Here is a 54,636-nt window from a genome sequence, read left to right on the forward strand (position 1 = left end):
CCGTCGCCGCCAAGGACCTGATCCGTGACACCTGGACGGCCGGCGACGCCGGGTACGACCTGCGGGTGCACCCACGCGGCCGGCCGGCCGCGTGGGCGGCCGGCCGGGGGTGACGCGGGGTCGGGCGTTGTCAGGCCTCGAGGGCCTTGCGCTGGATCTCGTCGAGTTCGGCGCAGCCGAGGGTGCCGAGGTCGAGCAGCTGGTTGAGCAGGTCGCGGTCGAAGGGGGCGCCTTCGGCGGTGCCCTGGACCTCGACGAAGCGGCCGTCCGAGGTGCAGACGATGTTCATGTCGGTCTCGGCGCGGACGTCCTCCTCGTAGCGCAGGTCGAGCATCGGGACGCCGTCGATGATGCCGACGCTGACGGCGCTGACGCCGCCGGTGATGGGCTGGCCCTTGGCGCGCAGGATCTTCTTCTCGCGGGCCCAGGAGACGGCGTCGACGAGCGCGACGTAGGCGCCGGTGATGGCGGCGGTGCGGGTGCCGCCGTCGGCCTGGAGGACGTCGCAGTCGAGGACGAAGGTGTTCTCGGCGAGGGCGCGGTGGTCGATGACGGCGCGCAGGGAGCGGCCGATCAGGCGGCTGATCTCGTGGGTGCGGCCGCCGATCTTGCCGCGGACGGATTCGCGGTCGCCGCGGGTGTTGGTGGCGCGCGGGAGCATGGCGTACTCGGCGGTGACCCAGCCCTCGCCGCTGCCCTTGCGCCAGCGGGGGACGCCTTCGGTGACGCTGGCGGTGCAGAGCACCTTGGTGTCGCCGTAGGAGACCAGGACGGATCCTTCGGCGTGCTTGCTCCAGCCGCGCTCGATGGTGATGGGGCGGAGCTGGTCGGCGGTGCGGCCGTCGATTCGTGACATGGACAACGAGCGTAGTGGTTCCGGGCGTACGCGACGGCCCGCCGCCCCCGGGCGGGGGAGGCGGGCCGTGGTGGTGAGCGGGGGGTCAGCTCACATCATGTCCTCGATGTCGGCGGCGATGGGGTCGGCGTCGGTGCCGATGACGACCTGGATCGCGGTGCCCATCTTGACGACCCCGTGGGCGCCGGCGGCCTTGAGGGCGGCCTCGTCGACCTTGCTCGGGTCGACGACCTCGGTGCGCAGGCGGGTGATGCAGCCTTCGACCTCTTCGATGTTGTCGATACCGCCGAGACCGGCGACGATCTTCTCAGCCTTGGTGGCCATGTCTTTCTCCCTCTGTCGCGGCGCCTCGGCGGGGTGTCGCCAGCGGCCGTACTGCGTGTGCGGTGTGCGGTGGGCGCTGCCGGGGACGGTGACGCCCGATCAGCTGTCGCGCCGTCGGAGCAGCGCGTCAAGCATCACCCGTCTCCGGGCGATATGCCACGTTAGTCCACTTTTGGGCTATTCCGACGCGCAGGCCCGGGGCAGCGGTCCCAGGATGGCGATCACTGGGCCCAGGACCCGGCGCGACCGCCCCATCCGAAGTGGTCTACACCAATACTAGGTGCACTCCGGACAACGCGGGACAGCTCGCCCGCGTTCCCGCCCGGCCTGGCGGGTTCCGGCACTCGGAGGACGACATGAGCTCGGCAGGCGCCACGGTTCCGCAGACGCCCTGGTGGCAGACGTTCTACGGCGGCCTGCAGAAGATGGGCCGCAGCCTCCAGCTCCCGGTGGCCGTCCTGCCCGCGGCCGGCATCCTGAACCGCTTCGGCCAGCCCGACCTGCTCGGCGCGGACGGCCTCGGCTGGGACAACGTCGCCAAGGCCTTCGCGGCGGCCGGCGCGGCCCTGCTGGACGGCTCGCTCGGCCTGCCGCTGCTGTTCTGCATCGGGGTCGCGATCGGCATGGCCAAGAAGGCCGACGGTTCGACCGCGCTGGCCGCGGTGACCGGCTTCCTGGTCTACTACAAGGTCCTCCAGGCCTTCCCCGACCTCAGCGCCTGCAAGGGCGTGGTGGCCGGCACCCAGTGCATCGACTACGCCAAGCAGTCGGCGTCCAACATCGGCTTCCAGAACCCCGGGGTGCTCGGCGGCATCCTGATGGGGTTGATGTCGGCCTGGCTCTGGGTCCGCTTCCACCGCACCAGGCTGGTCGACTGGCTGGGTTTCTTCAACGGGCGGCGCCTGGTCCCGATGATCACCGCCCTGGTCGGCCTGGTCTTCGCGGCGCTCTGCCTGTGGGTCTGGCCGCCGATCGGCGACGCGCTGGAGTCGTTCGCGCAGTGGCTGGCGGACCTGGGCTCGATCGGCTCCGGGCTGTTCGGCGTGGCCAACCGGGCCCTGCTGCTGATCGGCATGCACCAGCTGCTGAACTTCTTCCCATGGTTCCAGTTCGGCACGTACGTCAAGGCGGACGGCACCGAGGTGCACGGCGACATCGCCCGCTTCCTGGCCGGCGACCCGACGGCCGGCCAGTTCATGACCGGCTTCTTCCCGATCTTCATGTTCGCGCTGCCGGCCGCCGCCCTCGCCATCGCGCACAGCGCCAAGCCGCACCGCCGCAAGGAGATCTACGGCCTGATGACCTCGGTCGCACTGACCTCCGCGATCACCGGCATCACCGAGCCGATCGAGTACTCCTTCGCCTACATCGCCCCCGTCCTGTTCATCCTCCACGCCCTGCTCACCGGCGCCTCGATGGCGGTCACCTGGGGGCTCGGCGTGCACGACGGCTTCGCCTTCTCGGCCGGGCTGATCGACTACCTGCTGAACTGGAGCCTCGCCACCAGACCATGGGTGATCATCCCGGTCGGGCTGGGATTCGCGGCCGTCTACTACGCGGTCTTCCGCTTCGTGATCGTGCGGTTCGACGTGAAGACACCCGGCCGCGAGGACGACGACCAGGTCGAGGACGTCACCAAGGCCTGACCGTGCGTCACTTGGGAAATCTTTTGTTGCGCGACTCGCCAAAAGAACTGTTACGGCGGGTAGCCAAGATCGCCAATCCACAACAAGGTTTCGATTTCATAGCGCTTCCCACCTGCGCGGCTTTCCGGGGTTCCTCACCCTGTCCGCACGTGTTAGAAAACTGGTCTACACCACTAGTGGTGTAGACCAGTTCGCGAGTCGGCCCCCGACGCTCCACCCGACGTCCGACCCGCCCTGTCGTGAGGAACCACCCCCATGAGTACGACTGCGCAGGCTCCGGCACCCGCCGCCGCCCCCAAGCCGGGAAAGAAGTTCGGCTCCGGAATCCTTCCCGGCCTGCAGAAGGTCGGCCGCAGCCTCCAGCTGCCGATCGCGGTGCTCCCGGCCGCCGGCATCCTGGCCCGTCTGGGCCAGCCGGACGTGCAGACCAGCTGGCACTTCCCCGCCAAGCTCGTCCAGGTGTTCGGCGCGGCCGGCGGTGCGGTGCTGGACAACCTCCCGCTGCTGTTCTGCGTCGGTGTCGCCATCGGCTTCGCCAAGAAGGCCGACGGTTCGACCGCCCTCGCGGCGCTGGTCGGCTACCTGGTCTTCAAGCAGGTGCTGACCGTCTTCCCGGCCGAGGGCACGGTGACCGCCGCGCTGCCGGCCGGCAAGCCGCAGAACCCCGGGGTGCTCGGCGGGGTGGTGGTGGGCCTGCTGGCCGCCGTCCTGTGGCAGAAGTACCACCGCACCAAGCTGGTGGACTGGCTCGGCTTCTTCAACGGGCGCCGGCTCGTCCCGATCATCATGGCCTTCGTCGGCACCGCGCTGGGCATCCTGTTCGGCCTGTGCTGGGGCCCGATCGGTGACGTCATCTCCGGCGGCAACGACAAGCTGGTGGGCGCGGGCGCGCTCGGCGCCGGCATCTTCGGCCTGGTCAACCGCGCGCTGATCCCGATCGGCATGCACCAGTTCGTCAACACCTACGCGTGGTTCCAGACCGGCAGCTTCACCGACGCCACCGGCAAGGTCGTCAACGGCGACATCAACCGCTTCCTGGCCGGCGACCCGACCGCGGGGCAGTTCCAGTCCGGCTTCTTCCCGATCATGATGTTCGCGCTGCCCGCCGCCGCCCTCGCCATCGCACACGCCGCCCGCCCGGAGCGCCGCAAGGTCGTCCTCGGCATGATGACCTCGCTCGCGCTGACCAGCATCGTGACCGGTGTGACCGAGCCGATCGAGTTCACCTTCCTGTTCATCGCGCCGGTGCTCTACGCGATCCACGCCGTGCTGACCGCGCTGTCGATGGCCGTCACCTGGGCGCTCGGGGTGCACGACGGCTTCAGCTTCTCGGCCGGCCTGATCGACTACGTGATCAACTGGCACCTCGCGAGCAAGCCGCTGCTGATCATCCCGATCGGCCTGGTCTTCGGCGCGATCTACTACGCGGTGTTCCGCTTCGCGATCGTGAAGTTCAACCTCAAGACGCCCGGCCGCGAGAGCGACGAGGAGATCGAGGACGTCACCAAGGCCTGACCGCCACCCGCTCCCCCGGTGCCCCGTCGCGTCCCCGTGCGGCGGGGCACCGGTGTCCGCGCGGGCGGCGGCAGGCGGCGGGCGGATTTCTTTGCCGAACGGTCGACCAACGGGCGGGCCCCGCCCGGTAGCGTCCTTCGCATCCGTTGCTTCCGAGGCCCGTGAGGGGTGTGTTCGGCGTGCGTGTGACCGACCTGGTGGAGACGGCCGCGGGGCTGCCCGTGGCGTGGAGTTCGCAGCTGCTCGGCGAGGTGGGGGCGGCGGGGGTGAAGGTGCTGCGGATGGACGGGCGCCCGGTCCCGTCGGAGGTGCACACCACCACCGAGGCCCTGCTGGTGCTCGACGGACAGCTGGAACTCGCCCTGGAGGGCCGCGAGTTGTCGGTGCGAGCCGGTGAGCTGTGCCTGGTGCCGGGCGGGCACCGGCACGCGGTGCGGGCCGGCAGCTCGGGCACCCTGGTGATCGTCGAGGTGGCGGACCGGCCGGCGGCCGGCGCCGGCGATCAGAACCGGTAGACGGCGCCGGGTCTGGCGAGCTCCACCGGACCGCGGTAGGCGGCCTCGGCGTCGCGGAGGTTGCGCTGGGCGTCCGTCCACGGCGGGATGTGGGTGAGCACCAGGCGCTTGGCGCCGGCGGCGGTGGCGTGCTCGCCGGCCTCCCGGCCGTTGAGGTGGACGGCCTGGTAGGTGTCCTTGCCGTCGGTGTAGGCGGCCTCGCACAGGAACAGGTCGGCGCCGGTGGCCAGCTCGACCAGGTCGGCGCTCTCGCCGGTGTCGCCGGAGTAGACGATCGCGTGGCCGCCGTGCTCGATCCGGAAGGCGTACGCCTCGACCGGGTGGTTGACCTGGACCGTGGTGATCCGTAGCGGTCCGAGGTCGAAGGTGCCGGGCTTGAGGGTGCGGAACTCGAAGACCTCGGTCATACCGGGCTCCTCCGGCATGTCGTAGGCGCGGGCGAGCCGTTCGGGGGTTCCGGCCGGGCCGTACACCGGCACCGGGTCGGGGCAGCCCTCCACCCGGTAGTTGCGGGCGACCCAGTAGGCGCACAGGTCGACGCAGTGGTCGGCGTGCAGGTGGCTGAGGAGCACGGCGTCGACGTCGTACAGGCCGACGTAGTTCTGCAGGGCGCCGAGCGCCCCGTTGCCGAGGTCGAGCACGGCCCGGAAGCCGTCGGCCTCCACCAGGTAGCTGGAACAGGGCGAGTCGGCGGACGGGAAGCTCCCCGAGCACCCCACCACGGTCAGTTGCATGCCGAGCCCCTCCGCCCCGATGGTCATTGGTCCCGCAGGGGGTCGGCGTGGGCTGCCCCGGTACGGTCGTTGCGTGTCGAGGGTAAGGGCCGGACGGCACTTTGCCCCCGTCCCCGTGCCGCGCTGTGGCTGGAATCACCAGAACGGGCCGGGGGCGCGGGCGGGCGTTCGACGGAGGGTCAGCGGTGCCCGGGACGGTTGCGGGCCCAGGCTCTGATGGTGTCGGGGTACCAGCGGGGGTGCCCGTTGCCGTCGGTCAGGTCGGGTTCGGGGAGCAGGCCGTGCCGGCGGTAGTTGCGGACGGTCTCGGACTGGACGTTGATGTGCCGGGCGATCTCGGCGTAGGACCACAGGTCGTTGCTGCTGGGGCTCATCTGGTCACCACCTTCGGACCGAGGTCCCGAGCGGTGCTCGGGTTGTCGTGATCAGCTTTTCCGGGGCGGCCGCGATCCCCGGGCCCGGCCGGACGCCGTCGCCGTTCCGTGACCGATCAGCAGCACGGAACGGACAAATCGTCGAATGTCACAGCCGCGGCCCGGCCCGGTACGGTCGGCGGATGGACCGATCACTGACCCTGTCGTTGCTGCTGGCCGCGGGCGCGGTGGCGCTGCTGCTGGCCGTCCGGTGGTGGCTCCGGCGCTCGCGGCGGCGGGCCGCCCCGGCGCGCGCACCGCGGCCGGGACGGCCCGCGCCCCGGGAGATCTGGTGGGCGCAGGTGCCGTTCGAGGACGGCCCGGGCGGCAAGGACCGGCCGTGCCTGGTGCTGCGGGTGCGGCCGCGGACCGCGCTGGTCGCCAAGATCACCACCAAGCACCACGCCGAACGGCCCGGGGTGCTGCGGCTGCCGGCCGGCTCGGTCGGTGACCGGCAAGGGCGGGCGAGCTGGCTCGAGACGGACGAGCTGCGCGAGGTGCCGCTCGCGGACTTCCGGCGCCGGGTCGGCCCGGTGGAGGAACGGATCTGGGCCGAGGTGGTCCGCCGGGCCCGGCACTGAGACGCCGCGGGCGCCGCACCCGGCGGGGTGCGGCGCCCACGGGGCGACGGCGGACTCAGGCCCAGAGCTGGCCCTGCAGTGCCTCGACCGCGGCCTCGGTCGACTCCGCGGTGTAGATGCCGGTGGACAGGTACTTCCACCCGCCGTCGGCGACCACGAAGGCCACGTCCGCGCGTTCGCCGGCCTTGGCCGCCTTGCGGGCGACCCCGATCGCGGCGTGCAGGATGGCCCCGGTGGAGACGCCGGCGAAGATGCCCTCCTGCTGGAGCAGTTCCCGGGTGCGCCGGACGGCGTCGGCCGAGCCGACCGAGAAGCGGGTGGTGAGCACCTCGGCGTCGTACAGCTCGGGCACGAAGCCCTCGTCCAGGTTGCGCAGCCCGTAGACCAGGTCGTCGTAGCGCGGCTCGGCGGCGACCACCTGGACGCCGGGGACCTTCTCGCGCAGGAACCGGCCGACGCCCATCAGGGTGCCGGTGGTGCCGAGACCGGCGACGAAGTGGGTGATCTCGGGGAGGTCGGCGAGGATCTCCGGCCCGGTGCCCCGGTAGTGGGCGCCGGCGTTGTCCGGGTTTCCGTACTGGTAGAGCATCACCCAGTCGGGGTGCTCGGCCGCGATCTCCTTGGCGATCCGCACCGCGGTGTTGGAGCCGCCCGCGGCGGGCGACGGGATGATCTCCGCGCCCCACATCCGGAGCAGCTCGCGCCGCTCCTCGCTGGTGTTCTCCGGCATCACGCAGACCATCCGGTAGCCCTTGAGCTTGGCGGCCATGGCCAGCGAGATGCCGGTGTTGCCGCTGGTGGGCTCCAGGATGGTGCAGCCGGGGGTGAGCAGGCCCGCGGCCTCGGCCCGCTCGATCATGTGCAGGGCCGGACGGTCCTTGATCGAGCCGGTCGGGTTGCGGTCCTCCAGCTTGGCCCAGAGGGTGACCAGCCCGTGGTCGTTGCCGGGGACGGCGGCCGAGATCCGGGGCAGCCGCACCAGCGGGGTGTTGCCGACCGCTTCGATCGGGCTGTCGTAGCGCATCGGGCGGCGGCTCAGCGGGCGCCGCCGGCCACGGCCGGCAGGATGGTGACGCTGTCGCCGTCGGTGATCTCGGTGGCGATGCCGTCCAGGAAGCGGACGTCCTCGTCGTTCAGGTAGACGTTGACGAAGCGGCGCAGCTCGCCGGCGTCGAGCAGGCGCTCGGCGATGCCCGGGTGGCGGGCGTCGAGGTCGGTGAAGAGTTCCCCGAGGTTGGCGCCGGTGCCCTCGACGGCCTTGGCGCCGTCGGTGTAGGTACGGAGGATGGTCGGGATGCGGACCTCGATGGCCATGGCTGCGCTCCTGTGGAGGTGGGTCGGGTGGGCCGCACGGGGCGCGGCAGGGGAGTGGCCCCGGTCGCTGCCGGGGTGGGCGGTGCCGAAGTCAGCTGGCGTCGGCGGTGCCGGGACAGATCGCACTGGCGAGCCGGCACAGGTCGACGTGCAGGCGCGCCACGAGGCGGATGCCCGGGGCCTGGTTGCTCACATCGACGGAACGCATGGGCTCATCGTATAGATTCCCGCCCCCGGTCCGGCAGCTGCGTCTCGGGATCCGGTCGTTTCCGTATCCGATGCTGAGACTTGGCAGGACCCCGGGCAGGCCGCGGGCAGGCCGCCCGGCTCCGGGCGGGGCGACCCGGCCGGTCCGGGGTCCGGGGTCCGGGGTCCGGCGGGGGCGGCCGGGCTCAGGCGGCGTGGTCCGCCACCACCTCGACGTCTTCCTCCGTGATCACGCCGTCCACGATGCGGAACGAGCGGAACTGGTACGGGTCGCTCTCCCCGTTGCCCTCGGCGGTGGAGACCAGCACGTAGTGGGCGCCGGGCTCGGAGGCGTACGAGACGTCGGTACGGGACGGGTAGCCCTCGGTGGCGGTGTGCGAGTGGTAGATCACCACCGGCTCCTCGTCGCGGTCGTCCATCTCGCGGTAGAGCTTGAGCAGGTCGCCGGAGTCGAACTCGTAGAAGGTGGGCGAGCGGGCCGCGTTGAGCATCGGGATGAACCGCTCGGGCCGTCCGCTGCCGGCCGGTCCGGCGACCACGCCGCAGGCCTCGTCCGGGTGGTCGGCGCGGGCGTGGGCGACGATCGCGTCGCGCAGTTCTCGGGTGATGGTCAGCATGCGGTCAGGATAGCCAGGCCCGTCCGGCCGTCGCGGGGTGCGTTCGACGGCCGGACGGGCGACCCGGTCCAGCAGTCGGACCGGGGGTCGGTGGGTGCCGGATCAGCCGCGCGGGGCGGCCTGCGGGCGGGGCTCCGGGTGAGCGTCCCGGCGGGCTTCCGGAGGTCCCGGGTGGGCGAGGACGGCCTGCGGCCTGACCCGCTTGAGCACCTGGTAGCCGACCACCAGGGCGGCGGCCCAGACGGGGAAGACGTACAGCGAGATCCGGGAGTCCTCGTCGATCGCGATCAGCACCACGACCAGGACCAGGAAGGCGAGCGCGAGCCGGCTGGGCCAGGCCCCGCCGGGCGCCTTGAAGGTGGGCGCCGGGAGGTCGCCGCGCTGCCAGGCGCGGCGGTAGCGGAGCTGGGCGACCAGGATGACGGCCCAGGTCCACAGGCCGCAGACGGTGGCGACGGAGGTGATGTACTCGAACGCCTTGGCAGGGACCAGGTAGTTGAGCACCACGCCGAGGCCCATCAGCAGCGCCGAGACGGTGATCGCCAGGGCCGGGGTGCGGCGGGAGTTGAGCGCGGTGAGCCGGCCGGGCGCCTGGCCGCGCTGGGCGAGGTCGCGCAGCATCCGGCCGGTCGAGTACATCCCGGAGTTGCAGGAGGACAGCGCCGCGGTGAGCACCACGAAGTTGATGATGCCGGCGGCGGCCGGGATTCCGATCTTGCCGAAGGCCGCCACGAACGGGCTGACGCCGGGGCTGAACTCCCGCCAGGGGACCAGGGCCAGAATGATCGTCAGCGCACCGATGTAGAACAGCATGATCCGCCAGGGCAGGGTGTTGATGGCCCGTGGCAGGTTCTTCTCCGGCTCGGCGCTCTCCCCGGCGGTGACGCCGACCAGTTCGACGCCGAGGTAGGCGAACATCACGATCTGCAGGGTCATCACGGTGGAGCCGATGCCCTTGGGGAAGAAGCCGCCGTCCGCCCACAGGTTGCCGACCGAGGCGGTGTCGGCGGCGTCGCTGAAGCCGAGGGTGAGGACCCCGACGCCGATCAGGATCATGCCGATGATCGCGGTGACCTTGACCATCGAGAACCAGAACTCGATCTCGCCGAACAGCTTCACCGAGATCAGGTTGGCCGCGTAGAGGATCACCAGGAAGACCAGCGCGCTGGCCCACTGCGGGATGCCGGGCGCCCAGAAGCGCACGTAGACCGCGGCGGCGGTGGTCTCCGCCATGCCGGTGACCACCCAGAACAGCCAGTACGTCCAGCCGGTCACATAACCCGCGAACGGGCCCAGGAACTCGCGGGCGTACTCGGCGAAACTGCCGGACACCGGGCGGTAGGTGAGCAGTTCGCCGAGCGCCCGCATGATCACGAAGATCACCAGGCCGGCCACCGCGTAGCTGAGGATGAGGCTCGGGCCGGCCTTGGAGATGGCGGTACCGGCGCCGAGGAAGAGGCCGGTGCCGATGGCGCCGCCGATCGCGATCATCTGGATCTGACGGCTGCCCAGACCGCGCTCGTAGCCCTCGTCCCCCTCGGACCGGACCTCGGTCATCTCGTCCTGGGCCTGGTCGGCCATGGCCACCCTCCTTCTGCTCGCGGGGCGAGGGGAAGTCGTATCACGGTATGACCGGATACCGGTGGGTATCTGAGCGCCATTTGAGCATGACAGGTACGGATATCGAGCTCTTTGTCCGTATTGACGCGAAATCCCGTCCACCATGCGGACTCTCCGCCGGTGGACGGGACATCGGGGTACGGACCGGCACGGACGGGCGCGGGCGTGCAGGGGGACCGGCTCAGCCGGTCATCGCGTCGAGCAGGGTCTCCTGCAGTTGGCCGAGCCAGACGTAGGCCATCACCAGGGGCTTGCGCTCGTCGGTGTCCGGCAGTCGGTAGAGGCCCTGCTCGTCCTCCTCGGTGATCTCCAGTCGGCTGCCGAGGGTGAGCCGCAGGTCGTTGAGGGCACCGAGCCAGTGCCGGCAGTCCCCGGCCGGGACCTGGAGCACCCCGCCGTCCTCGCCCAGGCCGTCGAGGGAGCGCACCACGGCCAGCGCGTCGTCGCGCTTGCGGGCCCGCAGGTCCACCTCGGTGTAGCGGCGGAACTCGCCCGCCATGGCGCGGGTCTCCTCGTCGGCCCGCTCCCCCGGCTCGCCGTACGCGTCGGGGAAGAGCCGGGCCAGCGCCGGGTCCTCGGGCGCCTCGGTGGGGCCCTCGGCGAACAGCGCCGCCAGCGGGTCGTCGCCCGCACCGCCCGGTCCGGGCCCGATCAGCTCCAGCATCTGCACCTCGAGGGTGCGCAGGATGGAGGCCTCGACCTCGTCCAGCGCGATCACCGCGCTGCCGCCGCCGGCGCTCTCGAACAACCCAGCCATGTGTCCTGATCAGCCTGTCTGCTTGGTGGTGGTGAGGGGCCTGATGGCCGTACGGGGTCAGTCGTGCTGGAGGGTCGCCCACAGACCGTAACCGTGCATCGCCTGGACGTCCCGCTCCATCTCCTCGCGGGTACCGCTGGAGACCACCGCGCGACCCTTGGTGTGCACGTCCATCATCAGCTGCCTGGCCTTGTCCTTCGGGTAGCCGAAGTAGGCCTGGAACACGTACTGGACGTAACTCATCAGGTTGACCGGGTCGTTGTGGACGATGGTGACCCAGGGTGTGTCGGGCTCCGTCACCGGCAGGCCCTCGACCTCAGGGCGCTCGATCTCCACCGGGGCGACACTCACGACTGCTTCTCCCTCACCCGACACGACGTCCTCTGCCTCTCATGCTTCCATCCGGGGGACGCGCGAGCGAATCCGGGTCAACACGCCGGAGAGAAATCGTCAGACTGACGCTAAGTGGTAGTAGCATCATCATCATGGACGCCATCACCGCGAGCCGGTCCACCGCGCTGCTCACCGACCGGTACGAACTCACCATGCTGCAGGCCGCCCTCCGCAGCGGCGCCGCCCACCGGCGCTCCGTCTTCGAGGTGTTCACCCGCCGCCTGCCGAACGGCCGCCGCTACGGCGTGCTGGCCGGCACCGGCCGGGTGCTGGACGCGGTGGAGGCCTTCCGCTTCACCACGCCGCAACTGGACTGGCTCTCCGACCAGCGGGTGGTGGACGAGCCCACCCTGCGGTTCCTGGCCGACTACCGCTTCCGCGGCGACATCCACGGCTACCCGGAGGGCGAGGTCTACTTCCCCGGCTCGCCGCTGCTGACCGTCGAGGGCAGCTTCGCCGAGGCGGTGATCCTGGAGACGCTGATCCTGTCGATCCTCAACCACGACTCCGCCATCGCCGCCGCGGCCTCCCGGATGACCGCCGCCGCGGGCGAGCGCCCGTGCATCGAGATGGGCGCCCGGCGCGCCCACGAGGGCGCCGCGGTCGCCGCCGCCCGGGCCGCCTACATCGCCGGCTTCGGCGCCACCTCCGACCTGGAGGCCGGCTTCACCTACTCCATCCCCACCACCGGCACCGCCGCGCACGCCTTCACCCTGCTGCACGACAGCGAACGGGACGCCTTCACCGCCCAGATCGACTCGATGGGCCGCGGCACCACCCTGCTGGTCGACACCTACGACCTGGCCGAGGCCGTCCGCACCGCCGTCGAGGTGGCCGGCCCGGGCCTCGGCGCGGTCCGGATCGACTCCGGCGACCTGACCCTGCTCGCCCACCGGGTCCGCCGCCAGCTGGACGACCTGGGCGCCACCGGCACCAGGATCATCGTCACCTCCGACCTGGACGAGTACGCCATCGCCGCGCTGGCCGCGGCCCCGGTCGACGGCTACGGCGTGGGTACCAGCCTGGTCACCGGCAGCGGGCACCCCACCTGCGCGATGGTCTACAAGCTGGTCGCCCGGGCCGCCGGCCCCGAGGGCGATCTCGTGCCGGTGGCCAAGCGCTCGGCCGGCGGGAAGACCAGCGTCGGCGGACGCAAGTGGGCCGCCCGGCGCCCCGACGCGGACGGCGTCGCCGAGGCCGAGGTGGTCGGGCTCGGGCCGGTCCCCGCGGAGCTGGAGCCGTACCTGCTGCACGTCCCGCTGGTCACCGCGGGCAAGGTGGTCGGCCGGGAACCGCTGGAGGCCGCCCGCGAGCGCCACCTGCGGGCCAGGGCCGGACTGCCGCTCTCCGCGACCCAGCTCTCCAAGGGCGAGCCGGTGATCGTCACCGAGCAGCCGCCGACGGCCGCAACGGCCGGGCCGCAGGGGCGCACGACTCTTTCGCCTACGCGCGTCACTCCCTAGAGTTCATACCCCCGGTGCGCCCGGCCCCGACACCCGGCGCCGCCCCCGGCAACACAACGTCACCGAGAAACGAGAGAAGCCAGCCATGCACCGCGCCCTGATCGTCGTCGACGTGCAGAACGACTTCTGCGAGGGCGGCAGTCTGGCCGTGTCCGGCGGCGCCGAGGTCGCCGCCGCGATCACCGACCTGATCGCCGAGTCCGCCGCCGGCTACACCCACATCGTCGCCACCCGGGACCACCACATCGACCCCGGGGAGCACTTCTCCGCCGAGCCCGACTACGTCCACTCCTGGCCGGTGCACTGCGTGGCGGGCACCGAGGGCGTGGGGTTCCACCCGAACTTCGCGCCGTCGGTGACCTCGGGCGCGATCGAGGCGGTCTTCGACAAGGGCTCGTACTCGGCCGCGTACAGCGGATTCGAGGGCAGCAACGAGAACGGGCAGGGGCTGGCCGACTGGCTGCGGTCACGGAACGTGGTGGAGGTCGACGTGGTCGGCATCGCGACCGACCACTGCGTCCGGGCGACCGCCCTCGACGCCGCCCGGGAGGGCTTCACCACCCGGGTCCTGCTCGACCTCACCGCTGCGGTGGCCGCCCCGACGACGGCGGCGGCGCTGGAGGAACTCCGGCTCGCCGGGGTGGAGTTGACCGGAGAACCGGTGGTTCGCGGCTGACCTCCGCGGGCCGCGCCTGCGCGGCGGCGGGGGCTGGGTGCCGGGGCTGGGAGTTGGGCTCGGTACTGAGTGCCGGGCACCGGGAACCGGGTGCTCGGGGCTGGGCGCTGGTGCCGGGTACGGGGGGTACTGCGTGCCGGGTACTGCGCGCCGGGTGCCGGCGCCGGTGTGCTGCTCGGCCTGCGTCGCAGGCCCGTGGCGGACGGACCCCGGCCGGGGCCCGGCGGTCAGCGCTCGGTCACCAGCAGCTCGATCACATCCTCGCCGCCGGCGCGGAACGCCTCCCGCAGCTCACCGCCGACCGCGTCCGGCTCGGCGGCGAGCCGCTGCCCGGACACGTGGACCACCCGCACCCCCAGGTACTCCATCCGGTGCTGGCCACCACGCACCCAGGCCGCCTCGCCCTCGCTGACGCAGCGCAGGTCCGAGTCCACCTCGACCGCGACCCCCACCTGCGGCCAGTACAGGTCCGGCACGGCGACGTAGGTGCCGCCGCGCATCCGCAGCTCCGGGCCGGCCAGCGGGGCCGGCAGCAGCCACTCGTCGATCAGCTCGCCCAGCCGGTCCAGCACCGACTCCCGTTCGGCGGCCAGCAGTTCGTCCAGCGCGGCCCGCACCCGGGCCTCCTCCAGCAACCCGGCCTCGGCCAGTTCGGTGGACAACTCCCGCAGCCCGCCGCCCGATCCGATCCGGGAGACGGCCTCGCGGAGCACCGAGCGCAGCAGCCCGGGGCCGATCACCCCGGCGTCGAAGGCACCCGCGTCCGTCCACTCCCGGATCGCGTCGCAGACCGCCCGGGCCACCGGTGCGCAGGCCAGCCCGTGCACCGAGCGCGCCACCAACTCCCTTTCGGTGCGCCGGATCCGCACCTCACCGGCGTCCCGCAGCCGGCGCTGCCGGGGCACCAGCACCTCGACCCCGGTGACGGCGGGCAGCCGGGGCATCGAGACGAAGCCGTACAGCGCCAGCGCCGCCGCGCCGGTGATCACGGCGCCCTCCCGGCCGCCCTCGTCCCGCCCGTTCTGCGCGGCGTACAGCAGCGCGGCCCACATCCGCTGCTCCGGGGTCGGCTCGCTCTCCTGCAGCAGGTACACCCGCGGCAGCATCCGGCGCCAGGGCCCGCCACGCCGGCAGTGCTCGCTGACCACCCGCGTCGGCACGCCACGGGCCCGCAGCTGACTGGCCGTGATCACGTTCTGCTGCCGCCGGGCCAGCTCTTCGAGGGACAAGGACTGGGAGGGAATCTGGTAGCTCATGCCGACACCTTCCCCAACAGCTCCGCCACGGGATCCACGACCTGACGACCTGTTACCCAACCGTCGCGAAAACGGGACTGGTCTGCACTAAAGTCCCCATACCCTCACCCATTCGGCGGATAGGACGTTCATTCAGTTGCCGGATTGGGTCGGACTTGACGGGTACCATCCGATTTTCATCGGATTGATCTTCGCGGGCCCCGAACCGCGCACACCGCCACCACCAGGCGATCATGACAGGGCGTAATCGACTACGCACGGTGAAGCACCAACCCGGAGTCAACGGCTCCCGGACGATTGCCTACCATCAGCTCATGCCACGTGACGAAACCTCCGGCCGGCGCACTGCCCAGCTGCGCCTCGGCCGACTGCCCGGCTACGTCCGCCGACCGGACCTGGCCCGCCGCAACAGCGAGGACGGCCGCGCGTACAAGAAGGGCTGGGAGGTCCGCTTCACCGCGCGGACCGAGGAGGAGATAACCGAGATCCGCGAACTGGTGGTCGCGGCCGGATTCGCGCCCGCCCGCCCGTTCTTCAAGGGCCACCAGCTGATCCAGCCGGTCTACGGGATCGCCGCCGTCCAGGCCTACCTCGCCGCGCGGGAGGCGGTCGAGGCGGTCGAGGAGGCGGCTCGCACCCCCCGGGCCGACCGGCCGACCGGCATCCCCGGCCAGACCCGCCGGGAGGCCGCCCCGATGGCGGCCGCCGCGGCCGCCGCGGCCTCCGCAGCCGCCTCCACGGCAGCGGCGGCGGCCTTGCGCGCCCGGCTGTCGGACCGTCAGCCGGGCGGCGGCGAGAGCGGGGTCAGCGCAGCCGGTCGTACGTCCTGAAGGTGTAGGCGGCGTCGAGCCGCAGCAGGTTGCCATCGGCCGCCGGCAGTCCGAGCCGGCGGTCGAGCAGGTGGCCCAGCGGGCCGCACCGCCCCACCACGGGCGCGGCGAAGCCGCCGTCCTCCATCGAGTACCGGATCAGCGGCGGCTCCTCGGACTCCCGGACCGCCGGGGCGGTACGCCGCAGCGCCAGGTCGATCGGCACCGACCCGCCGATCGCGCAGGAGTCCGGCAGCAGGGGTCCGCGCAGGACCAGCCGCAGGCTCAACTGCCCGGTGCAGAAGTCGGATCGGCCACCGCACTGGGTTGAGGGCGAGCCCGCCGAGCGAGCCGCGGGCGTCGGGCCTGGTGGTCGCGCCCAGCGGCGCCGGAAGCCCGAACAGTCAGCCGGGCAGCCGGGTCGGTGCGCTGCGCTGCGCAGCGCACCGAAGACCTGGCCCTTGGTGCCGTCCGGCAGCGGGCCCCCGGCGAAGGTGATGGTCATCGGCGCCAGGACGAGGCCCTCGACTGCGCCCACGGTCAGCAGCGGGGCACCGACGTGCACCTCGCAGCGCCAGCGCGCCGGGTCGGCCCCGGCCGGGATCGCCGGGCAGTCCGCGTCACCGGCCTCCAGCGGGCTACCGGGGGCCGCGGGGACGGCCGGGGTCACCGGGGCGGTGGGGTCCTGTGCGGGCTGCGGCGCGGCGGTCAGGGCGGCCCGGGTGGTCGGGGCGGGTGGGGCTGGTGGTTCGGCCGGGGCGGTTGGGGTGGGTGGTTCGGATGGGGCGGGCGCGGCGGAGGCCTGGCCCGGGGCGTACGCGGCGATGGCGCAGACGGTGGCCAGCGCGGCGGCCGGCATGAGCCCGGTCCGGCGCGGCCGGGCGGCGGGGGCGGAGCGGCCCGGGGCGGCGGGGCGGTCGGTCTCATTCCTCATGCCCGCAAGCCTGCGGCGCCGGACCGGGCGGCAGCCAACGGGGACGCCCCCGATCCGCACCCCTGCCGACATGACCGGCCGTCATGGTCCGACCCCGAGACCGGTGGCCAGGCGTGGGACCGCCCGCGGCGACGGTGGCAGCGCTGGCGACGAGGACGGGGGCGGACAGGTGCCGGACCGGACGGCGCCGGTACGGCAGCAACCCCCCGCCGCCTTCGTCGTTGTACCACCGTTGACCAGCTGTGACCGGTTCGCGGTCGGAAGACCGCAACGAAGATCTGATGAGTCGTCACCAATCGGCCGGATCGAGCCCCACTCCCGGTCATCTCAACGGACTTGTCACCCGATGCATTGGGGTGAGGGCCTAGAGTGAGCGGAATGTGCGCTCCGCCGTCCCGACCAGATCGAGAGGCAGATGTGACAGACCGTCATGTCCAGGCCGAGGAACCGGCGGCGGCCCCCAGGGCCGGCGACTTCCCCGGTATGCCGGTGGAGTTCGGCGCGTTCTGCGAGCTCCACCGACCGCGCTACCTGAGCTACGCCCGGGTCTGGTTCGCCGATCCCGACCAGGCGGCCTCGGTGGTCCGGCACGCGTTGGGCTGCCTGGCCTCCGTCTGGTCGGAGGTGCTGGTCGGGCCCAACCCCACGGCCGCGGCCTGGGAGATCCTGCGTACCACCATCACCGAGCAGCGGGCCCGTTCCGCCCCCTCCGGCCTTCGGCCCGGCCCCGCCGACGAGGACCTCGCGATCCTGCACTACGTGGTCGGCCTCGCCACACCCGAGATCGCCGACGTGATCGGCACCGACACCGCCAGCATCACCGGCCGGCTGCGTCACGCCCGGCTGAACGAGATGGCCGAGGAGATCTGACTCGGCCCCGCCCCTGCGCCCTCCCTCCGCCGCCTTCCCCCGCCCTCCCCCTCCCCCCTTCCTCCCCGCGACCGTGATCGGAATCACCCGGATGCCCTCTGCTGACGGGCCGTCGGCAGGCGAATGATGATCCCAGCCGACGGAACGGAGCCAGGAGATGTCCTCAGCGCCAGCAGCCCCCGGGGCGGCCGAGGGGAACGACGCCAGGGCGAACGCCACCGCCATGGTCGAGCAGCAGGCGCGGGCCTGTGCCGAACTCGGCTCCCCGCTCTACGCCGCCCTGCTCCACCAGGTCGCCCTCGACCTGGCCGCCGACGGCCCCTGCGCCGCGGCTCTCGCGGGTCACGAGGCCGACCCCTGGCGCGAAGCCGTCGCCCTGCGCCTGCTGGGCGGAGTGCACGCCCTGGTTCTGACCGGACGCGCCCCCGAGCTCGCCGCCCACTACCCGAGCGCCGGAGGCAGCTTCGACCCGGACCGGCCCGACGCCGCCTGGCCGGCGTTCCGCGCGGCCGTCGCCGACAACCTGCCGTGGGTCCGCGACTGGCTGACCAGGCCCCCGCAGACCAACGAGGTCGGCCGCGCCAACCTGCTGATCACCGGCCTGCTGCACACCCTGCACACGCTGCCCGGCGGCCCCCGCCCGGTCCGGCTGTACGAGCTCGGCGCCAGCGCCGGGCTCAACCTGCTCGCCGACCGCTTCCGCTGCGAGGCCCCCGGCTACTCGTACGGGCCCGAGGACTCCCCCGTGGTGCTCGCCGGGGCGTGGGAGGGCCGGCCGCCCGAGCTGCCGGCCGGTACGCCGCCGCTGGACTTCGCCGAGCGGCGCGGCTGCGACCTCACCCCGATCGATCCGCGCTCCCCCGGCGGCGCGCTTGCCCTGCGCGCGTACCTCTGGGCCGACCAGCCCGCCCGGGTGGCCCGGCTGAACGGCGCGCTGCGGCTCGCGGCCGAGTTCCCGACCCGGGTCGAGGCGGTCGGCGCGGCGGAGTTCCTGCGCGGCGTCGAGGTCCGCCCCGGCGCGGTGACGGTGGTCTGGCACTCCGTCATGCGGCAGTACGTCCCCGCCGAGGAGTGGGCCGAGGTCGAGCGGGAGTCCGCCCGCCTGGCCGCCTCCGCCACCGCCGAGGCGCCGTACGCGCACATCGCCTTCGAGCCCCGGCGGTTCGGCGACATGCACCGCTTCGTGCTCGCCGTCCGGATCGGCGAGGGCCCGGAGCAGCTCCTCGCCGAGGCCGCCCCGCACGGCCTGCCGGCCAGGACCGCCGACGGCCTCGTCCTCGGCTGAACGTGCGCCGCACCGCCCGCGCTGCCGCCCGGGGGCGGGCCGGGCCGGCCCGGTCAGGTCCGGGTCAGGTCCGGGTCAGGCCGTGACGTCGTGCAGGTGGTGGACCGGGTCGTGGATCAGGTACTGCGCGAAGGACGCGACCGTGAACCGCGCCCCGTCGCTGCGCGCGCCGGTCCGCTGCCACTGTGCGCCCCCGACCTGCTCGAAGGAGCCCGCCAACACCGCTGCCGCTTCGGCCAGTTCGACGGCGACCCGGGCCGGGTCCTGCTCCGCGTAGCGGTCCTCGACGGCGGTGTCGTCCTGGTTCCAGTTCGGGAAGGCCGGGTCGTCCTGGTCGAGCATCAGGCCGAGCCGGATCTCGAACAGCCGGAACACGTCCCGGACATGGCAGGCGTACTCCAGCAGGGACCAGGTCTGCGGATCCGGCCGCCGCCGGAGCTCCGCCGGGTCACCCGCGAGGAGGTCCACCCAGGCCGCCGCGTTGACGCGCACCATGCCCGCGACGGCCTCGGGGTCCACCGCCGGGGTGTCCAGGCCGCAGTCGGCACAGGGGCGTTCGAGCACCCAGGTCCAGTCCTTGGTGTCAGGAGTGATCATGACTCAAGGATGCGTCCCTCTCGTCGGCGGCCACCAGCGGCCGGACCGCCAACCACCCGCAAAATGCCGCCACCGGCGCCTGCGCCACCGCGGGGCCGCCGCCCTGGCCCCGGCTCTCCCGCCCTGGCCTCACATCTCCCGCCCGCCCCACCGGAGGCCGTTACCCGGCCGTAGGATGTGGCCCTCGCCCGTGCCCGGGCGGACACATGACCTCGGGGGAACACCACCATGACGGCCACCGGCCCACGTAAAGCCGCGCTCTGCCTGATATCGGTCACCATCGCCGCCGTACCGCTGGCCGGCTGCGCGAAGAAGGCCGACGGTACCGCCACCGCGGCAGCTGCGGCCGCGACCGCAGCCCGGCCGTCCCCGGAGGACTCGGCCACCCTCTCACCCAGCGCCCAGCCCACCGCGAGTGACGCCCCCACCACCGGCGCCTCACCCAGCCCGTCCGCCTCCGCCACCGCCTCTCCGAGCGCCAAGCGGACCAGCGCCTCGCCGAGCCCCGCCAAGACGGCCGCCAAGCCCGTCGCGGCCGCCCCGCCGCCCACCGCCAAGCCCGGCCCGGTCGCCCCGCCGCCACCCCCGGCCACCCCGCACACGCCGCCCCTGCAGAGCGGCTGCGCACCGAGCCACACCGGTACCGACGCCGCGCGCGCCACCGTCGGTGACGCCCTCGCCGCCGCGGCCGGCCAGTCCCGCACCCTCGCGCTCGGCAGCGGCGGCACCGACAAGCTCCCGCCGCTGCCGGTCGCCCTGGTCAAGGCGATCGCCTGGCAGGAGAGCGGCTGGCAGTCCACGATCCTGGCCTGCGACGGCGGGATCGGCACCATGCAGATCATGCCGAACACGGTCAGCTGGATGAACACCAAGTTCGGCACCAAGAGCGACGTCAACACCCTCAACGGCAACGTCCAGCTCGGTGCACAGCTGATCGACTGGCTGGTCGCCTACTACGGCGACTCCTGCTTCGGCGGCAACTACGACCTCTCCCCCGACCCGGTCACCGGCAAGACCCCGCTGCTCGACCTGGTCATCGCCGCCTACAACGCCGGCGCGGGCAACGTCCACTACAACACCACCACCGACCCGGCGACCGGCGCCACCGTCGGCACCTCGGTGATCCCCAACCCGAGCTACGTCGCCAACGTGAAGGCGATCATGGCCAAGTCCCCCTGGACGGCGGCCGGCTGAGCCCGCCTCCCGTCCGACGGCTCCGCGCGGCTGCGGCCTACCGGTGACTCAACTGCGACTCACCAGCGAACCACCGGTGAGTCACCGGTCCAGCGCCGCGCGGAGCCTCAGCGCGATGCCGTCCCGCACCGCCTCCGGCACCTCCGCCGCCCCGGCGCCGGACAGTCCGGCGCCGAGCAGCCCGAACACCCGCGGCCCCCGGAACTCCTCCGCCAGCCCAGCGGCCCGCGGCACCACGTGGAAGTGCACGTGCTCGAAGCCGGCCGCCTCCGCGAACTGCGCCACATAGGTCTTCGCGCACCCCGTCACCTCCACCAGCGCCCGCGACAGCCGCACCTGCCAGACCCCCAGACCGGCCGCCTCAGTGTCCGTCAGCTCGGCGATCGAGGTCACGTGCCGCCGCGGCAGCAGCACCAGCCAGCCCGGCACCGCCGTACCGAAGGCGTGCGCCACCCGCCAGTGCTCGTCGAAGGCAACCGCTTCCCGGGGCGCCACCGTCGAGGCCGCGCATGTCGAGGCAGCCGGCCCGGTGAGGGCGGCGTCGGTCAGGCACGAGTAGCAGTCCACGCCCGCCAGCGTACGGCCCGCTGGCTGGCTGCAACTGGTACGCCGGGGAACACGACGGAGCCGGCCCCACCCGTGGGGGTCGGGGCCGGCTCCGTCGTGTTCCCGGGCCCGCCGTACGGCAGTACGGCAAGCGCGTCAGCCGTTCTTGCGCACCACGCAGATCGCATCCACCAGGCTGCCGGAGACCGCGAACGGCAGCAGCGCGGAACACACCGCCGCCTCCTGCTCGTTGCGCGGCCCCTCCGCCGACGCCGGACCCGCCGAGGCGAGCAGGCCGGTCGCGGCGGCCGAGGCAACAAGAGCGAGAACGGCAAGCTTCTTCAACATGGCGGCCCTTCAGGTAGTCGACGGCTGTCGAGCCATCTCTTACCCGAAGGGCCGTTCCCATGGGGTCACCCTCGGCCGTCCGTGGGCGTGTCAGCGCTGATACGGATTTCCACCGGGCGGGGCCGGGGGCTGCTGCGGCGGGTACTGCTGCGCGGGGTACTGCTGGGCCTGCGCCGGGTACGGGGCTGCCTGTTGCTGCGGCGGGTAGGCGTAGCCCGGCGCCGACTGCGGCACGGGCCCACCCGGACCCCCGCCCGTCCCACCGGCCCCACCGGAACCACCCGGCCCGCCCGACCCGCCACGCGACCGGCGCACCAGGAACAGCACCAGCCCGACCACGAGGAGCAGTCCGACCGCCCCGCCGACCAGGGCCGCCACCGGCACGCCGCCGTCGTCCTTCTTCTCGGCCTGCGACCCGTTGCCGGCGGTGGCACCCGTGGCCGCGCCGGCACCGGCACTGCCACTGGCCTTCGGCGCGGGCTGTGCCGTACCGGGCGCGGTCGAGTCCTTCTGCGACTCGGCCCGCCCGAGCAACGGGTTCTCCTTCGGCCCGCCGTCGACCGCCGGGTTGGCGGCCAGGGCGGCGGCGGGCGAAGCGATCCCGTACCCGTAGTTGTTGTTCGGCACGGCCGACTTGTCCGGCGGGGCCACCGCCGACTTGATCATCCGATTGATCACCTGCCCGGCCGACAGCTCGGGGTACTTGGCCCGGACGAGCGCGGCGATCGCCGACACATAGGCCGTCGCGTCGGAGGTGCCGTTCGAGGTGACGTAGGCCGTACTCGACTTGATTCCGGCGCTGGCGATGGCCACTCCAGGAGCTGCCAGCGTCATCTCGGGGCCGGCGTTGGACTCGTTCCAGACACGGCCGGAACTGTCGACGGCCGAGACGGCGACAACTCCCGGATAGGCCGCCGGATACGAGACCGGCGTGCCGTGCTTGCCGAGGTTGCCGGCGCCCGCGATCACGACGGTGTCCTTCGAGATCGCGTACTCGACAGCGGCTCGGGTCTCACGGTCGGACGCGGAGCCACCCGAGACGGAGAGGTTGATCACCTTGGCGCCGTGGTCCGCCGCGTAGCGAATGCCCTCGGCGAGCTTGGTCTCACCCGAATTGGCCTCGCCGGAGTCGCTGAGTGCCACACGAATCGGAAGGATCTTGGCCTTCGACGCCAGCCCCATCACACCGGACTGCCCGTCGTGCCCGTGCCCCGCGATGATGCTCGCCATGGACGTGCCGTGGCCGTTCACGTCGACGCGGCCGTCGCCCTGCTGCCCGGAGAGGTCGGTCCCGGGCAGGATCTGACCGGTGAGGTCCTGGTGGTCGGCCAGCACACCTGAGTCGATCAGTGCGACGGTGACTCCCTCGCCCTGGCTGATCGGCCAGACCCGGCTGTCCGCGCCGTAGTTCTGCAGTGGCCACTGCGCTTCGCGCACACTGTCCGCGTATGCGGGTGCGGCGCCCACGCCCCACAGCAGTGCTCCCGCAACCAGCGCAGCCCCGAGGCCCATCGGTCGTCCGGTCACCAAGCTTTGTCACCCCACTCGTTGAAACAACCGTCCGGGCGGACGGCTGGCAATGTCGGACCACCAGGTCGACAGGTGGATCACTCCACCACGTCGGGGTTGACCCGCGCTCCCGATGCCCACGTCTCCTCGTCCTCGACGAGGTAGTCAGGCCGCTCCTTGGCCTGCTTCTTCTCCTTCTTACCTGCCTTGGTCCCATCGGGGATTCCGTTCCCCGCACCCGCGGCACCTGAGGCACCCTGCGTACGGGACCGGCCGAGCCCGGATCCGCCCTCGGTGAAGGCCTGCCGACCGGTTCCGCCCTTGCCGGTCTCGCCGACCAGGCCGCCGCCCTTGCGGGCCAGCCCGGAGCCGGTCCGGTGATCGCCACCGGCACCTGCTCCGCCTCCCGCGCCGGAACCGAGACCCTTCTGGTTCTCCATGCCGCCGGCGCCGAATGCGGAGGCACCCGAGCGGCCGCTGCCACCGGCCGAGCCGGAGCCCCGGCCTGGGCCACTGTTCGCGCCGGAAGTCCCGGCGGTGCCCTTCTGGCCGCCCGTCAGCCCGCCGCCTCCGACGGCTGCCGTTCCGCCCGAGGTTCCACCCCGGACGCCGAGACCGCCGACGATGCCTCCGCCGGATTCCCCGGACACCCCGTGACCCGAACCGGTGCCCCACCCGCCGCCGACCGAAGGCGTCGCCCCGCCGCGGGCGCCACCCGTGCCGAGGTGGACTCCGTCGATGCCGGTGCCGGGGCCGCTCGGGACGTTCGCCGGCTGCTTGACCTGGGGATTGGCGGTACCGCCCTTGATTCCGGGGTCCGTCGGACCTGCCGGACTCGCCTTGGGAGAGGCCGGTGACCCACCGAGCGCCGGGCCGGTGGACCTCGCAGTCGGTGCGACGCCGCCCCTGGACTGTCCGGCACCGGCGAATCCCATACCGCCGCCCATGATCAGGGCCCCCAACGCCGCGGGCCCGGACGAATCCGGCGGCTCCAGGTCCTCGACGTCGTTGCTGACCGTGATCTTCTGCGGCGGCTTCAGGTAGGCCGTGGTGGCGCGGTACTTGCTGGAGAGGGTCTCCATGACGGCGACCGCCTGGGCCTTCTTCTCGTCGGTGATCGTGGTGCGGGTGTCCTCGTCGTCGACGCCGACGGTGGCCTCGATGGAGTCGCCGATGGCGTCGCCGGCCTTGTCGAGCCAGCTGGGCTCCTCGGGCATGTCCCGCTTGGCCGTGTCGATCGCCTCGGACATCATCTGCATCGCCGCGGCGGCGTCATTGGCGTACGCGGCCGCGTTGTTGACCGCGTTCGCGAGCTTGGTCATCTTCGAGTAGAAGGCGCTGCTGGTCGACCCCTCCCAGGAGGAAGTGGCGTCGGCGGAGGCGGTGTTGAGGGCGGTGCGGATCTGCTTGAGGGTCTCGGTGGCCTTGCGCCAGGGGTCGCTGGCGGCCATGACGCCGCCGGAGTCCATGGATTGCACCATCTGGCGCAGGTCGCCATGGCTGTAGTCGTGGAAGTTGGTGTAGTTGGTCATGGCCGGTCGCCTCCCGTTTCCGTCCTCGTCCCGGCTCCGGAGTGGGTTTCAGGAGCTGTGGTCGTCCCCCGAAGGACGTGTCCCGCTACCACGACGGCTTCGGCTCTCCGCTGCCCGACGGGGACGCGCTGCTCACGGGTCCGGTCGGGGAGGCCGTGCCGGTCGGCTTCGGCTGCGAGGCGGTGTTCCCGGTGCCGGTGTTGGTGCCGTACGCGGCCTGGCTGGTGGCCGAGGGGTTGCCGACCGACCAGCCGTCGGAGCTGATCCGCAGGGTGCGCGAGGTCTCGAGCTCCTGCTCCTCGTAGTTGACGGCGGTCAGGTCGGCCTTGCGCTGGGCCTCGTCGATCGCGTCGTAGAGGGCGTTGAGGACGTCCCGCAGGCCGTCGCGCATCTGCTGGTACTTCTCGTGCAGGTCCACCGCCTCCGGGAAGCTGCCGAAGGCGGTACCGCCGACGCCGCTCTGGCCGTGGACGCGTGTGCCGTCCGCCGTCGTCTGGAACTCGTTCAGAAGACCCCGTACCTGGGAGGCGAAGGCGCGAAGGCCGTCCACCTCCACGCGGTAGCCGGCCCCGGAGCCGCCGGTCGAACCGCTCCCCGTGCTCACGTCCTCGTACCTCCCCCGTACCCGGTGTGGCGGGCCCGGTGCTGCCGCACCGCTCGCCGCTCACTGGCCGTTGCCAAGCTTCAACCCATATGTCTAACACATGCGACGCGGTGTCAGAACGGCGACTCGGAGCCAGCCGGCCCGCCCGGCGTGCACCTGGCCGTACCTCCAGCCGTACCTCCAGCCGTGCACCCGGCCGTACGCCCGCCGGCGCCGCGGCCGCCCACCTGTGGCTTCCCGGCTGCTGGGCACCGTACGCCTGCTGGGCGCCGTCCGCCTACCCGGTGCCGTACACCTACGGGGTGCCGTGCGCCTGCTGGGCCTCGGCCAGCCGGCGGCGGCAGAGCGAGTCCGCGTGGCGGGTGGTCTCGGGGAGCCGGTAGGCGGGTGCCAGGGCCAGCGTGGTGGCGACGGCCTCCGGCAGGCCGATGCGGTGGCCGACCGACACGAAGACCGGTTTGACGTCCCGGCGGGTGCGGACCGCCCGGCCGACCTCCTCGGCGCCGTCGAGGAGCGGGGACCAGTCACCGCGGTCGGGTCCTGGCTCCCGGTGGGTGAAGGTGAACGGGGTCTTGGCGACGCCGATCGCGGGCAGCCCGGTGAGGACGCCCAGGTGGCTGGCGAGGCCGAGGCGGCGGGGGTGCGCGAGCCCGTAGCCGTCACAGACCACCAGGTCGGGGGTGGTCCGCAGGTCGGCCAACGCGTCCAGGACGGCGGGCAGTTCACGGAAGGCGAGCAGCCCGGGGAGGTAGGGGAAGGCGATCCGGCCGGTGGCGGTGGTCTGCTCGACGACCTTCAGGGTGGCGAGGTCCAGCAGGACGGCGGCGGCCACCACCAGGTCGCGTCCGTCGTCGTACGCGACGTCGACGCCGGCCACCAGGGCCCCGTCGCCCGCCTGCGGGGCCGGTCCGGCGGCGACGACCAGCGGGCGCAGCCGTTGCTGCGCGGCGAGTGCCTCGGCCTCGCTGGTCGGCCAGTCGGCGGGTACGGGCATGCGGTCCCCCAGGGTGTCGGTCTGCGGGATCACCGTACCGAGCGCACCGCGGGCGGTTGCGCCTGGCCGGTATGAGCCCGTGCGCCCCCTCTGACTCTGCATATGCCCGGATCCGCCGATTACCCTGGTGAGGCTGTACTTACCTGCCTGCCGTCATGGGTAGGCACTCAGTGCCGGATTCCCATCCCCCGCGCGAAGGACTGACCGCCATGCCGCGCCCCACCACCGCACAGCTCTGCACGGGCATCCTGATCGTCGTCGCCACCACGGTGGCCCTGCTGGCCGTCTCCGGGTCGTCCGGGGTGTTCGAGGTCGCCGTGCTGGTGGCGTTCGCCGTCGCGCTGGGGACACTCGCGACGGCGCTGCTCATGTCGGTGGCCGCGCAGCGCCGGGCGGCCGTCGCTACCGGGGTCGGTGAGCGGCCGGGAGCGCCGCGGCCGGAGTACGCCGGCCGGGGCTGAGCCCCGGGTCGTACGGCGGGGTCAGGCGGTGGAGATCACGACGGTCTTCGCCGCCTTGTCGTGGATGCACTGCCGGTACGGCTTGTCGAAGACGCCGAACAGGCCGTCGACCGGCCACCACAGGGCGCCGCAGCAGATCACCGCGGGCAGTACGAAAGTGGCGGACCGGATCCAGGCCGCGTTCCCGGTGGGGATGCTCCCGTCCACGAGCATCGCGACCCTGAGCTTGAAGAGCTTCTTGCCGACGGTCTGGCCGTCCCGGCCGAGCATCAGGCCCTCGTAGACCAGGTAGAACGCGTACGCGAGCCAGATCGGGCCGATCCAGCCGTTGTTGCTGGTCAGGTCCGCGAACGGCAGCGACACCAGCACGGCGAGGATCAGCATCATCAGGAAGTCGAGCACCTTGGCGACGATGCGGTTGGACCAGCTGCCCAGCGGCGGCATCCCAGGGACCGGCCCCTCGCCGACGTTCCCGTACGGGCTGCCGCCGGGCGGCGGAGCACCGTAGGGAGCTCCGTACGGGGAACCGCCGTACGGGGACGCCTGGCCGCCGGGGGGCGCGCCGTACGGGGCGCCGTACCCGGGCGGACGGTCGGACGCATGGCCGGACGCGTGGTCCGACGGGGTGTCGGCCGGGGGCGGGGTGCCGTACGGGTCGGAGGGCGCACCTGGGGGCGGGCCCGCCTGCGGGGGCTTGTCGAAGGAGGGCTTGTCGCCCCCTTCCTGCTCGCTGCCTGAGGAGTTGTTGGTGCTCATGCCCCGAGTAGAACACCGCGCGCACGGCAGGCTTGGGATATCTATGATGTTTTGTCCGGTTTCGAGCCGGACGGCCCGTCAGTCGCAGCCGGCGCGGTGATCGCGCGTCAGGCGCGAACCACGCGGGTCCGGGCCGCACGGTCCTGCAGTCCTCGTCGCTCCCGCCGGTCGAGGAGCGGCCACACCAGGCCGACCACGAGGACCGCGGCGAACTGGCCGCTCACCCAGCGGAGCAGCGATCGGGCCGGACGCGGCGGCTGCGGCCGGGCCCGGCCCGCGGCCGGTCCGGCGTCGACGACCTTGATCCTGGCGAGCCGCTTGCCGAAGGTCTGACCGGTCCGGGCGGTCGGCAGGACCTCGTACACCACGCCCAGCAGGACCAGCACGCCGAGCAGGGCGGCCGCCTTGCCGACCACCAGCGGGTCGACCAGCCAGACCTGCACGGACCGGCCCGTCAGCTGCGAACGGGCCTGCGCCTGGTCGAGCTTCTCCCGCAGGTGGTCGAGGGTGGAGGCGGCGAGCGGAACGGCCGCGGCGGCGGCGACCACGGCGACCACCGCCGTGTCGACCGTCCGGGCCAGCAGCCGGCGGCCCAGCCCGGCGGCCCTCGGCTGCACCGGTCTGCGCGCCGCGGACTTCGCCGCCGCGCCGGGCTTGGCGGCAGCGGGCTGGAAGGGGGCGGACCGCACGGCGGCGGGCATCGGGACGGTGGGCTTCGGAACGGTGGGCTTCGGAACGGTGGGCCTCGCGGCGGCAGGCGTCGGAGCCACAGGTGCCGGAGCTGCGGGCGTCGGAGCTGCGGGCGTCGGAGCTGCGGGCGTCGGGGCTGCAGGCGTCGGAGCTGCGGGCCGAGCAGTCGGGGCCGGCGTCGGCGCCGCATGGGCACCGGCGGGCGCGACCGCGGCGGGTTCGACGGCCGCCGTCTCGACCGCGCCGGGCTCCGGCGCCGCCGTGACGGCAGGCTCCGGAGCGGTGATGGCCCCGGACACCGCAACGGATTCCGCACCGGATTCCACGGCGGACCCCGCAGCACCCCCGGCCTGCGGCCCGCCCTCCGCATCGCCCTCGATCGCCGCGTCGGCCTCGGCCGACCCGAGTACCCCCCAGGACACCCATCTCGGTGCGGCGCCGGTCTCCAGCAGCCCGCGCTGCGCGGTGGGGTCGGCCCGCCAGCCGGACCCGTCCGGGCCGTTCGACGACTGGACCGCGAGCGGGGGCAGTGGCTCCAACCGGGGCTCGGGGGTGAACTCCGGGAGCGGGCCGGGCGCCGGCCGCCGGGGCTCGACCACGGCCCGCGGCCGCAGTTCGAGTTCGGCGTGCGGGGCCATCGTGAACGCGGCGCCGGCGCCGGTCTGGTCGAGGAAGACCGGACCGGTCTCACCGCCGGTCCCGCCGCGGCCGCCGCTACCGCTGCCCGCGTCGGCGTCCGGACCGCCGCCCGCGCCACCGGGGGCGGCCGGGGGCGGGACGGCGGCCGGGGGCGGCATGTGCCGGGGCGGGACGACCGGCGGCGCCTGGCGGGCCGCGAAGACCGGTGGAGGCAGGTGCTCGCCCTCGGCGGGCGCCCGTCGGCTGGTGCCGGGGACCCAGCCGGTACCGCCCCAGTAGCGGACGAAGCCGGGGATGGAAGGGTCGGGGTAGTAGCCCGGCGTCGGGCCGGCGGCCGTGTCCGCGCCGGCGGCGAATGGCCGGTCCGTCATCCGTGCTTCCTTCGCGCCCGCACCGGGCCGGATCGAGTGGCGCAGGCGGAGAGTCGCCATGCAGTCACAAAGGGTAGTGCCTCGGGCGGGGCTTTCCGCTTGATTCCGCGGAAAAAGACCCCATCGGAAGGTGTGTAAGAGATCCTGTGCACCGCCCTCTCTCCTGGTGGAGGGGCTGAGCGGCAGCCGCTCCGGAAGCGGAGAGGAGCACGGCCATGGAGCGGTACGTCGGTGTGGTGGAGCAGGAGCTCGACCTGGACCTGGTGCTGTCGCCCGAGCGGAGCGTGTCCGTCCCGGCCCGGCTGTCGTACGGGAGCCACGACCCGTTCGCGGTCCACATCACCTTTCACCTGGACACCGGGACGCCGGTGACCTGGGTGTTCGCCCGTGAGCTGCTGGTCGAGGGGACCTTCCGGCCCTGCGGCCAGGGCGACGTGCGGATCTGGCCGACCCGGTCGGGGCGGCGGAGCGTGCTGTGCATGGCACTGAGCTCGCCGGCCGGGGACGCGCTGCTGGAGGCGCCGCTGGCCACGGTGGCGGCCTGGCTGGAGCGGGCTCACCGGCTGGTGCCGCCGGGCGGCGAGCTGGGCGCGATGGACCTGGACGGCTCGCTCGCCGACCTGCTGGCGTGACCCGCGACCGGCCCGGACCTCACGCGCACGCCGTTGACGCGCGGGCCGTCCACCCGCGGGCCGTCCACCTGCGAGCAGCGCTCGGTCACGCCGTTGACGCGCGAGCCGTCCGCGCGCCGCGAGCAGTACACGGCAGCGCGGAGCGGACGAGGCGGCGCCGCTCCCCGGCCACGCGGTTCCCCGCGCCGCCGGGCGAACGGGTCGGGCCCGGCGCCGAACGCGCTAGCGCCGCGCCCCCACCTCGGTCTGCGCCCCGGCGTCGGCCCGCGCGCCGGCCCGCGCCTCGGCCCGCGCCCTCAGGCGGGCGGCCGGCCCGGCGGGCCGCTGGCGCGGCAGCCGGATCAGCGGGGCTCCGGCGGCCCGGCGGCGGGCCCTGACGCGGAGCGCGGCCAGGGTGAGGAAGCAGATCCCGACGATCGGGTAGACGTCCGCGGGGAACTGGTGCAGCGGCGGCAGGTGGAGGTCGAGGTCGCCCTTGTGGGGGACGACCCACATGCCGAAGGACAGGAACGCGAGCAGCGTGGCGCCGAGGATCGGCCGCCAGCGCAGCCGGCGGCCGGCGGCCGGCCGGGAGTGCTCGTGGGCGGCCTCGGCGGCGAGCAGGACGAGGACCGGGACGCACCAGACCCAGTGGTGGGTCCAGCTGATCGGGGAGATCAGGACGGCGGTGACCGCGGCGCAGCACACCCCCCAGGCGTCGGCGCGCGGGGTCCAGCGGGCGCTGCGGTGCGCCCAGGCGGCGACCGCGAGGCCGGCCAGGGCGACGGTGGCGCTCGCCAGGGTGGCGAGGGTGCCGGGGTCGGCGCTGTGCAGCAGCCGGGCCACGGCGCCGCGGACGGACTGGTTGTCGACGATCTCGGTCTTGCCGACCCGGGAGGAGTCGTAGAGGTACTTGGTCCAGAAGCCCCAGGTGGCGTCGGGGAGGACTGCGGCGCCGAGGGCGAAGGTGGCCAGGAAGGTGGCGCCGGCCACGAACGCGGCCCGGACCCGCCCGGTGATCAGCAGGTAGACGGCGAACAGGCCGGGGGTGAGCTTGATCCCGGCCGCGATGCCGATGGCGACGCCCTTGCTGCGCCTGCCGTCGGGGCGGGTGAGGTCCCAGAGGATCAGGCAGGCGAGGGCGAGGTTGATCTGGCCGTAGCGGAGCGTGGTGAAGACCGGTTCCAGCCAGACGCCGAGTCCGGCGATCAGGACCACGCCGACGGGGCGCAGGTCGCGGCGCGGCCAGCCGACCAGCTTGAAGGACAGGTGGGCGAGCACGGCGAGCAGGGCGACGTTCCCGGCGGTGATGGCGACCCGCAGGAAGCCGATGCCGAACCAGGTGGTGGGGACGAAGAGCATCGCTGCGAACGGCGGGTAGGTGGCCGGCAGGCTCCACTCGGTGACGCGCAGCGCGTACAGGTCGTGGCCGCCGGCCACGGCGGCGCCCTCGGCGCGGTAGACGATCATGTCGACCATCGAGGTGCCGACGAAGTGCCGCACGGTGGCGTAGGCCAGCAGGGAGAGCAGGGCCAGCGCGGTGGCGGCGGTCAGCGGGCGGCGCGGGGCGGTCCGCAGGGCCGTGAGCGGCGCGGCGAGCGCGCGGCGCAGGGTTGCCGTCGGGGCATCGGGCTGTCCAGGCCGCTGCGCGAGCGGCCTGCGTTCCTCTTGCACCGTGCTCACGTCGTGCTCCGTCCGCTGGTGGGGCCAGCAAGCGACCTTACCGGACCTGTCCCGGGGGCCGCCCGGCCGCGGACCGGCGACTGCGGGCCGTCGCGGTGCGGCCACCGGGGGTGGGCGGACAGACGCCGCCCCCGGGCCGTGGCGGTCCGGGGGCGGCGGGGTCGCGGCGGGAGGGGTCAGCCGGTGTAGGCGCCGAGGGCGCGGGTGAAGTCGAGCGGCTGCTGGGCGATGCTGCTGCAGGTGGCGTCGGCGTAGGCCTTGGCGCCGCCGGGGCAGGCCTTGTCCCGGGTGCCGGACCACATGGCGAGCCAGGCCAGGTGCTTGGACTTGGCGAAGTCGGCGAGCTGGGTGGCGTCGGCGACGGTGAAGACCTCGGTGGCGACGTCGTTGACGCCGATCATCGGGGTGACCGCGACCTTGCTCCAGGCTTCGGCGTCACCGAGCCCGAGCACGCTCTTGACCTGGGCCTGGGTGGCGGTGGCGGCGTCGATGGCGTACTTGCCCATCCGGCCCTGCGGGTTGGGGGCGACGCCGTCGCCGAAGTCCATCGCCATGATGTTCACGGCGCCGATCTTCACGCCGGCGCTCTTCGCCCCGGCGACCAGGTTGATGCCGTCCTGGGTGAGGCCGGTGGGCAGTGCGGGGAGGGTGAAGGAGACGTCCAGGGTCCTGCCCTTGGCGGCGGCGTTCTTCTGCAGCTGGACGATGGCCTGGGCGCGCCGGGTGTTGGCGGCGGCGTCGGCGATGGCGCCGCCCTCGATGTCGAAGTCGAGCTTGTCGAGGCCGTACGCGTCGACGGCCTTCTGGTAGGCGGCGGTCAGGTCGGCGGCCGAGGAGCAGGCCGCGGCCAGTTCGCTGCCGTTGGCGCCGCCGAAGGAGGCGCGGACGTCGCCCCCGATCGCGCGCAGGGCGCCGATCTGGCCCGCCACCGCGTCGGCGGACAGGTCGGAGACGCCGCCCCACTTCGGGGTGCAGCCGCCGCCGGAGACGATGAAGGCGAGGGTGAAGTTCTTCACCCCGCTGGCCTTGGCGGTGGCCACCAGGTCGTACGGCGGGTAGAGCGAGGTGTCGACGTACGGCGCGAACCGGGTGGTGCCGCCGGGGCCGGGGGTCGGGGTGGCGGTCGGGGTCGCGGTCGCGGTGGGCTTGGGCGAGCCGGTGGGGGTGGCGCTGGCGGTGGGCTTCGGCGCGGGGGTGGAGGCGCTCGGCGAGGGGCTGGGGGCGGTGCTGGGGGTGCCGGTGGGGCGGCCGGACGGGGTGGGGGCGGGGCCGTTGCCGGCGGTGCAGGAGACGTTGTTGATCAGACAGTTGCCGGGCTCGGCCTGGGCGGCGCCGGAGCCCTGGACGACGAAGCCGACGTCGACCGTGCGGCCGGGCTCGATCCGCTTGCTCCAGTCCTCGGGCTTCACGGTGACGTGGCGGCCGGCCACGGTGAAGCCTGCGTTCCAGAGCGAGGAGACGGTGGCGCCCTCGGGCAGGTCGAAGCTGAGGGTCCAGCCGTCGATCGCGGCGGTGCCGGGGTTGTTGATCACGTACTGGCCGGTGTAGCCGCTGTCCCAGGTGCTGGTGCGGCTGTAGACGGCGCCGACCGAGGCCGCGCTGGCGGTGGAGGCGAGGGCGACGACGCCGCCCGCGACGATCGCGGCGCGACGGCCGAGGCGCCGATCAGGGTGCCCTTGCGGCTGCGGCGGCGGTGTCCGGTGCGGCGGGTGGGCTGGCTCGTCATGGTCGGCGTACCTCCGGGAGAGTGACCGTCGTACCCGGGGTGCGGACCCCGGCGCCGCAGACGCTAGCGAGCACGGAAGGGACGAATCGGGCAGCTGAGGGAGGGGTAGCACTGGCTTAGGGCCGGCTTAAGGAACAGCCTCGGAATCGGCCCCCGCGCTCCGCCCCCGCCCTCCGGCGCCTGCGGGCCCGCGGGCGGGTCACTGCGGGCTTCGCCCACCTGCGGGTCACTGCGGGCCTTCTCACCCCTGGCGGCGCGCCGCGCCCGCGAACCGCCCGGCCCGGCGGCGCGGCCGGCGCGGCCCGGCGGCGTCCGCCCTGGTCTGGATCCGCAGCCGGATCTCCGCACCGCCGAGCCCGGCCGAGCGGCCGAGTGCGACGTCGCCGCCGGTGTCCTCGGCGAGCTTGCGGGCGATGTCCAGGCCGAGACCGGTGGAGCCGTCGCCGCCGTGGCCGGTGCCGCGCTGGATCGCGGTGTCGGGGTCGGCGAAGCCCGGGCCGGCGTCGCCGACCAGGACGATCACCGAGTCGGGGGTGGCGGCCAGGTCGACCGAGAAGGCGGTGCCGATCGTGGTGTGCCGGAAGACGTTGCCGAGCAGTGCGTCCACGGCCGCGGCCAGGTCACCGCGCTGCACCGGGACCAGGACCGAGCCCTCGGCGCCGGCCAGCTGCCAGGGGCGGCCCTCGTCCTCGGCGAGCGCGGACCAGAAGCCGACCCGTTCTCGGATCACCTCGACGGCGTCGCAGCCGAGCGTGACGGCGGGTGCGTCGTCGGGGGCGCGCCGGGCGGAGCGGATGATCTGGTCGACCTCGCGCTCGAGTTGGGAGACGGCGTGCCGGGTCGCGTCGGCGGCGTCGCCGTCGCCGAGCGAGGCGGCGTTGAGCCGGAGCACGGTGAGCGGGGTGCGCAGGCGGTGCGAGAGGTCGGCGGCGAGTTCGCGTTCGGCGGCGAGCAGGTGGACGACCCGGTCGGCCATCGCGTTGAAGGCCAGGCCGGCCTCGCGCAGTTCCTCGGGCGCGCCCGCGCCCGGCCGGCCGTCGACGGGGTACCGGACGGCCAGGTTGCCCGCGCCCAGCGAGCGGGCCGCGCCGGCCAGCCGGCGGGCGGAGGTGACGATCCGGGCGCCCATCCGGTCGGCCACCAGGACCGAGATGGCGACCAGCGCGAGGGCGACCAGGGTGAGCACCAGCCAGGCGGTGGTGACGCCGCGGGTGAGGTCGCCGTCGGCGACGTGCACCTCGACCACCGCGATCCGTCCGCCGTCGACGGCGACCGGCTGGAGCAGGGCGAAGCCGCCGGGCACGGCGACCGTGTACGAGCGGCCCTGCTTCTCCACGGCGGCGAGGCCGGCGGGGTCGGCCCGGCCGGTGCCGACCGCGGTGCCGTCCGGGAGGTGGACGGCGAGCCGGTCCCGGGCGCCGGCGTCGGTGGAGGCGAGCGCCCGGGCGATGGCGTCCTGGTCGGTGGTGATCGCGAGGGCCGGACCGAGGGCGGCGGCCTGGCGTTCCGCCGCGGTGAATGCCCGGTCCCGGGCGGTCTGCTGGACCATCAGGCCGAGTGGGATCAGGAAGGCCAGCGCCACCATGGTGGTGCCGGCCACCGCCGCCTTGATCATGGCCCAGCGCAGCGAGCGGGTGAACCGCCTCATGTCGCGGCGCCTGCGGACCCGCCCGGTGCCTCCAGCCTGACCCCGACCCCGCGCACGGTGTGCAGGTAGCGGGGGCTGGAGGCGGTCTCGCCGAGCTTGCGGCGCAGCCAGGACAGGTGGACGTCGATGGTCTGGTCGCCGCCGTAGGTCTGCCGCCAGACCTCGGCCAGGATCTCCTTGCGCGGGACCACCACGCCGGGCCGGGCGGCGAGGAAGGCCAGCAGGTCGAACTCGCGCCGGGTGAGGTCGAGCGCCCGGCCGTCCAGGACGGCCTCGCGGCGCTGCGGGTCGATGGCGAGCCCGCCGACCCGCAGGACCTGCGGGGTGGCGACCCCGCCGCCGCCGAGGCGGCGCAGTACGGCGGCCATCCGGGCCGTCAGGTGTTCGGCGGAGAAGGGTTTCACCAGGTAGTCGTCGGCGCCGTCGTTGAGCAGCCGGACGATCTCGGCCTCGTCGTCCCGGGCGGTGGAGATGATCACCGGCACGTTGGTGACGCCCCGGATCATCTTGAGCGCCTCGCTGCCGTCCAGGTCGGGCAGGCCGAGATCGAGGATCACCAGGTCACAGCCGACCTGGGAGACCTCGCGCAGCGCCTCCAGCGCGGTGCCGACGCTGCGCACGGCATGGCCCGACTCGGAGAGGTGCCGGATGAGGGCGGAGCGGACAAAGGGGTCGTCCTCGACCACGAGCACTGTTGCCATGGCCCTGCACGGTACGGCATCCGCCTCGATTGGTCTGTACCTCGGGTCCCGATCACGGGCCTGACGAGGGGTGGGGACGGGCCGTCAGACCGCGGGCCGGCCACGCCGGGGGCCGCGGCGGCGGTGCTTTCCGCAGGCTCTCTGCCGAATTGTCCGGCCCGCCGACCTGCGCTCGACCGGGATGCGGCAGGATGGGCGCGCGATGCGGAGCGGACTGGTACAACTCGGCGCCTGGACGGCGGCCACCGGGGCAGCGGTGGCGCTGTCCTGGTTCGGCGTGCACGCGGTGCTGACGGACGCGGTCTCCGACCGGCCGAAGGCCGTGCCGCTGCCCTCCCCCGCGGCCCCGCCGCCGGTGACCGTCGAGTCGATCGCCCCGGCGACGTCCGGCTCCGCCCCACCCTCACCGAGCGCAAGCACGAGCACGAGTACGGGCGCGGGCGCAGGTTCCGGTACGGGCGGGCCCGCCGACCCGAGCCGGGCGCCGTCGCGGCGGCCGAGCCCGAGCAGTTCGGTGCACAGCTATCTGGTGCCGGGCGGCCGGGTGGCGCTGGACATCCGGGCGGACCAGGCCGAGCTGGTCTCGGCGACCCCGGACGCGGGCTGGCAGATGCAGGTGTGGAACGGCGACCACTGGATGCGGATCGACTTCTCCCATCCCGAGGGCACCAGCTCGGTCTTCGTGACCTGGAACGGCCATCCGCCGGCCGTCCAGACCGTCCCCGCACCGTAGGTGACGTCCGCTCAGCCGAGGAGCGAGGTGGTCGGCGGGCGAAGCCGGTCCGGGACCGGGGTGAAGCCGGGCAGGTACGGGCCGCGGTAGCGGGTGCGGTCGACCAGGGTGTGCCGGGCGGCGCCGGCGGTGGCGATCACCGCGAGCACCACGGTGCCCTGGCGGTCGGTGAGTTCGTACGGTTCGGCGATCGGGGCGGCGCCCCGATCGACCGCGTAGTCGAAGGCGGCGTAGGCGTCGGGGACCCGCAGGGCGAGGTCGACGATGCCCTCCCCGTAGCGGGCCAGGTGGTCGGCGATCAGGCGGCCGTGGCCGGTGAGCACCTGGACCACGGAGGTGAGCACGTAGCGGGCGGGCCCGGTCTCGAAGACGTAGGCGCAGGTCTCCGGGTTGCCGTTCTCCGGTCCCGAGTAGGCGGTACATCGCATCGCCAGGGTGGCCGAGTAGTAGTGCGCGGCCTTCCTGGCGTCGTGCACCGCGAGGACCACGGCGTCGGGGCCGGTGATCGGACGGAAGTCGTCGGCGGGTTCCTGGGTCAGCGGTGCGGCGGAGATCTCGGTCAAGGCGCTCCTCCCCGGTCGGCCCCGCGGCGCGGTGTGGGGGTCCGGGCGCGGGGTGTGGAGGGAGACTGGCCCTCGGCGGATCGATGCGCAACTGTTCCGATTCATCCTGGGCAAGGTGCGCGCCGGCACCCGAAAATGGCGGCAGCAGCTGGACAGTTTGCCCACCGGACGGAGCCCCCGTGCACTCCCCCAACGACGCGATCGACGCGCTCGACGGAAAGTTGATCAGACTTCTCAGCGAGGAGCCCCGGATCGGCGTCCTGGAGTGCTCCCGCCGGCTCCAGGTGGCCCGCGGCACCGTGCAGGCCCGGCTGGACCGGCTGCAGGCGCGCGGCGTGATCGGCGGTTTCGGCCCGCAGGTCGACCCGGCGGCGCTCGGCTACCCGGTGACGGCCTTCGCCACCCTGGAGATCTCCCAGGGCCAGGGCGCGGACGTGCGGGCGCACCTGGTGGCCGTGCCGGAGGTGCTGGAGCTGCACACCATCACCGGGCAGGGGGACATGCTGGTGCGGATCGTCGCCCGGTCCAACGCGGATCTGCAGCGGGTGATCGACCGGGTGGTGGGCTTCGACGGGATCGTCCGGGCCTCCACCGCCATCGCGCTGGAGAACCCGGTGCCGTACCGGGTGCTGCCGCTGGTCGAGCAGGCGTCCCGGGAGTAGCGCCGGGACCCGCCGGAGCGGCGGCGCTCAGCAGGCCGGGACGTCGCCGCCGTTCTTCAGCGCCTTCAGGGCCGCCACCGACTCGTCGATGGTGGTCACCGGGACCAGCCGCAGGCCGTCCGGGAGGTTGACCTTGGCGTCCTTGCACTCCTGGGCGGGCAGCAGGAAGACGGTCGCGCCGTCCCGCGCGGCGGCCTGGGTCTTCAGCGGCACGCCGCCGACCGCGCCGATCCGGCCCTGGTCGTCGACGGTGCCGGTGCCGGCCACGGTCCGGCCGCCGGTGAGGTCACCGCCGGCGCCGTCGCCGGAGAGCTTGTCGATGATCCCGAGGGTGAGCATCTGGCCGGCGCTCGGGCCGCCGATGTCACCGAGGTCGACGCCGACCTTGACCTGCCCGGGCGGCAGGTGCAGGTAGTTCAGGGCGGCCGCGGTGGCGGCGTCCTGGGACTCGGTCATCTGGCGGGTGGTCTCCTGCACCGCGTCGGCCGGGTCGGGCTCCGGGTAGACCAGCGAGGTGGGCAGGACCGCCTCGTCGTTCTCGAGCCAGCCGTTCAGGGCCTGCCGGAGGCTGATCCGCTCGCCCGCGTTGGTCGCCGAGATGGTGGTGGCCCGCAACTGGCCCTCGGTGGCCCTGGTGGGTGCGCCGGTGATCGTGATCACCGTCCGGCCCTGGTACGAGCCGAGGGTGTCGGCGGTGACTCCGGGCTGGGTCAGCGTGAACGGCAGCGGCGCGAACGCGGCCACCGCGAACAGCGCGACGACCAGCGCGCCGCACAGGCCGAGCGCGCGGGTCCTCGGGGCGGTGAGGGCCGGGGGAATCTTCACAGGGGACACACCTTCACGGGGGACACACCCCGCATCAAAACACACCCGGCCCGTCCCCCGGGCGCTACCTCAGTGCGTCGGCGACCTCGGTGGCCGCCTCCACCACCCGCGGACCGACCCGTTCCGGCACCAGGCCGTTGAGCATCACCACGCCCACGCTGCCCTCGATGCCGCTCAGCCCGAGCAGCGCGGCCGCGGCACCACTGGCGCCGGACTGCTCCTCCGCGTGGGTGACGACGAAGCCGAGCTCGGGCCGGCGCTGGCTGGGGAAGGACCGGGCCTCCAGGATCGCCCGGCCGGCCGCGCTCTCGCTGAGCGGGTGCCGCAGGCCGGTCCGGTAGGCGACGTGGAAGTCGGTCCAGGTCGGCTCGACCACGGCCACCGCCAGCGCCTCGCTGCCGTCGACCAGGGTGAGGTGCGCGGTGGCGCCCAGGTCCTCGGCGAGGCTGCGCAGCGCGGGCAGCGCGGCCTCGCGCAGCAGCGGGTGCACCCGGTGGGCCAGCCGCAGTACGCCGAGGCCGACCCTGGCCCGGCCGCCGATGTCGCGGCGGACCAGTCCGTGCTGCTCCAGGGTGGCCAGCAGGCGGTAGACCACGGTCCGGTTGACCGCGAGCCGGGCGGCCAGTTCGGTCACGGTCAGCCCGCGTTCGGAGTCGGAGAGAAGTTTCAGTACCCGGACACCTCTGTCCAGGGTTTGGGATGTCTCAGCAGTCACGACGCGCAATTCCTTTCCGCGGCGGTCACCGGTCCGACGTACTGCCGCACCGGGACGGAGGTGTCGCGCGCGAGTGGGTGTCCGCGCTGGAGCCACGTCCCGGCGCCATTGCCGGGCGGGGACTCTGCGGTGCTCTGCCCGGGTCGTGGTGGTCGGTTCGAGAGAGCGTGGGGGGAAAAGTAGTGAACGCGGGGCTGCCTAGGGAAGGCCTTGTCCAAAATCCGATCCGGATCGTCGCGCTACCGAGATGAAACTCCGGGCAAACCGCCCGATAAACCCCGGCCGTACCGCTCTCCTGTTCGAGTACGCTCCGGAGTCCGGACACCGTGGAATGTCATCGACCGCTTTTCGGAGGCCGCGTACGGGTCCTGCCGGCCGGCCTCGGCGGGAACGGCGAACGCCCGGCGGCTCGCAGCCGCCGGGCGTGGTCAACCATCGAACGGGGGCAGCCCCCGCGGTCCGCTCAGGAGGCGGTCGCCCACTCCCTGATCTTGGCGATCCTGGCCTTCAGCTGGTTGGCGGTCGCCTGCGCGGTGAGCGGCCCGCCGCACTGGCGGCGCAGCTCGTTGTGGACGGTGCCGTGCGGCTGGCTGGTGCGGTGGTGCCAGGCCGCGACCAGCGCGTTCAGCTCCTTGCGCAGCTCGCGCAGTTCCTGGTGGGTGACCACCGGGCGCTGCTCGGCCGGGAGTTCGATCAGGTCGGCCTCCTCGGCGGGCTTGGCCTTGGAGCGCTGGATCTGCCGGTGCTGGCGCTTCTGCAGCAGCATCTGGACCTGGTCCGGCTCCAGCAGGCCCGGGATGCCGAGGTAGTCCTCCTCCTCCTCGCTGCCCGGGTGCGCCTGCATGCCGAATTCCATGGCGTTGTACAGCACCCGGTCGAAGACCGCGTCGGAGCCGAGCGCCTCGTAGGAGAACTCCTCGCCGCCGGCCGTGTCCGGGCCGTCGTTGGCCTTCTCGGCCTCGGCGAGCAGCCGGTCCTCCTCGTCGAAGAGTCCCTCGCCCTCCTTCTTCGGCCGGTCCAGCACGTGGTCGCGCTGGACCTCCATCTCGTTGGCGAAGCCGAGCAGCATCGGGATGGTGGGCAGGAAGACCGACGCGGTCTCGCCGCGCTTGCGGGCCCGGACGAAGCGGCCGACCGCCTGCGCGAAGAACAGCGGGGTGGAGATCGAGGTGGCGTAGACGCCGACGGCCAGCCGGGGCACGTCGACGCCCTCGGAGACCATCCGGACCGCGACCATCCAGCGGGAGTCGCCCGCCGCGTAGTCGGAGATCCGCTTGGACGCCTCGGCCTCGTCGGAGAGGACCAGGGTCGGCTTCTCGCCGGTGAGTTCGCGCAGGATCTTGGCGTAGGCGCGGGCCACGTTCTGGTCGGTGGCGATCACCAGGCCGCCGGCGTCCGGGATGGCCTTGCGGACCTCGGTGAGCCGCCGGTCGGCGGCGCTCAGCACGTTCGGGATCCACTCGCCCTGCGGCGCCAGCGCGGTCCGCCACGCCTGGGCGATCAGGTCCTTGGTCATCGGCTCGCCGAGCCGGGCCTCCAGCTCGTCGCCGGCCTTGGTGCGCCAGCGCATGTTGCCGCTGTAGGAGAGGAAGATCACCGGCCGCACCACGTGGTCGGCCAGCGCGTGCCCGTAGCCGTAGGTGTAGTCGGCGACCGACTTGCGGATGCCGTCGCCGCCGGCCTCGTACTGGACGAACGGGATCGGGTTGGTGTCCGAGCGGAACGGCGTCCCGGTCAGCGCGAGCCGCCGGGTGGCCGGCTCGAAGGCCTCGGCGCAGGCCTCGCCCCAGGACTTGGAGTCACCGGCGTGGTGGATCTCGTCCATGATCACGAGGGTCTTGCGGGCCTCGGTCCGGTTGCGGTGCAGCATCGGGTTGACGCCCACGCCCGCATAGGTGACCACGATGCCGTGGTACTCCTTCGACAGCGGACCCGAGGAGTAGGCCGGGTCCAGCTTGATGCCTATCCGGGCCGCGGCCTCCGCCCACTGCTTCTTCAGGTGCTCGGTCGGGGCGACCACGGTGACCTGCTGCACCAGGTGGTTGTGCAGCAGGTACGAGGCGAGCGTCAGGGCGAAGGTGGTCTTTCCCGCGCCCGGGGTGGCGACCGCGAGGAAGTCCCGCGGCTGCTTCTCGATGTACTTGTCCAGCGCGCCCTGCTGCCAGGCCCGCAGCTTGCCGGCCGTACCCCAGGGGGCACGGCCGGGGAAGGCCGGGGACAGGTGCGACGCTGCGTTGGTGCCGGCCGGACGGCTGGGGCTGTGCTGATCGGCGTGCGAGAACAGAGGGGCCATCGGGGAGGCGGCAGTACTCACGGTCTCCGGAGGGGGTCGTCGCAGGTCAGGGCTGGTGTCAGCGCCCGGCCCGCGGTCGGTCGGCGGTCGTACAACCCGCCCAGCCTACCGGCCCGCGGGCCTCAGGCGGCCTCGGCACGCTCGTACAACCGCCGCAGCCGCAGGGCGATCTCGGTCACGTCGGCCAGTTCCCCGGACGCCACCTCGACCACCAGCCGGTACGCCTCCTGCTGGTCCACCGCGGCCATGTCGAGGCCGTGCAGGTCCAGGAAGACCACCGTGCTCATCCAGGCCGTCCGCTTGTTGCCGTCCACGAACGGGTGGTTTCCGGCCAGCGCGTGCAGCAGGGCCGCGGCCTTGCCGAAGCGGCCCTCGAACGCCTCCACACCGAACATCTCCGACCGCGGCCGGTGCGCCGCCGAGGCCAGCAGCCCCATCTCGCGCACCCCCATCTCACGGCCCTGGCAGGCGAAGGCGGACAGCTCCAGCACGTCCGGCACGTCCAGGTACCTCATTCGCCCAGCCTCCGCAGCAGGTCGGCGTGGCAGGCCGCGTACTTGGCGCCGAGCCTGCGCACCTGCTCGCGGTGGCGCGGCTCGTCCGCCTCGGCCGCCGGGCGCGGCTGCGGGAGCGGCGCGGCGGGGTGCTGGGGTCGGGGGTCCATCCCGCGATGGTAGAAGCCCGGACGATCATCACGACAGCGCTTTTCGGCCGCGCCACCCCCGGCCGGCCGGGTGAAGTTCGCACCATCCGACCTGGTTTCTCGCGGGATCCGGTTTGATGTGACCCGGATCACACCAGAAACGGCGAAAAGCCGCGTAACGCCTACCGCCCTCCGTACTCCTACTTCAACGGAGCCGCACTCGCCCCACGCGTCACGCGGCCCACACGGATCCCATCGGGAGGAAGTCACATGTCCGGTATGCCGGCAGTCGTGGAGCAGGTCGTCCAGGCCCGCCTGATCATCAGCGCCGGGCGCTCCGCCCGGCTGCAGGTCACCCTGCGGTACCGCGCGGACGACCCCCTCGCCGTCCGGATGGTCTTCCCGGTGGAGTACGCGCTGGACGGCACGGACGAGGAGCCCGGGCCGGCCGACGCCGCCGCGGCCGGGGTCGAGTGGGTCTTCGCCCGCCGTCTGCTGGCCGGCGGGCTGGAGGAGCCGTCCGGGCTCGGCGACGTCCACGTGCGGCCCGTCCCCGAGCGCGGGACGGTGGTCGAGCTGCGGGCCCCCGAAGGCGTCGCCGTGCTCCGCTTCACCACCGCAGACCTGCGGCGCTTCCTGTGGCGCAGCCACCTGGCCGTCCCCGAGGACCAGGAGTCCCGCTACCTGGACCCGGACCGCGAGCTGGCCGAACTGCTGGGCCACCTGGGCTGACCGGAGCCGACCGGGGTCCGTACGCCCGGGCCCTGGCCTGGGCCGCCACCGTCCGACGGCGGCTCAGGCGGAGAGCCGGCGCATCAGCCGCACGCCCTGGGCGGGCGTCAGGTGCGGCAGGTAGGCCTTGCCGATCGCCCGGGTGATGCTGCCCAGCGCGGCCGGGTCGGGGTACACCATGTACATCGGCCGGTACTCCGGCTGGAACTTCGCCTTGAAGGCAAGCAGCGAGCGGAAGCCGTAGACCGGCTCCAGCGTCTTGCCGATCCAGTCGAGCATCCGCTGCAGCGCCGTCGGCGGCTCACCGCGGTCCGAGCGGGCCAGCGGGGCACCGGAGAGGCTGAGGAACTCGGCGCCCTCCTCCTTGAACCCCAGCGCCGCCGAGGCGATCAGAAACTCCATCACCCCGCGGAAGCCCTCGCTGCGCCGCCGCATGAAGTCCAGCGTCCAGCCGACCGGCGCCCCGTCCCGGTAGACCGGCATCCAGCTGGTCAGGCCGTGCACGGTGCGCTCCGCGTCCACCGCGACCAGCATCCGCACCGCCGGGTCGGAGAGTTCGGGCAGGCCGCCGAGGGTGAAGCCCATCTCCGGCAGCCCCTTGTCGGAGACCCACTCCTCGGAGATCGCCTGGATCTGGTCCCGGATCGCGATCGGGGCGTCGTGGTAGGTCCACCACTCGGCGGTGATGCCCTGCTTCCCCGCCTTGTTCAGCGAGGTCCTGATGTCCTGCCACTTCTTCCCGGTGAAGGCCAGGTCGGGCAGCGCCACCACGGTGTCCTCGGCGACCTGCAGCGAGCGCCAGCCGAGCTCCTCGGCGGCCGCCAGGGTCTGCGGGGTGACGCTGTAGAAGCAGGGCGTCCAGCCGCGCGAGTCGCAGTAGCGGGCGAAGCCCGCCACCGCCGCCCGCCGGGCCTGCGGCTCGCCGAACGGGTCCCCGGTGGTGAGCGCGACGGTTGCGATCACCCGGTACGGCACGGCCGCCCGGCCCCCGTCGTCGAACCAGTAGTGGTTGCCGTCCCAGGTGGAGATGAACGAGAGCGTCGAGCCGCCGTGCGCCGTCAGCAGCTCCCGGGCCCGGGCGGCGTCCTCGGCCCCGGTGTGCACCACCGGCCGCCGGAACGCCAGCACCAGCGCGACCAGGGTGATCAGCCAGAACACCACCCCGCAGTAGATCTCCAGCGCCTGCGCGGTCCCCCCGACCGCGATCGGGTAGCCCGGCAGCAGCGCGTTGTACGAGGGCGGCAGCAGCTCCGCGGGCAGCCCGGCGAACAGCCCCGCCAGGGTCGCCTTCGGCTCGTACTGGCCGCGCACCAGCCAGCCGATGCCGACGTACGCGCCGCAGCACAGCACCAGCGCACCGCCCACCACGGCCGCCAGCCGGACCATGTCCCGGCGCGGCAGCAGCTGGTCGAAGCTGCGCCGGGTGACCCACTGCAGCACCAGCAGCGCGACCGGCAGCAGCAGCGCCTCGCCGACCAGTTCGAACAGCAGCCCGACGCCGCCGTCCTTCGCGAAGTCGTCGTAGTTGTCGGACAGCAGCCAGGCCAGCACCCCGACCCAGGCCACCTCGGTGATCACGGTGATCCACCAGGCCAGCCGCAGCCCGCGGCGCAGCCCCTCGGCGAGCACCAGCAGCAGCACCGGGACGAGGGCGGCCATCAGCCGTCCCGGGGAGTCGAAGAACCGCTGCACGGAGTGCGCCCGGGCGCAGTCCACCGGCGAGTCGGCGCAGGCGTCGGCGATCTCCGCGGAGGAGGGGACGTGCGAGAAGTAGAGGTCGCCGACGGTGTTGAACGGGCCGATGGCGTCCTGGTAGAGCGAGGCGACCAGCGGCCCGATCGCGGCCGCGGCCAGGCAGAGCGCGACCAGCACCCGGGTCTCGGTGTACGAGGCGCGGTGCGGACGGGTCGGCCGGTGCCGGTACAGCAGTGCGCCGGTGACCAGCCCGACCAGCGCCCCGGCCAGCCGCTGGACGCTCTGCAGGTGGCCGACGTACAGCATCAGCACCAGCGGGACGAGCACCGTCAGCAGCCGCAGCCGGCGCCGCCACAGCACGCTGAGGCGGTAGCTGAGCACGGCGGCCAGCGCGAACAGGCCGATCGCCGGGCCGACCGCGATCTGCCGCTGGATCTCCTGCATCCAGCCGAGGTCGGCGGCGACCCCGAGCCGGACCACCGCGGTCCCCAGCAGGGTGCCCAGCACCTGCCCGAGCACCAGCACCGCGGCGGCCCGCGCGCTGGACAGCCGCCGCTCGGCGAACGGCCCGAGCACCGCCAGCAGCAGGCTGGTCACCACGTACGAGCCGATGCCCGAGCACCACAGCAGCGAGCTGAACGGGGTCCACCAGTGCCCGGCCTCCAGGCTCGGGATGCCGACGCCGACCCGGATCAGCAGGCCGGGGCGCGGCCCGGCGCCGAGGCTGCCGGTGGCGGCGCCGACCACCCACAGCGCGGCCAGCAGCGCCAGCGTCAGCGGGGCGGAGCGCAGCTGCGCGGCGTACGGGCGCAGCGCGCGCAGCCGGCGCTGCCAGCCCTGTTCGGCGCGCGGGGTGACGGGGGCGGCGTCGGTGTCGGTGTCGGTCATCGGGTGAGTCCTGTCTGCTGGGCAACCCAGGGGATGTACCGGGCCAGGCCGAGGTGGAAGGCGCTCCAGTTGTGGCCGCCGGGGACGGTCTCGAAGGTGGTCCGCATCCCGGACCGGACGGCGGCGGCGTGGATCACCTGCTGCTGCGGGCCGAACTCCCCGTCCGAGGCGCCGACCAGGAAGAGCGCGGCGGTGTCGGGGAAGCTCCGGCGGGCCATCACATGGACCGGGTCGACGGCGTCGAAGGCCGCCTCGTCGCCGCCGAAGGCGGTCCGGACGGTCAGTTCGTGGCTGCCCAGGGTGGGTTCCTGCTGTCCGGACATGTCCAGGAAGGTGCCGAAGACCTGGGGTGCGTTGACGGCCAGCTGCAGGGCACAGGTGCCGCCGAAGGAGATCCCGCCGGCCGAGAGCGCGCCGCGGCCGGTGGCGGTCTGCAGGTGGGTGTGGATCCAGTCGGGGACGTCGACGGCCAGGTAGGTCTGGGCGTTGGCGATCCGGGAGTCCATGCAGAGGGTGTTGCCGAGGGTGGAGCCGATCGGGTCGGCGACCACGACGACCGGGGCGAGGCCCTGGTGGGCGGCGGCGAAGTCGTCCAGGACCTGCTGCAGCCCGCCCGAGTTCACCCAGTCCGCGGGGCCGCCGGGCTGGCCGCCCATCAGCAGGACCACCGGCAGCAGCGGTCGCGGCGAGGTGAGGTAGGCGGGCGGCAGGTAGACGTACGCGTCGCGGGCTTTGAACCCGGAGCGGGTGCCGGGGATGGTGACGGAGGAGAGGGTGCCCCGGGCGGGCATCCCGGCGGGGGGCCGCCAGACCTCGGAGAGGGTCCGGCCGGGCGGGGCGGTGACGGTGACGGGCTCCCGGCCGGTGGCCAGCGCCTCGGTCCGCGGGGCGAGCATGGCGCGCAGCGTCGGGTACTGGGCGTAGTGCCGGTTGACCTGGTTGGCCGCCATCGCCACCACCAGCGCGGCGGCGACCAGCGCGGCGGCCCGGCCGGGCCAGCGCAGCGCGGGCAGCCGGAAGGCGGCCAGCGTGAGGCCGAGCACTGCGACGCCGATCCAGACCGTGACGGTGCGCGGCAGCCGGTCCGGGAACGGCCGCCACCAGTGGTCGACCGCGTACACCAGCAGGACGGTGAGCGCGGCGGCGAGCAGGACGGCGCCCGGCAGCAGCCGGCTCCACCAGCGCGGGGAGGTGGACACCGCGAGCCCGAGCAGGGCGCCGGACCCGGCCGCCAGCAGCGCGTACGGCACCGGGCCGTGCAGCAGCGACCAGTCGAGCGGGTTCCATGCCGCGAGCGGCCGGGTCATCTCGGTCCTCCCGTCCGGTCGGGTCATCCGCGCAGGGTGCGGATCAGGTGGGCGTAGACGACGACGTTGCCGTCGTAGCCGTTCTCACGGGTGAAGCCGCCGCCGCAGGTGATCAGGCGCAGCTGGGCGTCGCCGGTCGGGTCGTAGACCTTGCGGTCGGGGAAGTCCTTCTTCGGGTACACCTCCACGCCGTCGACGGCGAAGTAGGCGGTCGAGCGGTCGGCCCGGGCGATCTCCAGCTGGTCCCCCTTGTGCAGGGTGCCGAGCCGGTAGAAGACGGCGGGCCCGTCCAGGGTGTCGACGTGTCCGGCGACGATCGAGGCGCCGCGCTGGCCGGGGGTGGCGCCGCCCCGGTACCAGCCGGCCAGGTTGCGGTCGTCGTCCGGCGGCGGCCGCAGGGTTCCCCCGGCGTCGAGGTCGAGCGGGGTGAAGGGGGCGTCGACGCCGATCGCGGGGATCCGCAGCCGGGTGGGCTCGGAGCGCGGCAGCGGCGGTACCACCGGTCCGGCGACCGCCCGGCCGTCGAAGGCCTGGTCGGCGCCGGGCCCCGGCGGCAGTCCGGTGCCGCCGTGCTGCACCATCCAGGCGCCCAGCACGAGCGCGGTCCCGGCGGCGAGTGTGCCGGGCCACGGGCTCCTGGTCTGCTGCCCGCCCACCTGTGCTCCCCTCGGTCGGTCCGCCCGTGCCGTGCGGCGCTGCCCGGTGCCCGGTTCACCGGGCCGGCTCCGTGCGCCCGCGTCGCAGCGAGCCGACGCTGGGCAGCCGGGGCCGGGTCAGGAAGCCCTCGGCGGCCGCGTTGGCGATGGCGATGGCCGGCAGTTCGGAGGACTTCTCGTAGAGCAGGTACCGGGGCTCCCAGTCGGGCTGGTACTTGGCGTTGGCCCGGTACAGCGACTCCAGCTGCCACCAGCGGGAGAGGAACCGCAGCACGCCCCGCAGCAGCCGCAGCACCGGGCCGGCGCCGATCCTGCCGCCGTGCTCGAAGACGTACCGGAACATGGCGAAGTTCAGCGAGATCCGGGCGACCTCCGGGTCGCCCGCCGCGGAGCGCTGGAGCAGTTCCGCGATCAGGTACTCCACCAGGCCGTTGTCGGACTCCCGGTCACGGCGCATCAGGTCCAGCGACAGGCCGTGCGCGCCCCAGGGGACGAAGCTGAGCAGGGCGCAGGTGCGGTCGTTCTCGTCCCGGCACTCGGCCATCAGGCAGTCGCCGTCGGCGGGGTCGCCGAGGCGGCCGAGCGCCATCGAGAAGCCGCGTTCGGTGCGGCCGTGCCGCCAGGCGTCGGCGAGGCGGACCAGTTCGGCCAGTTCGGCCTCGGGGATGTCCCGGTGGCGGCGGATGACGGCCCGGTAGCCGGCCTTGCGGACCCGGTTGCAGGTCTGGCGCAGGGTCCGCATCGAGCGGCCCTCCAGGGTGAAGCCGGCCGTCTCGACCAGCGCCTCGTCGCCGAACTCCAGCGCCTTGAGCCCGGCCACCCGGGCGTACGCCGTGCCGGCCTGTTCGCCGACGCCGGTGACGGCGGGCACCCAGGCGTGCCGGCGGACCTCCTTCCACCACCCTTCGATCGCCTGCGGCCAGGCCTCGGGGTCGCCGATCGGGTCGCCGGAGGCCAGCGCGACGCCGTTGACGACCCGGTAGAGGACGGCGGCCTTGGCCGAGGGCGACCAGCAGACCGACTTGTCGCGCCGCAGCGCGAAGTAGCCGAGCGAGTCGCGGGCGCCGTGCCGCTCCAGCAGGGCGCGCAGCTTCAGCTCGTCCTCGGGTTCCAGCAGGCGGCGCCCGCGCGGGGAGCGCAGCAGCGCGCGCAGGGCGAACAGCAGCAGCGCGGCGCCGAACAGGTTGATCCCGAGGTCGACCCAGCCGGGGACGTCGACGTCGGCGTACTCGACGATGCCGGACAGGGTGACCAGGCGGAGCAGCACGTAGACGGTGCTGTCGCCCCAGTCGGGCGGGGTGCCGGAGTAGGTGAGCCGGACCACGGCGGCGCCGAGCACGGTGAGCACGGCCCCGCCGAGCACCAGGACGGCCAGCGCCAGCGCGATGTTGCGGCGCTCTCCCCTGGCCCGGAAGGCGTCCCTGGCCAGCACCAGGTCGACCAGCAGGGCGGAGGTGAGCGCGGCCGAGACCCAGTTGAAGGGGTGCTGGTGGTAGGTCCGGTAGGTCAGTGCGATCAGGAAGACGCCCGCGTAGACGGTGACCACGACGGTGGTGACCAGCCAGGCGGCCCGCTTGCGGCGGCGCAGCATGACCGCGAGCAGCCCGGCGAACAGGGCCGAGCTGAAGCCCGCGGTGACCAGCACCGGGGTGAAGAACTCGCCGGTGTTGGCGTGCTTGATCTGGGCCCGGAACGGTGCGATCACCCCGGCCAGCAGGCAGAGCAGCGCGGCGATCCGGACGTACCACTCGGCTCCGGTGGCGCAGCGCCGGCGCCAGGGGGCGACCGGCTCCGCCTCGCGGAACTCGCGTTCGGGTGGCGGGATGACCGGTGGTGCGGGCCGGTCCTGCTGCTCGGAGGCGTTGGGGGCGCCGGCCACGAAGTTGTAGGCGGCCGTGCGGTAGGTGGTGATCCGGCCGTGGATCCGGGCCTCGCGGCGTTCGGCGCGGGCCAGCCGCTTGGGCCGGGAGCGGTAGCGCCAGCGCGCCCAGGGGCTCTGCGGGCGGGCCAGCCGGATGGCGCCGACCAGGGCGAGCGGGGAGAGCATCACACCGAGCAGGCCGGTCCACAGCTTGCCCTTGAGCAGGGTGATCACGACCAGCAGCAGCAGGATCGCGGCGCCGACCAGCTGGCCGACGGTCAGGTGCCCCTTGAAGCCGCCGAACGGGAGTTCGCCCAGCAGCAGCAGGCCGATCACGGCGACCGCCATGATCACCGCGTCCACCGACTTGCGGCCCTGCTCCTCCCAGTAGACGTCCTCCAGGTGGAGCACCAGCGCGAACTCGTCCAGCACCAGGCCGGCGCCGATCCCGAAGCCGAAGCCGAGCCAGTTCCAGGCCTGGCCGCCGTCGCCGCGGATCGCGAAGGCGGAGACGCCGCAGACCAGCATGGTGGCCTGGCCGAAGACCACGTGGTGGATGTGCAGGCCGCCGGGGCTGACGTTGCCCGGCCACCAGGTGGTGCCGCGGCGGATCATCCGGACGCTGAACCGGATGAAGAGGAAGGAGAGGATCAGTCCGACCAGCAGCAGGAAGAGCGGTTCGCGGCCGGAGTCCACGATCCGCTCCCGGTAGGTGTCGGTCACCCACTGCCACATCGATGGACGCACCTCCGGCGAAGCAGGGCACCGCACTGCCCCGGCTGAACGGCTGGCTCCATCTGACGACGGTTCAGCCGGCGGCTGCCACCCGGCGGACCTGCGGATGCGCCGAACGGATGAGCCTGTTCCCGGCGCCCGGGCGATGACGCGCGCCACTCGCCCCGCCTACCCGCCCCCCGCGTTCGGCCGTGCCATGCTGTGGCCCGGTTCGCCCCCCGATGACACTGATGCGATTGTCGGACTGTCCGTCAGTACGAATCATCGGCGCCGCTACCAGGACACCCACCCCCTGCGAACGGATGTGACCATGGAAGCCCTCCCCCGCCGTACCCTGCTCGCCGCCGGCGCCGCCACCGCCGCCACCCTCGCGGCCGGCTGCTCCGGCCAGGGCGGCGGCGGAGGCGAGCAGCAAGCCCGGTCCGCACCCGCCGCCGGCCTGCCCGCCGCGGCCGGCCAGAGCCCGCAGGCCGTCCCGGTCGCCACCCTGATCGGCGACGGCTCCACCTCGGACACCGGCGCCCAGCCCAACCAGCCCAAGCCCGAGCCGCTGAAGCTGGGCGAGCGCCCGCCGCAGTTCGTGGTCTTCTCCTGGGACGGCGCCGGCGAGCTCGACAACAAGCTGTTCAGCCGCTTCCGGCAGCTCGCCAAGGACCACGGCGCGGCGATGACCTTCTTCTTCAGCGGCATCTACGCCGTACCGGAGTCGAAGAAGACCCTCTACCGTCCGCCGCAGCACCCCATCGGCGCCTCCGACATCGGGTACCTCACCGACGAGCACATCCACGGCACCCTCCAGCAGCTCGGCGCCGCCTGGCTGGAGGGCCACGAGATCGGCACCCACTTCAACGGGCACTTCTGCGGCCCCACCGGCGGCGGCGCCTGGTCCCCCGACGACTGGGACAGCGAGATCGAGCAGGCGATGGACTTCGTCATGAACTGGAAGACCAACACCGGCTTCGACCTGCCCGCCCTGCCCTTCGACTACCGCAAGGAACTGATCGGCTCCCGCACCCCCTGTCTGGAGGGCCAGCGCGGCCTGCTGCCGACCGCCGCCAAGCGCGGCTGGAAGTACGACAGCAGCGGCGGCGGCGGGCTGCAGATCTGGCCGCAGAAGTTCCAGAACGGCGCGCTGTGGGACATGCCGCTGCAGTCCATCCCCTTCCCCGGGCACACCTTCCAGGTGCTCTCGATGGACTACAACATCATGTACAACCAGTCCGGCGCCAACACCAAGGGCGACCCCGGGCACTACGCCGCCTGGCAGACGCAGGCCCGCGACTCATACCTGGCCGGCTTCGACCGGGCGTACAGCACCAACCGGGCCCCGATGATCATCGGCAACCACTTCGAGGAGTGGAACGGCGGGATCTACATGACCGCCGTGGAGGACGCACTGAAGGTCATCGCCGGCCACCCCGACGTGCGGCTGGTGTCGTTCCGTCAGCTGGTGGAGTGGCTGGAGGTGCAGGACCCGGGCGTGCTGCGCAAGCTCCAGGCGCTGGCCCCCGGGCAGTCGCCGACCGGCGGCTGGGCCGAGTACCTGGGCGCGGCCGGACCGACCCCCTCCCCCACCAAGCCCGAGCCGTCAGTGCTGATCGCCCCGCGCACCTGAGCCACCGTTCCGGGCCGGGCCGCCGGTGACGGGCGGGCCACCGGTCCGGCCCGAGATCAGGGCGCCGAGCAGCGCCACCCCGGTCATCACCAGGAAGATCACCGCGAACGGGCCGGCCGGGACCGGCCCGCTCCCGGCGGCGGCGAGCGTGCCACCGCCGAGCGCCGCGAACAGCACCCCCGACAGGCCGATCAGCAGCACGTTGCCGAGCGCGTCGCTGAGCTGCAGCGCCGCCGAGTTGGCGCCGGTCTCGGCGGGCGCCGAGAGCTTCATCATCAGCACGCTGATACTGGCCACCGCCAGTCCCATCCCGACCCCGCCGACCGCCCACGCCACCGCGGCCACCCAGACCGGCACGGCGGGCACCAGCACCAGCGCCGCCCCCGCGATCGCCACCGCCGTCAGCATGAAGCCCCACCGGATCAGCGCCTCACGGTGCCGGTCGGCCCCCGGCCGGCCCTGCAGGAACGAACCGAGCGCCCAGGACAGCCCGCCACTGGTGAGGGTGAGCCCGGCCAGCGTCGGGGACAGCCCGCGCTGGGTCACCATCATCAACGGGATGAACGCCTCCGCGGCGAAGAACGCACCGGCCGCCACCCCTCGCAGCAGGATCACCGTCGGCAGGCCACGGGCCGCCAACAGCGCACCCCGCGGCAGCAGCCGCACCACCGCAGGCAGCAGCAGCGCCGCCCCCGCGGCAGCCGGGAGCAGGCCGATCAGGTCCAGCCGCTGCCCCGCGTACTGCAGCAGACCCGCGCCGAGCGCCGCCATCGCGGCGAGCACCGTGCGGCGCCGGTCGTACGCCGCCGCCACCGTGGACGGAAGGTTCCGCTCCGCGCGGCGCAGCGCCGGCCCCATCACCGCCAGCGGCAGCAGGATCAGCACCGGCACCGCCAGGAACACCCAGCGCCAGCCGAGGTGCTGGGTGACCGCGCCGGAGACCAGCGGGCCGACGATCGACGGCAGCACCCAGGCCGCCGAGAACGCCGCGAACACCGCAGGCCGCAGCTCCTCCGGATAGGCCCGGCCGACCACCACGTACAGCGCCACGATCACCAGCCCGCCGCCCAGCCCCTGGACCGCCCGGCCCGCGACGAAGGGCCACATGCCGGTGGCCGTCCCCGCCATCACCAGCCCCGCCCCGAAGACGGCGATCCCGGTGAACAGCGGGGCCACCGGCCCCCGCCGGTCGCACCACTGACCCGAGACCACCAGCGCGAACAGGGTGGTGGTGAAGTACCCCGAGAAGGCGAAGGCGTACAGCCCCAGCCCGTCCAGCTGCCGGGCCGCCACCGGCATCGCCGTGTTGACGGCCGTCGCCTCGAAGGCGAGCAGCAGCACCACGGAGACGATGCCGAGGGTGAGCGCCCGGTAGGGACCGCTCATCACACCGGCGGGTTCCCCGGGCAGCGGTGCCCGGGGTTCGGGGGCATGGCCGACCGAGGAGGTGGAGGCTGTGGTCATGCCAGCCATCGTAAGACGCGTGGCACGTTATGACTCCTGACGGGAGACCGGTTCCGCCTCCGTCCCCGGACCTCCGTCCCCGGGCCTACGTCCCCGGTGGGGCGGACCGTCGGGTGGGGTCTTCAGGCGGCGGACTTCGTCAGTGCAGGGCCTTCAGCCCCACCACGCCGGAGAGGATCAGCACCAGACAGGTGATCCGGGCCGCCGTCACGGCGTCGCCGAGCGCCGCCATCCCGTACAGCGCGGTGCCCACCGCACCGATACCCACCCACACGGCGTAACCCGTACCGAGCGGGATGGAACGCATCGCGTACGCCAGGCCGCCCATCGAGAGCGCCAGCGCGACCACGAACAGCGCCGTGGGCGCCGGCCTCGAGAACCCCTTGGACGCGTCCAGGGCCACCGCCCAGACCGTCTCCAGGACGCCGGCGACGATCAGAACCACCCAGGCGATCACGACGAACTCCTCCGCAGCCAGTGCGCGACAGCCGTGTGCTGCCGCTGCTGTACTGCGTCGTCTTGTCGTGCCGGGTACGACGCACCTCGTCCGGGGCCGGCGGATCTCCCGCCGTCTCCCTCCGACGGTAGCACAGCACGACACACAGAATTCATATTCGGATATTGACGGACCCCGGCCCCGGCCGCATAAGATGAATTCATCAGCACGGCGGCACGGAACAATCCGGCCGCCCCGGCGGTACCCACGACAGGAGTCGGCGATGATCAGGAGCACGGAGGCCCGCAGCGCGGCGCCCGGCACCTGCGCCCCCTGTTGCCGCCGCACCTGTTGTTGCGCCTGAGCGCCGCCCCTCCCCCTTGCCCGGCCCGGATCCATGATCCGCCGCCGCCCTCCCGGCCGTGTGCCCGAGTGGTTCAGGGAACCGCCTGCAAAGCGGTTTACGCGGGTTCGATTCCCGCCATGGCCTCCACATGCCGAATTCCCGGCCTGCGATATCCATGAATTCCCGTGGATATCGCGGACCGGGAATTCGGCATGCCCGGAATGCTTTCCAGGAGTTACGGGAGTTACAGAGGTCACGGAAGTCACGGAGATGCCGCAGGGGCGGCCCCGGTGCTCCCGGGGCCGTCCCTGCGGCTTCGCTACTGCTCGTCCTACTGCGGGATCACGACTACTCGATCACGGGCGGCAGGGCCGAGCCGCCGCGCCAGGTGTCCTCGTCCTCGACGAGGTAGTCCGGGCGGTGACCCGCTTCCTTCTTCTTGCCCTTGCCCGCACCACCGGTACCGGCACCGTGCATACCGCCCGCGCCCGCGGCACCGTTCGCACCGCGGCCCTTGCCGAGGCCGGAACCGCCCTCGGTGAACGCCCGGCCGCTCGCGCCGCCCGGCTTGGCGCCGCCGATCGTGCCGCCTGCCTTGCGGACCAGGCCGCTGCTCTTGCCGCCCGCGCCCTTGCCGCCGGCGCCCGCACCGCCGCCCATGCCGCCGCCGTGCATACCGCCGGCCCCGGCCGCACCGGCCCGGCCCTGGCCGCTGCCGGCACCGCCGACTCCGCCCGCACCGGCACCCGTACCACCGGCACCGCCGGCCGAACCGGGCCGAGGCGCACCACTGGTACCGCTCTTGGCACCGGTGCCACCGGTCAGACCGCCGCCCTTGAGGCCGCCGCCGCTGATGCCACCACCCTTGCCGCCGGTGTAACCGCCGCCGCCACCGAGACCGCCGGGGACGAAGCCGCCCCCACCGAGACCCAGGCCGCCGCCACCCGTGCCACCGCCGCCACCGATACCGGTGCCGCCACCGACACTGCCGGGGAGACCGATACCGCCGCCGCCCGGAGCGGGCGTCGTCGTCGGCGGGGTCCAGCCGTCGATACCGGTCGACGGGGGCTGG

The 54,636-nt window shown here is 73.3% G+C and carries 54 protein-coding genes, 1 tRNA gene, 1 pseudogene and 1 riboswitch (1 of these 57 only partly in view); of the genes and pseudogenes, 17 read left to right on the top strand and 39 right to left on the bottom strand.

All coding sequences use genetic code 11. The annotated features are described in order from the left end of the window. Positions 1–130 precede the first annotated feature (130 nt). Together rph and AB0D08_RS10500 are read right to left on the bottom strand one after the other, a co-directional pair. Positions 131–856, bottom strand: coding sequence for a ribonuclease PH (gene rph, locus AB0D08_RS10495; protein ID WP_033823835.1), 726 nt, complete (start codon positions 854–856; stop codon positions 131–133). 90 nt (positions 857–946) lie between these two features. Further along, entirely contained in the window at positions 947–1,180 is a 234-nt protein-coding gene (locus tag AB0D08_RS10500; RefSeq protein WP_030569190.1) for a PTS glucose/sucrose transporter subunit IIB, read from the bottom strand. A gap of 356 nt (positions 1,181–1,536) precedes the next feature. On the opposite strand from AB0D08_RS10500, the gene AB0D08_RS10505 reads away from it, so the two are divergent. From AB0D08_RS10505 to AB0D08_RS10515, 3 genes are all read left to right on the top strand, one after another. After that, entirely contained in the window at positions 1,537–2,826 is a 1,290-nt protein-coding gene (locus AB0D08_RS10505; protein WP_033823836.1) for a PTS transporter subunit EIIC, read from the top strand. A 255-nt stretch (positions 2,827–3,081) separates the two neighbouring features. Then, positions 3,082–4,341: a PTS transporter subunit EIIC gene (locus AB0D08_RS10510; protein WP_033823837.1), complete on the top strand. Its 1,260-nt coding sequence runs from the start codon at positions 3,082–3,084 to the stop codon at positions 4,339–4,341. A 179-nt stretch (positions 4,342–4,520) separates the two neighbouring features. Next, complete coding sequence (locus tag AB0D08_RS10515; protein ID WP_359887638.1) at positions 4,521–4,856, top strand: cupin domain-containing protein; 336 nt, start codon at positions 4,521–4,523, stop codon at positions 4,854–4,856. Here AB0D08_RS10515 and AB0D08_RS10520 read toward each other — a convergent pair. Both AB0D08_RS10520 and AB0D08_RS10525 read right to left on the bottom strand, forming a co-directional pair. After that, on the bottom strand, positions 4,844–5,590 hold the full coding sequence (locus AB0D08_RS10520) for an MBL fold metallo-hydrolase (protein ID WP_033823842.1): 747 nt from the start codon (positions 5,588–5,590) through the stop codon (positions 4,844–4,846). The two genes, AB0D08_RS10515 and AB0D08_RS10520, sit on opposite strands and share 13 nt — an antisense overlap. A gap of 179 nt (positions 5,591–5,769) precedes the next feature. Further along, complete coding sequence (locus AB0D08_RS10525) at positions 5,770–5,964, bottom strand: MerR family transcriptional regulator (RefSeq protein ID WP_033823838.1); 195 nt, start codon at positions 5,962–5,964, stop codon at positions 5,770–5,772. Positions 5,965–6,146: 182 nt separating this feature from the next. Between AB0D08_RS10525 and AB0D08_RS10530 the strand changes: the two genes are divergently transcribed. Beyond that, complete coding sequence (locus AB0D08_RS10530; RefSeq protein WP_359887640.1) at positions 6,147–6,584, top strand: type II toxin-antitoxin system PemK/MazF family toxin; 438 nt, start codon at positions 6,147–6,149, stop codon at positions 6,582–6,584. Positions 6,585–6,639: 55 nt separating this feature from the next. Here AB0D08_RS10530 and AB0D08_RS10535 read toward each other — a convergent pair whose 3' ends face one another. The 7 genes from AB0D08_RS10535 to clpS all read right to left on the bottom strand — a co-directional run bounded on the left by AB0D08_RS10535 (position 6,640) and on the right by clpS (position 11,450). Then, positions 6,640–7,608, bottom strand: coding sequence for a cysteine synthase (locus AB0D08_RS10535; RefSeq protein WP_033821652.1), 969 nt, complete (start codon positions 7,606–7,608; stop codon positions 6,640–6,642). Positions 7,609–7,619: 11 nt separating this feature from the next. Beyond that, positions 7,620–7,898: a MoaD/ThiS family protein gene (locus AB0D08_RS10540; RefSeq protein ID WP_033821651.1), complete on the bottom strand. Its 279-nt coding sequence runs from the start codon at positions 7,896–7,898 to the stop codon at positions 7,620–7,622. Between the two features lie 91 nt (positions 7,899–7,989). Continuing rightward, on the bottom strand, positions 7,990–8,106 hold the full coding sequence (locus AB0D08_RS10545) for a putative leader peptide (protein WP_359887644.1): 117 nt from the start codon (positions 8,104–8,106) through the stop codon (positions 7,990–7,992). Positions 8,107–8,290: 184 nt separating this feature from the next. Next, positions 8,291–8,722: a M67 family metallopeptidase gene (locus tag AB0D08_RS10550; RefSeq protein ID WP_033821650.1), complete on the bottom strand. Its 432-nt coding sequence runs from the start codon at positions 8,720–8,722 to the stop codon at positions 8,291–8,293. A 102-nt stretch (positions 8,723–8,824) separates the two neighbouring features. Next, the gene (locus tag AB0D08_RS10555; RefSeq protein WP_359887647.1) at positions 8,825–10,303 is read right to left on the bottom strand and encodes an amino acid permease; all 1,479 of its coding nucleotides are present in this window, start codon (positions 10,301–10,303) and stop codon (positions 8,825–8,827) included. 220 nt (positions 10,304–10,523) lie between these two features. Continuing rightward, entirely contained in the window at positions 10,524–11,099 is a 576-nt protein-coding gene (locus AB0D08_RS10560; protein ID WP_033821649.1) for a DUF2017 domain-containing protein, read from the bottom strand. Positions 11,100–11,156: 57 nt separating this feature from the next. After that, positions 11,157–11,450 carry an ATP-dependent Clp protease adapter ClpS gene (gene clpS / locus AB0D08_RS10565; RefSeq protein WP_033821648.1) on the bottom strand — a complete coding sequence of 98 codons (294 nt, stop codon included), beginning with the start codon at positions 11,448–11,450 and terminating at the stop codon, positions 11,157–11,159. A gap of 134 nt (positions 11,451–11,584) precedes the next feature. On the opposite strand from clpS, the gene AB0D08_RS10570 reads away from it, so the two are divergent. Beyond that, positions 11,585–12,955, top strand: a complete 1,371-nt coding sequence (locus AB0D08_RS10570; RefSeq protein WP_359887651.1) for a nicotinate phosphoribosyltransferase — start codon at positions 11,585–11,587, stop codon at positions 12,953–12,955. 85 nt (positions 12,956–13,040) lie between these two features. Next, positions 13,041–13,631 carry an isochorismatase family protein gene (locus AB0D08_RS10575; protein ID WP_033821647.1) on the top strand — a complete coding sequence of 197 codons (591 nt, stop codon included), beginning with the start codon at positions 13,041–13,043 and terminating at the stop codon, positions 13,629–13,631. 227 nt (positions 13,632–13,858) lie between these two features. On the opposite strand, the gene AB0D08_RS10580 is transcribed toward AB0D08_RS10575, so the two are convergent. Continuing rightward, positions 13,859–14,887, bottom strand: a complete 1,029-nt coding sequence (locus AB0D08_RS10580) for a hypothetical protein (RefSeq protein ID WP_051812910.1) — start codon at positions 14,885–14,887, stop codon at positions 13,859–13,861. A gap of 314 nt (positions 14,888–15,201) precedes the next feature. Here AB0D08_RS10580 and AB0D08_RS10585 point away from each other — a divergent pair, with 314 nt between their 5' ends. Next, positions 15,202–15,717, top strand: a complete 516-nt coding sequence (locus AB0D08_RS10585; protein ID WP_359887654.1) for a hypothetical protein — start codon at positions 15,202–15,204, stop codon at positions 15,715–15,717. Here the strand turns inward: AB0D08_RS10585 and AB0D08_RS10590 are convergent. Further along, positions 15,692–16,630 carry a hypothetical protein gene (locus AB0D08_RS10590; RefSeq protein WP_359887656.1) on the bottom strand — a complete coding sequence of 313 codons (939 nt, stop codon included), beginning with the start codon at positions 16,628–16,630 and terminating at the stop codon, positions 15,692–15,694. The genes AB0D08_RS10585 and AB0D08_RS10590 overlap by 26 nt on opposite strands. A 417-nt stretch (positions 16,631–17,047) precedes the next feature. Between AB0D08_RS10590 and AB0D08_RS10595 the strand changes: the two genes are divergently transcribed. Both AB0D08_RS10595 and AB0D08_RS10600 read left to right on the top strand, forming a co-directional pair. Beyond that, positions 17,048–17,500, top strand: coding sequence for a hypothetical protein (locus tag AB0D08_RS10595; protein ID WP_051814006.1), 453 nt, complete (start codon positions 17,048–17,050; stop codon positions 17,498–17,500). A 157-nt stretch (positions 17,501–17,657) separates the two neighbouring features. Beyond that, complete coding sequence (locus AB0D08_RS10600) at positions 17,658–18,785, top strand: DUF2332 domain-containing protein (RefSeq protein WP_359887659.1); 1,128 nt, start codon at positions 17,658–17,660, stop codon at positions 18,783–18,785. A 75-nt stretch (positions 18,786–18,860) separates the two neighbouring features. Here the strand turns inward: AB0D08_RS10600 and AB0D08_RS10605 are convergent, their stop codons facing one another. Next, positions 18,861–19,382: a DinB family protein gene (locus tag AB0D08_RS10605; RefSeq protein WP_033821211.1), complete on the bottom strand. Its 522-nt coding sequence runs from the start codon at positions 19,380–19,382 to the stop codon at positions 18,861–18,863. 228 nt (positions 19,383–19,610) lie between these two features. On the opposite strand from AB0D08_RS10605, the gene AB0D08_RS10610 reads away from it, so the two are divergent. Then, the gene (locus tag AB0D08_RS10610) at positions 19,611–20,576 is read left to right on the top strand and encodes a lytic transglycosylase domain-containing protein (RefSeq protein WP_359887662.1); all 966 of its coding nucleotides are present in this window, start codon (positions 19,611–19,613) and stop codon (positions 20,574–20,576) included. 81 nt (positions 20,577–20,657) lie between these two features. Here AB0D08_RS10610 and AB0D08_RS10615 read toward each other — a convergent pair whose 3' ends face one another. The 6 genes from AB0D08_RS10615 to AB0D08_RS10640 form a co-directional block, all read right to left on the bottom strand. Continuing rightward, positions 20,658–21,143: an HIT family protein gene (locus AB0D08_RS10615; RefSeq protein WP_359887664.1), complete on the bottom strand. Its 486-nt coding sequence runs from the start codon at positions 21,141–21,143 to the stop codon at positions 20,658–20,660. Between the two features lie 135 nt (positions 21,144–21,278). Continuing rightward, positions 21,279–21,470: a hypothetical protein gene (locus AB0D08_RS10620; protein ID WP_033821212.1), complete on the bottom strand. Its 192-nt coding sequence runs from the start codon at positions 21,468–21,470 to the stop codon at positions 21,279–21,281. 90 nt (positions 21,471–21,560) lie between these two features. After that, positions 21,561–22,997: a type VII secretion-associated serine protease mycosin gene (gene mycP / locus AB0D08_RS10625; RefSeq protein ID WP_359887667.1), complete on the bottom strand. Its 1,437-nt coding sequence runs from the start codon at positions 22,995–22,997 to the stop codon at positions 21,561–21,563. Between the two features lie 80 nt (positions 22,998–23,077). Further along, a complete protein-coding gene (locus AB0D08_RS10630) occupies positions 23,078–24,511 on the bottom strand; it encodes a hypothetical protein (RefSeq protein WP_359887670.1) in 1,434 nt (477 codons plus the stop codon). Positions 24,512–24,596: 85 nt separating this feature from the next. Continuing rightward, complete coding sequence (locus AB0D08_RS10635; protein ID WP_359887673.1) at positions 24,597–25,115, bottom strand: hypothetical protein; 519 nt, start codon at positions 25,113–25,115, stop codon at positions 24,597–24,599. Positions 25,116–25,410: 295 nt separating this feature from the next. Next, the gene (locus AB0D08_RS10640) at positions 25,411–26,109 is read right to left on the bottom strand and encodes an endonuclease V (RefSeq protein WP_033821221.1); all 699 of its coding nucleotides are present in this window, start codon (positions 26,107–26,109) and stop codon (positions 25,411–25,413) included. A 209-nt stretch (positions 26,110–26,318) separates the two neighbouring features. Here AB0D08_RS10640 and AB0D08_RS10645 point away from each other — a divergent pair, with 209 nt between their 5' ends. Continuing rightward, complete coding sequence (locus AB0D08_RS10645; RefSeq protein WP_033821215.1) at positions 26,319–26,570, top strand: hypothetical protein; 252 nt, start codon at positions 26,319–26,321, stop codon at positions 26,568–26,570. Positions 26,571–26,591: 21 nt separating this feature from the next. Here AB0D08_RS10645 and AB0D08_RS10650 read toward each other — a convergent pair whose 3' ends face one another. Continuing rightward, positions 26,592–27,326, bottom strand: a complete 735-nt coding sequence (locus tag AB0D08_RS10650; protein WP_033821216.1) for an RDD family protein — start codon at positions 27,324–27,326, stop codon at positions 26,592–26,594. A 107-nt stretch (positions 27,327–27,433) separates the two neighbouring features. Next, positions 27,434–29,026, bottom strand: coding sequence for an RDD family protein (locus AB0D08_RS10655; protein WP_359887676.1), 1,593 nt, complete (start codon positions 29,024–29,026; stop codon positions 27,434–27,436). Between the two features lie 215 nt (positions 29,027–29,241). Between AB0D08_RS10655 and AB0D08_RS10660 the strand changes: the two genes are divergently transcribed. Continuing rightward, positions 29,242–29,658 (top strand): SsgA family sporulation/cell division regulator, encoded by a 417-nt coding sequence (locus AB0D08_RS10660; protein WP_033825294.1) that lies wholly within the window; start codon positions 29,242–29,244, stop codon positions 29,656–29,658. A gap of 222 nt (positions 29,659–29,880) precedes the next feature. Here AB0D08_RS10660 and AB0D08_RS10665 read toward each other — a convergent pair whose 3' ends face one another. The 4 genes and pseudogenes from AB0D08_RS10665 to AB0D08_RS10680 all read right to left on the bottom strand — a co-directional run bounded on the left by AB0D08_RS10665 (position 29,881) and on the right by AB0D08_RS10680 (position 35,395). Continuing rightward, positions 29,881–31,320 (bottom strand): glycosyltransferase 87 family protein, encoded by a 1,440-nt coding sequence (locus tag AB0D08_RS10665; RefSeq protein ID WP_359887679.1) that lies wholly within the window; start codon positions 31,318–31,320, stop codon positions 29,881–29,883. A 176-nt stretch (positions 31,321–31,496) separates the two neighbouring features. Beyond that, positions 31,497–33,046, bottom strand: a pseudogene (locus tag AB0D08_RS10670) (cellulose binding domain-containing protein). A gap of 241 nt (positions 33,047–33,287) precedes the next feature. After that, positions 33,288–34,673 carry a HAMP domain-containing sensor histidine kinase gene (locus AB0D08_RS10675; RefSeq protein WP_359887735.1) on the bottom strand — a complete coding sequence of 462 codons (1,386 nt, stop codon included), beginning with the start codon at positions 34,671–34,673 and terminating at the stop codon, positions 33,288–33,290. A gap of 17 nt (positions 34,674–34,690) precedes the next feature. Beyond that, positions 34,691–35,395, bottom strand: a complete 705-nt coding sequence (locus tag AB0D08_RS10680; RefSeq protein WP_082526693.1) for a response regulator transcription factor — start codon at positions 35,393–35,395, stop codon at positions 34,691–34,693. A gap of 202 nt (positions 35,396–35,597) precedes the next feature. On the opposite strand from AB0D08_RS10680, the gene AB0D08_RS10685 reads away from it, so the two are divergent. After that, positions 35,598–36,128, top strand: a complete 531-nt coding sequence (locus AB0D08_RS10685; protein WP_359887682.1) for a hypothetical protein — start codon at positions 35,598–35,600, stop codon at positions 36,126–36,128. 11 nt (positions 36,129–36,139) lie between these two features. On the opposite strand, the gene AB0D08_RS10690 is transcribed toward AB0D08_RS10685, so the two are convergent. Beyond that, entirely contained in the window at positions 36,140–36,691 is a 552-nt protein-coding gene (locus AB0D08_RS10690; protein WP_359887684.1) for a VOC family protein, read from the bottom strand. 179 nt (positions 36,692–36,870) lie between these two features. On the opposite strand from AB0D08_RS10690, the gene AB0D08_RS10695 reads away from it, so the two are divergent. Beyond that, positions 36,871–37,353, top strand: coding sequence for an Lrp/AsnC family transcriptional regulator (locus AB0D08_RS10695; protein WP_033821678.1), 483 nt, complete (start codon positions 36,871–36,873; stop codon positions 37,351–37,353). A gap of 27 nt (positions 37,354–37,380) precedes the next feature. Here AB0D08_RS10695 and AB0D08_RS10700 read toward each other — a convergent pair whose 3' ends face one another. The 5 genes from AB0D08_RS10700 to AB0D08_RS10720 all read right to left on the bottom strand — a co-directional run bounded on the left by AB0D08_RS10700 (position 37,381) and on the right by AB0D08_RS10720 (position 41,850). Further along, positions 37,381–38,172: a S16 family serine protease gene (locus AB0D08_RS10700; RefSeq protein ID WP_033821688.1), complete on the bottom strand. Its 792-nt coding sequence runs from the start codon at positions 38,170–38,172 to the stop codon at positions 37,381–37,383. 70 nt (positions 38,173–38,242) lie between these two features. Next, positions 38,243–38,893, bottom strand: a complete 651-nt coding sequence (locus AB0D08_RS10705) for a helix-turn-helix domain-containing protein (protein WP_033821679.1) — start codon at positions 38,891–38,893, stop codon at positions 38,243–38,245. 463 nt (positions 38,894–39,356) lie between these two features. Continuing rightward, positions 39,357–41,186: a DEAD/DEAH box helicase gene (locus AB0D08_RS10710; RefSeq protein ID WP_359887688.1), complete on the bottom strand. Its 1,830-nt coding sequence runs from the start codon at positions 41,184–41,186 to the stop codon at positions 39,357–39,359. 122 nt (positions 41,187–41,308) lie between these two features. Continuing rightward, entirely contained in the window at positions 41,309–41,701 is a 393-nt protein-coding gene (locus AB0D08_RS10715; RefSeq protein WP_033821680.1) for a type II toxin-antitoxin system death-on-curing family toxin, read from the bottom strand. Further along, entirely contained in the window at positions 41,698–41,850 is a 153-nt protein-coding gene (locus AB0D08_RS10720) for a hypothetical protein (RefSeq protein WP_233289118.1), read from the bottom strand. Before AB0D08_RS10720 ends, AB0D08_RS10715 begins: the two co-directional genes overlap by 4 nt. 249 nt (positions 41,851–42,099) lie before the next feature. Here AB0D08_RS10720 and AB0D08_RS10725 point away from each other — a divergent pair, with 249 nt between their 5' ends. Further along, positions 42,100–42,561: an SsgA family sporulation/cell division regulator gene (locus tag AB0D08_RS10725; RefSeq protein WP_051812925.1), complete on the top strand. Its 462-nt coding sequence runs from the start codon at positions 42,100–42,102 to the stop codon at positions 42,559–42,561. A gap of 63 nt (positions 42,562–42,624) precedes the next feature. On the opposite strand, the gene AB0D08_RS10730 is transcribed toward AB0D08_RS10725, so the two are convergent. From AB0D08_RS10730 to AB0D08_RS10745, 4 genes are all read right to left on the bottom strand, one after another. After that, entirely contained in the window at positions 42,625–45,144 is a 2,520-nt protein-coding gene (locus tag AB0D08_RS10730; protein ID WP_051812927.1) for a DUF2156 domain-containing protein, read from the bottom strand. Beyond that, positions 45,141–46,478 (bottom strand): alpha/beta hydrolase-fold protein, encoded by a 1,338-nt coding sequence (locus AB0D08_RS10735; protein WP_149038281.1) that lies wholly within the window; start codon positions 46,476–46,478, stop codon positions 45,141–45,143. The genes AB0D08_RS10730 and AB0D08_RS10735 overlap by 4 nt, the downstream gene beginning before the upstream one ends. Then, positions 46,475–47,032 (bottom strand): class F sortase, encoded by a 558-nt coding sequence (locus tag AB0D08_RS10740; protein WP_082526697.1) that lies wholly within the window; start codon positions 47,030–47,032, stop codon positions 46,475–46,477. Before AB0D08_RS10740 ends, AB0D08_RS10735 begins: the two co-directional genes overlap by 4 nt. Positions 47,033–47,162: 130 nt before the next feature. After that, complete coding sequence (locus AB0D08_RS10745) at positions 47,163–49,703, bottom strand: phosphatidylglycerol lysyltransferase domain-containing protein (RefSeq protein WP_359887693.1); 2,541 nt, start codon at positions 49,701–49,703, stop codon at positions 47,163–47,165. A gap of 310 nt (positions 49,704–50,013) precedes the next feature. On the opposite strand from AB0D08_RS10745, the gene AB0D08_RS10750 reads away from it, so the two are divergent. Beyond that, entirely contained in the window at positions 50,014–51,318 is a 1,305-nt protein-coding gene (locus AB0D08_RS10750; RefSeq protein ID WP_359887696.1) for a hypothetical protein, read from the top strand. On the opposite strand, the gene AB0D08_RS10755 is transcribed toward AB0D08_RS10750, so the two are convergent. Then, on the bottom strand, positions 51,292–52,782 hold the full coding sequence (locus AB0D08_RS10755; RefSeq protein ID WP_359887699.1) for an MFS transporter: 1,491 nt from the start codon (positions 52,780–52,782) through the stop codon (positions 51,292–51,294). The genes AB0D08_RS10750 and AB0D08_RS10755 overlap by 27 nt on opposite strands. 139 nt (positions 52,783–52,921) lie before the next feature. Further along, positions 52,922–53,236 carry an SMR family transporter gene (locus AB0D08_RS10760; RefSeq protein WP_033821696.1) on the bottom strand — a complete coding sequence of 105 codons (315 nt, stop codon included), beginning with the start codon at positions 53,234–53,236 and terminating at the stop codon, positions 52,922–52,924. A gap of 54 nt (positions 53,237–53,290) precedes the next feature. After that, positions 53,291–53,357, bottom strand: a riboswitch (guanidine-III (ykkC-III) riboswitch). Positions 53,358–53,636: 279 nt separating this feature from the next. On the opposite strand from AB0D08_RS10760, the gene AB0D08_RS10765 reads away from it, so the two are divergent. Further along, positions 53,637–53,711, top strand: a tRNA-Cys gene (locus AB0D08_RS10765). Between the two features lie 201 nt (positions 53,712–53,912). Here the strand turns inward: AB0D08_RS10765 and AB0D08_RS10770 are convergent. Continuing rightward, a protein-coding gene (locus AB0D08_RS10770; protein WP_359887702.1) for a WXG100 family type VII secretion target crosses the window boundary here: on the bottom strand, positions 53,913–54,636 show its end. Its footprint extends 818 nt past the window's final position; the window shows 724 of its 1,542 coding nt (coding positions 819–1,542); the start codon falls outside the window, past its right edge; it ends in the stop codon at positions 53,913–53,915.

This window comes from Kitasatospora sp. NPDC048540 (assembly GCF_040651175.1).
Lineage (GTDB): Bacteria > Actinomycetota > Actinomycetes > Streptomycetales > Streptomycetaceae > Kitasatospora.

Excerpts from the sequence above, each read along its gene's own strand:
- rph (WP_033823835.1), bottom strand. The coding sequence starts at position 856 with ATGTCACGAATCGACGGCCGCACCGCCGACCAGCTCCGCCCCATCACC.
- AB0D08_RS10500 (WP_030569190.1), bottom strand. The coding sequence starts at position 1,180 with ATGGCCACCAAGGCTGAGAAGATCGTCGCCGGTCTCGGCGGTATCGAC.
- AB0D08_RS10505 (WP_033823836.1), top strand. The coding sequence starts at position 1,537 with ATGAGCTCGGCAGGCGCCACGGTTCCGCAGACGCCCTGGTGGCAGACG.
- AB0D08_RS10510 (WP_033823837.1), top strand. The coding sequence starts at position 3,082 with ATGAGTACGACTGCGCAGGCTCCGGCACCCGCCGCCGCCCCCAAGCCG.
- AB0D08_RS10520 (WP_033823842.1), bottom strand. The coding sequence starts at position 5,590 with ATGCAACTGACCGTGGTGGGGTGCTCGGGGAGCTTCCCGTCCGCCGAC.
- AB0D08_RS10525 (WP_033823838.1), bottom strand. The coding sequence starts at position 5,964 with ATGAGCCCCAGCAGCAACGACCTGTGGTCCTACGCCGAGATCGCCCGG.
- AB0D08_RS10530 (WP_359887640.1), top strand. The coding sequence starts at position 6,147 with ATGGACCGATCACTGACCCTGTCGTTGCTGCTGGCCGCGGGCGCGGTG.
- AB0D08_RS10535 (WP_033821652.1), bottom strand. The coding sequence starts at position 7,608 with ATGCGCTACGACAGCCCGATCGAAGCGGTCGGCAACACCCCGCTGGTG.
- AB0D08_RS10540 (WP_033821651.1), bottom strand. The coding sequence starts at position 7,898 with ATGGCCATCGAGGTCCGCATCCCGACCATCCTCCGTACCTACACCGAC.
- AB0D08_RS10545 (WP_359887644.1), bottom strand. The coding sequence starts at position 8,106 with ATGCGTTCCGTCGATGTGAGCAACCAGGCCCCGGGCATCCGCCTCGTG.
- AB0D08_RS10550 (WP_033821650.1), bottom strand. The coding sequence starts at position 8,722 with ATGCTGACCATCACCCGAGAACTGCGCGACGCGATCGTCGCCCACGCC.
- AB0D08_RS10555 (WP_359887647.1), bottom strand. The coding sequence starts at position 10,303 with ATGGCCGACCAGGCCCAGGACGAGATGACCGAGGTCCGGTCCGAGGGG.
- AB0D08_RS10560 (WP_033821649.1), bottom strand. The coding sequence starts at position 11,099 with ATGGCTGGGTTGTTCGAGAGCGCCGGCGGCGGCAGCGCGGTGATCGCG.
- AB0D08_RS10570 (WP_359887651.1), top strand. The coding sequence starts at position 11,585 with ATGGACGCCATCACCGCGAGCCGGTCCACCGCGCTGCTCACCGACCGG.
- AB0D08_RS10575 (WP_033821647.1), top strand. The coding sequence starts at position 13,041 with ATGCACCGCGCCCTGATCGTCGTCGACGTGCAGAACGACTTCTGCGAG.
- AB0D08_RS10580 (WP_051812910.1), bottom strand. The coding sequence starts at position 14,887 with ATGAGCTACCAGATTCCCTCCCAGTCCTTGTCCCTCGAAGAGCTGGCC.
- AB0D08_RS10585 (WP_359887654.1), top strand. The coding sequence starts at position 15,202 with ATGCCACGTGACGAAACCTCCGGCCGGCGCACTGCCCAGCTGCGCCTC.
- AB0D08_RS10590 (WP_359887656.1), bottom strand. The coding sequence starts at position 16,630 with ATGAGGAATGAGACCGACCGCCCCGCCGCCCCGGGCCGCTCCGCCCCC.
- AB0D08_RS10600 (WP_359887659.1), top strand. The coding sequence starts at position 17,658 with ATGTCCTCAGCGCCAGCAGCCCCCGGGGCGGCCGAGGGGAACGACGCC.
- AB0D08_RS10605 (WP_033821211.1), bottom strand. The coding sequence starts at position 19,382 with ATGATCACTCCTGACACCAAGGACTGGACCTGGGTGCTCGAACGCCCC.
- AB0D08_RS10610 (WP_359887662.1), top strand. The coding sequence starts at position 19,611 with ATGACGGCCACCGGCCCACGTAAAGCCGCGCTCTGCCTGATATCGGTC.
- AB0D08_RS10620 (WP_033821212.1), bottom strand. The coding sequence starts at position 21,470 with ATGTTGAAGAAGCTTGCCGTTCTCGCTCTTGTTGCCTCGGCCGCCGCG.
- AB0D08_RS10630 (WP_359887670.1), bottom strand. The coding sequence starts at position 24,511 with ATGACCAACTACACCAACTTCCACGACTACAGCCATGGCGACCTGCGC.
- AB0D08_RS10640 (WP_033821221.1), bottom strand. The coding sequence starts at position 26,109 with ATGCCCGTACCCGCCGACTGGCCGACCAGCGAGGCCGAGGCACTCGCC.
- AB0D08_RS10645 (WP_033821215.1), top strand. The coding sequence starts at position 26,319 with ATGCCGCGCCCCACCACCGCACAGCTCTGCACGGGCATCCTGATCGTC.
- AB0D08_RS10650 (WP_033821216.1), bottom strand. The coding sequence starts at position 27,326 with ATGAGCACCAACAACTCCTCAGGCAGCGAGCAGGAAGGGGGCGACAAG.
- AB0D08_RS10655 (WP_359887676.1), bottom strand. The coding sequence starts at position 29,026 with ATGACGGACCGGCCATTCGCCGCCGGCGCGGACACGGCCGCCGGCCCG.
- AB0D08_RS10660 (WP_033825294.1), top strand. The coding sequence starts at position 29,242 with ATGGAGCGGTACGTCGGTGTGGTGGAGCAGGAGCTCGACCTGGACCTG.
- AB0D08_RS10680 (WP_082526693.1), bottom strand. The coding sequence starts at position 35,395 with ATGGCAACAGTGCTCGTGGTCGAGGACGACCCCTTTGTCCGCTCCGCC.
- AB0D08_RS10685 (WP_359887682.1), top strand. The coding sequence starts at position 35,598 with ATGCGGAGCGGACTGGTACAACTCGGCGCCTGGACGGCGGCCACCGGG.
- AB0D08_RS10710 (WP_359887688.1), bottom strand. The coding sequence starts at position 41,186 with ATGGCCCCTCTGTTCTCGCACGCCGATCAGCACAGCCCCAGCCGTCCG.
- AB0D08_RS10715 (WP_033821680.1), bottom strand. The coding sequence starts at position 41,701 with ATGAGGTACCTGGACGTGCCGGACGTGCTGGAGCTGTCCGCCTTCGCC.
- AB0D08_RS10720 (WP_233289118.1), bottom strand. The coding sequence starts at position 41,850 with ATGGACCCCCGACCCCAGCACCCCGCCGCGCCGCTCCCGCAGCCGCGC.
- AB0D08_RS10725 (WP_051812925.1), top strand. The coding sequence starts at position 42,100 with ATGTCCGGTATGCCGGCAGTCGTGGAGCAGGTCGTCCAGGCCCGCCTG.
- AB0D08_RS10730 (WP_051812927.1), bottom strand. The coding sequence starts at position 45,144 with ATGACCGACACCGACACCGACGCCGCCCCCGTCACCCCGCGCGCCGAA.
- AB0D08_RS10735 (WP_149038281.1), bottom strand. The coding sequence starts at position 46,478 with ATGACCCGACCGGACGGGAGGACCGAGATGACCCGGCCGCTCGCGGCA.
- AB0D08_RS10740 (WP_082526697.1), bottom strand. The coding sequence starts at position 47,032 with ATGGTGCAGCACGGCGGCACCGGACTGCCGCCGGGGCCCGGCGCCGAC.
- AB0D08_RS10745 (WP_359887693.1), bottom strand. The coding sequence starts at position 49,703 with ATGTGGCAGTGGGTGACCGACACCTACCGGGAGCGGATCGTGGACTCC.
- AB0D08_RS10750 (WP_359887696.1), top strand. The coding sequence starts at position 50,014 with ATGGAAGCCCTCCCCCGCCGTACCCTGCTCGCCGCCGGCGCCGCCACC.
- AB0D08_RS10755 (WP_359887699.1), bottom strand. The coding sequence starts at position 52,782 with ATGACCACAGCCTCCACCTCCTCGGTCGGCCATGCCCCCGAACCCCGG.